General features: G+C 47.4%; 49 protein-coding genes, 1 tRNA gene and 1 pseudogene (2 of these 51 cut by a window edge). 21 read left to right on the forward strand and 30 right to left on the reverse strand.

Going from position 1 to position 57,671, the window contains the following annotated elements:
- From D0Y50_RS03635 to D0Y50_RS03655, 5 genes are all read right to left on the reverse strand, one after another.
- Positions 1-657 carry the 5' portion of a right-handed parallel beta-helix repeat-containing protein gene (locus tag D0Y50_RS03635; protein WP_170145442.1) on the reverse strand. Its footprint begins 1,398 nt before the window's first position, so 657 of the gene's 2,055 nt are visible here — the first part of the coding sequence; its start codon is at positions 655-657; the stop codon falls past the left edge of the window.
- A gap of 283 nt (positions 658-940) precedes the next feature.
- Positions 941-1,450, reverse strand: coding sequence for a protein-tyrosine phosphatase family protein (locus D0Y50_RS03640; RefSeq protein ID WP_117315550.1), 510 nt, complete (start codon positions 1,448-1,450; stop codon positions 941-943).
- Between the two features lie 15 nt (positions 1,451-1,465).
- Complete coding sequence (gene trhA / locus D0Y50_RS03645) at positions 1,466-2,134, reverse strand: PAQR family membrane homeostasis protein TrhA (protein ID WP_232366446.1); 669 nt, start codon at positions 2,132-2,134, stop codon at positions 1,466-1,468.
- A gap of 123 nt (positions 2,135-2,257) precedes the next feature.
- Entirely contained in the window at positions 2,258-3,514 is a 1,257-nt protein-coding gene (locus tag D0Y50_RS03650; RefSeq protein WP_117315553.1) for a PQQ-dependent sugar dehydrogenase, read from the reverse strand.
- A 212-nt stretch (positions 3,515-3,726) separates the two neighbouring features.
- Entirely contained in the window at positions 3,727-4,185 is a 459-nt protein-coding gene (locus D0Y50_RS03655) for a MarR family winged helix-turn-helix transcriptional regulator (RefSeq protein WP_117315555.1), read from the reverse strand.
- A 139-nt stretch (positions 4,186-4,324) separates the two neighbouring features.
- On the opposite strand from D0Y50_RS03655, the gene D0Y50_RS03660 reads away from it, so the two are divergent.
- On the forward strand, positions 4,325-4,753 hold the full coding sequence (locus D0Y50_RS03660; protein WP_108568162.1) for an organic hydroperoxide resistance protein: 429 nt from the start codon (positions 4,325-4,327) through the stop codon (positions 4,751-4,753).
- 127 nt (positions 4,754-4,880) lie between these two features.
- Here the strand turns inward: D0Y50_RS03660 and D0Y50_RS03665 are convergent, their stop codons facing one another.
- Positions 4,881-5,480, reverse strand: a complete 600-nt coding sequence (locus D0Y50_RS03665; protein ID WP_117315557.1) for a YigZ family protein — start codon at positions 5,478-5,480, stop codon at positions 4,881-4,883.
- A 75-nt stretch (positions 5,481-5,555) separates the two neighbouring features.
- Here D0Y50_RS03665 and D0Y50_RS03670 point away from each other — a divergent pair.
- Positions 5,556-5,849, forward strand: a pseudogene (locus tag D0Y50_RS03670) (transglutaminase-like cysteine peptidase); the annotation flags it as partial.
- Positions 5,850-5,971: 122 nt separating this feature from the next.
- Here D0Y50_RS03670 and katG read toward each other — a convergent pair.
- The 3 genes from katG to D0Y50_RS03685 form a co-directional block, all read right to left on the reverse strand.
- Positions 5,972-8,194 carry a catalase/peroxidase HPI gene (katG, locus tag D0Y50_RS03675; protein WP_117315561.1) on the reverse strand — a complete coding sequence of 741 codons (2,223 nt, stop codon included), beginning with the start codon at positions 8,192-8,194 and terminating at the stop codon, positions 5,972-5,974.
- Between the two features lie 171 nt (positions 8,195-8,365).
- Complete coding sequence (locus D0Y50_RS03680; RefSeq protein WP_117315564.1) at positions 8,366-9,007, reverse strand: tetratricopeptide repeat protein; 642 nt, start codon at positions 9,005-9,007, stop codon at positions 8,366-8,368.
- A gap of 90 nt (positions 9,008-9,097) precedes the next feature.
- A complete protein-coding gene (locus D0Y50_RS03685; RefSeq protein ID WP_108568166.1) occupies positions 9,098-10,165 on the reverse strand; it encodes an ROK family transcriptional regulator in 1,068 nt (355 codons plus the stop codon).
- 462 nt (positions 10,166-10,627) lie between these two features.
- On the opposite strand from D0Y50_RS03685, the gene D0Y50_RS03690 reads away from it, so the two are divergent.
- The 5 genes from D0Y50_RS03690 (at position 10,628) to D0Y50_RS03710 (ending at position 18,682) form a co-directional block, all read left to right on the forward strand.
- Positions 10,628-13,684, forward strand: coding sequence for a TonB-dependent receptor (locus D0Y50_RS03690; protein WP_117315566.1), 3,057 nt, complete (start codon positions 10,628-10,630; stop codon positions 13,682-13,684).
- A gap of 185 nt (positions 13,685-13,869) precedes the next feature.
- Positions 13,870-14,595: a SapC family protein gene (locus D0Y50_RS03695; protein WP_117315568.1), complete on the forward strand. Its 726-nt coding sequence runs from the start codon at positions 13,870-13,872 to the stop codon at positions 14,593-14,595.
- Positions 14,596-14,613: 18 nt separating this feature from the next.
- Positions 14,614-15,642, forward strand: coding sequence for a cupin-like domain-containing protein (locus D0Y50_RS03700; protein WP_117315570.1), 1,029 nt, complete (start codon positions 14,614-14,616; stop codon positions 15,640-15,642).
- 7 nt (positions 15,643-15,649) lie between these two features.
- On the forward strand, positions 15,650-17,158 hold the full coding sequence (locus D0Y50_RS03705; RefSeq protein WP_117315572.1) for a tryptophan halogenase family protein: 1,509 nt from the start codon (positions 15,650-15,652) through the stop codon (positions 17,156-17,158).
- A 402-nt stretch (positions 17,159-17,560) separates the two neighbouring features.
- Positions 17,561-18,682: a PepSY-associated TM helix domain-containing protein gene (locus tag D0Y50_RS03710; RefSeq protein WP_232366447.1), complete on the forward strand. Its 1,122-nt coding sequence runs from the start codon at positions 17,561-17,563 to the stop codon at positions 18,680-18,682.
- Positions 18,683-19,849: 1,167 nt separating this feature from the next.
- Here the strand turns inward: D0Y50_RS03710 and dmeF are convergent.
- Positions 19,850-20,803: a CDF family Co(II)/Ni(II) efflux transporter DmeF gene (gene dmeF, locus D0Y50_RS03720; RefSeq protein WP_117315576.1), complete on the reverse strand. Its 954-nt coding sequence runs from the start codon at positions 20,801-20,803 to the stop codon at positions 19,850-19,852.
- Positions 20,804-20,876: 73 nt separating this feature from the next.
- Here dmeF and D0Y50_RS03725 point away from each other — a divergent pair, with 73 nt between their 5' ends.
- The 4 genes from D0Y50_RS03725 to D0Y50_RS03740 all read left to right on the forward strand — a co-directional run bounded on the left by D0Y50_RS03725 (position 20,877) and on the right by D0Y50_RS03740 (position 24,387).
- Positions 20,877-21,152, forward strand: coding sequence for a metal/formaldehyde-sensitive transcriptional repressor (locus tag D0Y50_RS03725; RefSeq protein ID WP_108568174.1), 276 nt, complete (start codon positions 20,877-20,879; stop codon positions 21,150-21,152).
- Between the two features lie 32 nt (positions 21,153-21,184).
- Positions 21,185-21,613, forward strand: a complete 429-nt coding sequence (locus tag D0Y50_RS03730; protein ID WP_117315578.1) for a hypothetical protein — start codon at positions 21,185-21,187, stop codon at positions 21,611-21,613.
- Between the two features lie 91 nt (positions 21,614-21,704).
- Positions 21,705-23,621: a copper resistance system multicopper oxidase gene (locus D0Y50_RS03735; protein WP_117315580.1), complete on the forward strand. Its 1,917-nt coding sequence runs from the start codon at positions 21,705-21,707 to the stop codon at positions 23,619-23,621.
- A 10-nt stretch (positions 23,622-23,631) separates the two neighbouring features.
- Positions 23,632-24,387, forward strand: coding sequence for a copper resistance protein B (locus tag D0Y50_RS03740; protein WP_232366448.1), 756 nt, complete (start codon positions 23,632-23,634; stop codon positions 24,385-24,387).
- A 59-nt stretch (positions 24,388-24,446) separates the two neighbouring features.
- On the opposite strand, the gene D0Y50_RS03745 is transcribed toward D0Y50_RS03740, so the two are convergent.
- Positions 24,447-25,175, reverse strand: a complete 729-nt coding sequence (locus tag D0Y50_RS03745) for a MauE/DoxX family redox-associated membrane protein (RefSeq protein WP_117315582.1) — start codon at positions 25,173-25,175, stop codon at positions 24,447-24,449.
- A 941-nt stretch (positions 25,176-26,116) separates the two neighbouring features.
- The gene (locus tag D0Y50_RS03750) at positions 26,117-27,709 is read right to left on the reverse strand and encodes an ABC-F family ATPase (RefSeq protein ID WP_108568178.1); all 1,593 of its coding nucleotides are present in this window, start codon (positions 27,707-27,709) and stop codon (positions 26,117-26,119) included.
- A 935-nt stretch (positions 27,710-28,644) separates the two neighbouring features.
- On the opposite strand from D0Y50_RS03750, the gene D0Y50_RS03755 reads away from it, so the two are divergent.
- The gene (locus D0Y50_RS03755; protein ID WP_117315584.1) at positions 28,645-29,160 is read left to right on the forward strand and encodes a hypothetical protein; all 516 of its coding nucleotides are present in this window, start codon (positions 28,645-28,647) and stop codon (positions 29,158-29,160) included.
- A 187-nt stretch (positions 29,161-29,347) separates the two neighbouring features.
- On the opposite strand, the gene D0Y50_RS03760 is transcribed toward D0Y50_RS03755, so the two are convergent.
- Together D0Y50_RS03760 and D0Y50_RS03765 are read right to left on the reverse strand one after the other, a co-directional pair.
- Entirely contained in the window at positions 29,348-29,812 is a 465-nt protein-coding gene (locus D0Y50_RS03760) for a CreA family protein (protein ID WP_108568180.1), read from the reverse strand.
- Positions 29,813-30,181: 369 nt separating this feature from the next.
- On the reverse strand, positions 30,182-30,712 hold the full coding sequence (locus D0Y50_RS03765; RefSeq protein ID WP_117315587.1) for a DUF305 domain-containing protein: 531 nt from the start codon (positions 30,710-30,712) through the stop codon (positions 30,182-30,184).
- 113 nt (positions 30,713-30,825) lie between these two features.
- On the opposite strand from D0Y50_RS03765, the gene D0Y50_RS03770 reads away from it, so the two are divergent.
- A complete protein-coding gene (locus D0Y50_RS03770) occupies positions 30,826-31,233 on the forward strand; it encodes an ion channel (RefSeq protein ID WP_108568182.1) in 408 nt (135 codons plus the stop codon).
- 405 nt (positions 31,234-31,638) lie between these two features.
- Here the strand turns inward: D0Y50_RS03770 and D0Y50_RS03775 are convergent, their stop codons facing one another.
- Genes D0Y50_RS03775 through D0Y50_RS03795 form a run of 5 tightly spaced genes read right to left on the reverse strand, consistent with a single transcriptional unit; the run spans position 31,639 to position 38,566 of the window.
- Positions 31,639-32,508, reverse strand: coding sequence for a cation diffusion facilitator family transporter (locus tag D0Y50_RS03775; protein WP_117315589.1), 870 nt, complete (start codon positions 32,506-32,508; stop codon positions 31,639-31,641).
- Positions 32,509-32,552: 44 nt separating this feature from the next.
- The gene (locus tag D0Y50_RS03780) at positions 32,553-35,663 is read right to left on the reverse strand and encodes an efflux RND transporter permease subunit (protein WP_117315591.1); all 3,111 of its coding nucleotides are present in this window, start codon (positions 35,661-35,663) and stop codon (positions 32,553-32,555) included.
- Between the two features lie 13 nt (positions 35,664-35,676).
- Complete coding sequence (locus tag D0Y50_RS03785; protein WP_117315593.1) at positions 35,677-36,858, reverse strand: efflux RND transporter periplasmic adaptor subunit; 1,182 nt, start codon at positions 36,856-36,858, stop codon at positions 35,677-35,679.
- A complete protein-coding gene (locus tag D0Y50_RS03790; RefSeq protein ID WP_117315595.1) occupies positions 36,855-38,147 on the reverse strand; it encodes a TolC family protein in 1,293 nt (430 codons plus the stop codon). Before D0Y50_RS03790 ends, D0Y50_RS03785 begins: the two co-directional genes overlap by 4 nt.
- Positions 38,148-38,194: 47 nt before the next feature.
- Positions 38,195-38,566 carry a hypothetical protein gene (locus D0Y50_RS03795; RefSeq protein WP_108568187.1) on the reverse strand — a complete coding sequence of 124 codons (372 nt, stop codon included), beginning with the start codon at positions 38,564-38,566 and terminating at the stop codon, positions 38,195-38,197.
- A 714-nt stretch (positions 38,567-39,280) separates the two neighbouring features.
- Between D0Y50_RS03795 and D0Y50_RS03800 the strand changes: the two genes are divergently transcribed.
- Complete coding sequence (locus tag D0Y50_RS03800; RefSeq protein WP_076011447.1) at positions 39,281-40,597, forward strand: tyrosine-type recombinase/integrase; 1,317 nt, start codon at positions 39,281-39,283, stop codon at positions 40,595-40,597.
- Between the two features lie 89 nt (positions 40,598-40,686).
- On the opposite strand, the gene D0Y50_RS03805 is transcribed toward D0Y50_RS03800, so the two are convergent.
- The 8 genes from D0Y50_RS03805 to D0Y50_RS03840 all read right to left on the reverse strand — a co-directional run bounded on the left by D0Y50_RS03805 (position 40,687) and on the right by D0Y50_RS03840 (position 49,792).
- A complete protein-coding gene (locus tag D0Y50_RS03805; RefSeq protein ID WP_076011446.1) occupies positions 40,687-41,556 on the reverse strand; it encodes a cation diffusion facilitator family transporter in 870 nt (289 codons plus the stop codon).
- 44 nt (positions 41,557-41,600) lie between these two features.
- The gene (locus tag D0Y50_RS03810; protein WP_076026003.1) at positions 41,601-44,711 is read right to left on the reverse strand and encodes an efflux RND transporter permease subunit; all 3,111 of its coding nucleotides are present in this window, start codon (positions 44,709-44,711) and stop codon (positions 41,601-41,603) included.
- Positions 44,712-44,723: 12 nt separating this feature from the next.
- Positions 44,724-45,905, reverse strand: a complete 1,182-nt coding sequence (locus D0Y50_RS03815; RefSeq protein ID WP_076012111.1) for an efflux RND transporter periplasmic adaptor subunit — start codon at positions 45,903-45,905, stop codon at positions 44,724-44,726.
- Positions 45,898-47,193, reverse strand: a complete 1,296-nt coding sequence (locus D0Y50_RS03820; protein ID WP_117315597.1) for a TolC family protein — start codon at positions 47,191-47,193, stop codon at positions 45,898-45,900. Before D0Y50_RS03820 ends, D0Y50_RS03815 begins: the two co-directional genes overlap by 8 nt.
- A 47-nt stretch (positions 47,194-47,240) precedes the next feature.
- A complete protein-coding gene (locus D0Y50_RS03825) occupies positions 47,241-47,612 on the reverse strand; it encodes a hypothetical protein (protein ID WP_117315600.1) in 372 nt (123 codons plus the stop codon).
- Positions 47,613-47,989: 377 nt separating this feature from the next.
- Entirely contained in the window at positions 47,990-48,811 is an 822-nt protein-coding gene (locus D0Y50_RS03830) for a hypothetical protein (protein WP_117315602.1), read from the reverse strand.
- A 25-nt stretch (positions 48,812-48,836) separates the two neighbouring features.
- Positions 48,837-49,055 carry a helix-turn-helix transcriptional regulator gene (locus D0Y50_RS03835; RefSeq protein WP_076012107.1) on the reverse strand — a complete coding sequence of 73 codons (219 nt, stop codon included), beginning with the start codon at positions 49,053-49,055 and terminating at the stop codon, positions 48,837-48,839.
- 521 nt (positions 49,056-49,576) lie between these two features.
- Entirely contained in the window at positions 49,577-49,792 is a 216-nt protein-coding gene (locus D0Y50_RS03840; RefSeq protein ID WP_076012115.1) for a hypothetical protein, read from the reverse strand.
- Between the two features lie 115 nt (positions 49,793-49,907).
- On the opposite strand from D0Y50_RS03840, the gene D0Y50_RS03845 reads away from it, so the two are divergent.
- The 3 genes from D0Y50_RS03845 (at position 49,908) to D0Y50_RS03855 (ending at position 51,817) form a co-directional block, all read left to right on the forward strand.
- Entirely contained in the window at positions 49,908-50,180 is a 273-nt protein-coding gene (locus D0Y50_RS03845) for a helix-turn-helix domain-containing protein (protein ID WP_076012106.1), read from the forward strand.
- Positions 50,181-50,727: 547 nt separating this feature from the next.
- A complete protein-coding gene (locus D0Y50_RS03850) occupies positions 50,728-50,946 on the forward strand; it encodes a hypothetical protein (RefSeq protein ID WP_232366449.1) in 219 nt (72 codons plus the stop codon).
- Complete coding sequence (locus D0Y50_RS03855; RefSeq protein ID WP_117315606.1) at positions 50,939-51,817, forward strand: site-specific integrase; 879 nt, start codon at positions 50,939-50,941, stop codon at positions 51,815-51,817. Before D0Y50_RS03850 ends, D0Y50_RS03855 begins: the two co-directional genes overlap by 8 nt.
- A 38-nt stretch (positions 51,818-51,855) precedes the next feature.
- Here the strand turns inward: D0Y50_RS03855 and D0Y50_RS03860 are convergent, their stop codons facing one another.
- From D0Y50_RS03860 to D0Y50_RS03870, 3 genes are all read right to left on the reverse strand, one after another.
- Positions 51,856-53,223 (reverse strand): AAA family ATPase, encoded by a 1,368-nt coding sequence (locus D0Y50_RS03860; protein ID WP_117315608.1) that lies wholly within the window; start codon positions 53,221-53,223, stop codon positions 51,856-51,858.
- 1 nt (position 53,224) lies between these two features.
- Positions 53,225-54,205 carry a reverse transcriptase family protein gene (locus D0Y50_RS03865; RefSeq protein WP_117315610.1) on the reverse strand — a complete coding sequence of 327 codons (981 nt, stop codon included), beginning with the start codon at positions 54,203-54,205 and terminating at the stop codon, positions 53,225-53,227.
- Positions 54,206-54,658: 453 nt separating this feature from the next.
- A tRNA-Ile gene (locus tag D0Y50_RS03870) sits at positions 54,659-54,735 on the reverse strand.
- Positions 54,736-55,030: 295 nt separating this feature from the next.
- Here D0Y50_RS03870 and D0Y50_RS03875 point away from each other — a divergent pair.
- The 4 genes from D0Y50_RS03875 to D0Y50_RS03890 all read left to right on the forward strand — a co-directional run.
- Positions 55,031-55,849, forward strand: a complete 819-nt coding sequence (locus D0Y50_RS03875) for an MbnP family protein (RefSeq protein ID WP_170145443.1) — start codon at positions 55,031-55,033, stop codon at positions 55,847-55,849.
- A 102-nt stretch (positions 55,850-55,951) separates the two neighbouring features.
- Positions 55,952-56,281, forward strand: a complete 330-nt coding sequence (locus D0Y50_RS03880) for a hypothetical protein (RefSeq protein WP_108568189.1) — start codon at positions 55,952-55,954, stop codon at positions 56,279-56,281.
- Positions 56,282-56,746: 465 nt separating this feature from the next.
- The gene (locus tag D0Y50_RS03885; RefSeq protein ID WP_117315612.1) at positions 56,747-57,079 is read left to right on the forward strand and encodes a DUF3718 domain-containing protein; all 333 of its coding nucleotides are present in this window, start codon (positions 56,747-56,749) and stop codon (positions 57,077-57,079) included.
- Positions 57,079-57,671, forward strand: the 5' portion of a protein-coding gene (locus D0Y50_RS03890; protein WP_117315614.1) for a LytTR family DNA-binding domain-containing protein. Its footprint extends 319 nt past the window's final position; only the first 593 of its 912 coding nucleotides appear in the window; the start codon lies at positions 57,079-57,081; the stop codon falls past the right edge of the window. The genes D0Y50_RS03885 and D0Y50_RS03890 overlap by 1 nt, the downstream gene beginning before the upstream one ends.

The following is a 57,671-nucleotide window of genomic DNA, read 5'->3' on the forward strand; positions in this document are numbered from 1 at the left end:
GACGGGTTCAAATACCAGTTCGCGGGCTTGCTGCCACTCATCATCACTGCCAGCGGCTTTATAAGACGCCACGATACGTGCATCTTTGGGCTGATGCTGCACGGTAATACTGGCCGACTCCAGTAGTGGCTGAATAAATACATCCTGTTCTGTCATGCTGGTGGGATACAGCGCGCTGGTCAACACGCCTGTCGAAGATGCCCATTTGCGCAATTTGGTCTGGTCAAATACGTCGGCCTGTTGTAAATCGCGATAGAGTTCGTACCGGTCAAGCGGAAACAGTAACATGGCCGCCCGAACTAATGCACTGCTGGTATAAGTGGTGTTTTGGGCCAGCACCGGAATACTGCTTTCTAACGACTCACCGTTAGCAAGCGCCAGTAATACTGCGGCGGCCTCGTCAGTTTCACCCTTCGATAGCTTACTTAGCATACGTTTGTACGTGCTACTCTTTTTTAACGTGTTAACCACTTCAAGAACCTGCGCCTGGGAGGTGAGGTTCTGTTCATCCATTTGTGTTAACGCCGCCATACCTGGCTGTTCGCCCATTAGCGAACTCTGGGTTAGAGTGTATTGATTGGTGCTAGCACTGCTGGTGGCAGGTACTGAAACAAAAAACAGTGCACCAAGCACAGTCAGTATTGGCGTTTTACGCATGTAACATGGCTCCTTTAGGGGGAACGAAAAGAAAACAGCGTAGCAGCCGCGATATATCATGCACCGCAAGATGACCTTCACAACAATAGCAAAAGCGCAGGGGCGAACTGATATATACACAACGTCTACAATAAGATTACCAGTTGTCGCCCATCATTCTTTATCATTAAGAATACGTACGTACTTTTACGAAGAGGTTTAAAGCAAAAAATGTGCAAGACTGGCAGAAGCAGGGCGTGCCAGTCGCTAAATCTCAGCTATAACAGCCCACAAAATGGGCGCACTAAAACTGGTATCGAACGGACGTGCCCAGATCGGCTGCCCATGCTAAGTCTTTGCGAGATAAGCTATTTGGGCCGTTTTCAGTAAGGCTATGCAATACACTATACGCACTGGCCGAAGGCATACGTAGATGATGGCATAAGGCATAGAAAAACAATTGGCAGCGCTGCATAGAGGTATCGCAATGCAGGTAAATACTGCCCCCTTGTGACAAGGTCTGACCCGTTTCGTACAGGTACTGTTGCAACATTGCCACATCAGACTGGCTACTGTTACGAATATTATCGAACGGCATCCATCGCCAATTAAGATGGTTTTGCTCTACGCTATGGCCTAGTTCGGCGGGGTCTTCTGCACTGGTTTGAAGCGTAAATACGTGGGTTACCGGCACCGCCTGTAACTGTTCAATAGCAGATATTGAAGGCCTGGAACCCAGACAAATACGCCCTACGCTGGTTTTAAACCAGCGTAAGTCAGTTACCAGCGGGCTGACTGAATCAGGTTGAGACATGCTTCTCCGTTTGGGTTACACCACATAATAATAAATAGAAAGATAATGACAAAGGCAGCCGCCCAGCACAAACAGATGCCAGATAGCATGGGTGTATTTTACCTTTTTTGATACATAAAACAGCACCCCAATGCTAAAACAAAGCCCTCCTGCCACGATAAGCCACAGGCCTGCGCCAGGCAATGCCAGATAAAGCGGGTAGATGACACCCAACGCAATCCAGCCCATTAACAGGTAAGTGGCAACTGAGATACGGGGGAATCGATGTTGCGCGACCATTTTAAATGCAATACCGGCCAACGCCAGAGTCCAGACCAAGGCGGTCATTGTGATACCCAGCCAGCCTCCTATTGATACCAGCAGTAAGGGGGTATAGGTGCCCGCAATCAGTAAATAAATAGCACTGTGGTCAAACAGTTTAAGCCAGCCTTTTGCCTGATGGTGATGCACCGCATGATAGAGCGTAGAGCTAAGAAACATGAGTATTAAGGTGGAGCCGTAGACCGCAGCTACCGATAACGCTAATGGATTATCGGCGCGTATTAATATCAGGACCAGCCCTACAATTGCTGCAATCAAACCAATGCCATGACTGATCGCATTCAGGTATTCCTCAAACGCGGAATAGACCTGCGCGGTACCAGGCGCATTGGCATCATCGGCCACTGACTGTTGGCGGCTCACAGTCTGCTCCGTCGCCAGGACATACCAGCCCCAGCCTTATGTTGCGTTAATAGCCGTAACGAACCTGTTGGTACCGGCCTCTGGTTGCTCGAACTCATATACCCGCCCAGTATGATTGAACTATTACGGTTGATACTGTACTGACCAAATAGTGTTGGCGTCATCATCGGCGATAAGCAGCATCCCATTTGGCATTTCGCGCACAGCAGAGGGGCGGCCGTAAGCTTCGTCAGTCTCGCTGCTTTTTAAAAAACCACCCATAAACTCTTCAATTTCCCCGGTAGGCTGGCCATCTTCAAAGGGCATAAAGATTATTCTGTAACCATTATATTTCGCGCGGTTCCAGGAGCCATGCTGGGCTGCGAATAAACCATTATGATAACGTTGAGGAAAGGTTTTGCCTTCATAAAACTCTAAATCCAGGGTGGCGGTATGGCTACCCACTGCGATATCTGGAATAAGGGGCGTTTTAGCGGCTTCTTCGGGCATACGTTCTTGCCACCGAGGATCAATATGCTCACCATAATATTTGTAAGGCCAACCGTAAAATCCACCCGGCTTAATGCTTGTAACATAGTCGGGCACTAAATTATCCCCCAGTTCGTCGCGCTCATTTACCGCCGCCCATAATTGCCCGGTGACGGGGTTATAGTCCAACCCATTTGGATTACGAATACCAGATGCCAATACCGTTTCATTACTACCGTCAGGCTCAAGGGTAAAGATTTTTGCACGCCGTGCTTCTTTATCCATACCATGCTCGCCCACATTACTCGAGGAGCCAATGGTCAACAATAGCTGCTCGCCACTTGCCGTTACTTCAATATTGCGGGTCCAATGATGGTTGTAGCCATCTGCCGGAATATCGTGAATAACCGTGCCGGGTTTATCAATTGTATTCGCCCCGGCGGTATAGGGATAACGGGTAATATTGTTAGTATTCGCCACATAGAAATCATCGCCCAATAGGGTCATACCAAACGGCTGTTGCAGCCCTTGTTCTAAAAATACATGCCGTTCATCTGCTTCACCGTCATTGTTGGTATCTCGCAACAGCGTAATTCTATCGGCGCTACCTTTTTCAGCGTCGTTGGCTTCGGCTATCAGAACATCACTATTTGGTAAGACATAAATCCAGCGAGGGTGTTCCAGGTCGGTGGCAAACCGTTTAACCACAAAGCCCTCGGGTACGGTAGGAGCCTGACCTTCAGGCCAGCCAATTACTTTGGTCCGGCGTTCGGCTGAGGCGGTAGCAAATGGCTTGGGTAACGGCACTTTATCGCCCGGCGCATAGCCATTATCGGGCTCTACAGCCACCTGGGCATTGGCCGAACTAGCTAACATACAGGCCACGAGTACAGTGAATGGTTTGTTTTTCATCGATATTTTTCCTATAGGCTGAGGTCCATACCGGCAATAGCAAATACAGCACGTAACCGGGGCATGCCCAGGCCGTCACCACCGCCAACATAATGGATAAGGTGATATCAAACTACTGCATACCTACGGTAACAAAACATACCAAGATTACCTTTGGACCAAATTAACCCGGTTCCAAGGGTACAATCTGCTGCGCTCACCCGGCAAGCTGTTCAGGATTCATTCTCCCGCTGACACAGAGAACGCTGTAATCCGCTGCTAAGTTTATCGATTAGCTCAATAAGCGTACGCGCCTGGGAATCAGATAACGCGGCAATATCGCAACGCATTTGCTGGGGGATATTACTTGCCGTGGCCCGCATCTTACGGCCATAAGCGGTAAGGGAGACTATTTTAACCCGCTTATCGTCTTGCGCCTGGGAGACGGTTAAAAAGCCTTTCGAAGTGAGCTTTTTCAGAATTAAACTCATCGCCCCACTATCTATTTGGGTATGTTCCACCAAATCAGAAATAGTTATCCCTTCATTTTCCCATAAGCTCATCAGGACTACATACTGAGGGTAGGTTATATCCAGTTTTGCCAGCAACGGGCGATAAGCCCGGCTAAACGCGTTCGAGACCGTATAAAAACGGTGGCATAACTGATTTTTTAACATTAAATCGTCGTTCATAACAGCTCCGGTTAACTTGCACGACACGACTGACGCAAATAACTTTGCGTGCAAAGTAGTTGTTGGAATGCGCAGTTTGCCGTAAATTGGTTTGCATGCAATGTAATTATAGTTCTTTAAACGAAGGTGGAATAAAAGCATGCAAGCATTACAGCAGATTCTATACAAAGCGAGTGCAACAGCAACAGGCGGAAGAGATGGCAGTGCGCAGTCAGACGATGGCCGCCTGCAAGCCAGGCTTTCTGTACCAGCCGGGCTGGGTGGCGACGATGGCGCGGGTACCAATCCGGAACAACTATTTGCAGCCGGTTATGCAGCCTGCTTTATCGGGGCATTAAAACACGTTGCGGCAGCTCAAAAAATAACACTGGGTAATGATATAAAGGTTTCGGCTGAAGTGGCGATAGGGCCGGTAGAGCAGGGCTTTGCGTTGGCGGTTACCCTACTGGTGGCCTTACCGGACCTGGCCACCAGTCAGGCGCAAAGATTAATCGAAAACGCCCATGAAGTCTGCCCGTATTCCAACGCTACCCGAGGCAATATCGCAGTAGAACTACGCTTAGTATAACACCTGCGCGAGGGCACCCAGGCGGACGGGCGCAGGTTTACACCGGGTATGCTGATTGGCGGTCTGGCACTGCGCTACCAGCTACCCGGGCAAAGCGGACAGGGTTACCCACCAGAGGGCGGGCGGTTTATTTCGCGGTATGTACGGTAAAACCCATGCTACCGGCAAGGGCGTGTAATGGCGCTACAGCTGCTGCTGGTAGTGCCAGCGCCAAGGTGACTTCATGGCTGTAGGACGTAGCTATCAGTTGACCATGATGGCGCTCGATAAAATGACGCAAATATTGCTCATGCTTAAAGTCGCTGCGCACCTGCAATTGCTCCATCACCACCTGATCGACCACAGGCAGGCTTTCAAGAGTCAGTTGAGCGGAAGCCGAATATGCCCTGACTAACCCGCCGGCGCCCAATTTGATACCACCGAAATACCGCACTACTACCAACATTACATCGCCAACCTGATTATGCTGAAGCACATTTAAAATGGGCTTACCGGCCGTACCAGAGGGTTCTCCGTCATCAGCCATAGCGATACCGGTAGGCATGGCGGGTGAGCCAAATAAATAAGCCCAGCAATGGTGCCGGGCATCAGGATAGGCCTGCTTCACGTCCGCTAAAAAGCGCATGGCCTCGTCGCGGTTAGCCGCATGCTGCGCGATACCAATAAATGAACTTTTTTTAATCTCGTGACGGGTCAGGTGTTTTTGCTGGGGGATAAAATACGCCATAAGGGCTAATTATACGCACGTTGGGAGGAATCAGCCATGCTTGTATTGCCACACAATAGCCATTAAAGCGCGAAGATTTACGTAAAAGCAAAAATTGGCGGGCGGCGAAGTACGCTTACGCAGGCCCATATGGTATTGGGTTATTATGCTAACCCTACCAGTGAACCTCTTATCTTAGATAGTTTAATCTCAGATGTGCTTCCTGCGGGCCAGCGTACCGACCTTACGCCGGTATTTAGCTTTAATAGCGAAGGGATATGGTCGCCGGGTGGGGCGGAGTCAGTTGGCTCTCCTACTGCCCGGTTATCCCGTTGGCGCAATCTGTTACAAAAACTCACTGCAGAAGGCATTGCATTAGGACAAGCGTAAGCAACATTGGCTTTGCGGCGGCCGCATTGCACAAACCGGAGAAGGCTTGCCAGGCCATTAACCGCTAAACAGGCATAAAAAAAGCGACCTTTCGGTCGCTTTGTAAATTACACCTTAAGGGTTTATTTCAGATCAAAGCGATCGGCGGTCATCACTTTAGTCCATACATCGATAAAGTCTTTAACGAACATATCGTTAGCATCTTTAGCTGCATAAACCTCTGCCACAGCACGTAGCTCAGAGTTGGAACCGAAAATCAGATCTACCGGTGTGGCAGTCCATTTCTGTTTACCAGACTGACGGTCTACACCGTTATAAATACCTTCTTCGCCCTCTGCTTTTTCCCACTTGGTAGACATATCCAGCAAGTTAGTGAAAAAGGCATTGTTAAGCTGGCCCGGCGTTTGGGTTAACACACCATGCTCGCTGCCCTGATAATTAGCATCAAGCGCTCGCATACCACCTAACAACACAGTCATTTCCGGAACGCCTAAACCTAGCAGATCAGCCCGCTCTACCAGCATTTGCGTAGGCCCTTTCCAGGCGTCATCAGAGTAATAGTTTCTGAAGGCGTCGGCTTTTGGCTCAAGCCACTTGAATGACCCAACATCTGTCATTTCCTGGCTAGCATCATTGCGGCCCGGCTTAAAGGGTACGGTAACCTTATGGCCAGCATCTGCTGCCGCTTTTTCAATGGCTGCGGCCCCTGCCAACACGATAGTATCGGCCAGAGAAATCTGTGTTTCACCCGCATTCTTGTTAAAGCTTTGCTGAATGTTTTCCAGCTTACTCAGTACCTTATCCAGTTCTTTGGGATTGTTAACCGGCCATTCATTCTGTGGTGCCAGGCGTACGCGCGCACCATTAGCGCCACCTCGCATATCGGTGTCCCGATAGCTTGCCGCAGAGGCCCAGGCGGTTCTCACCAATTCAGGTACGGTTAAACCAGAATCCAGAATTTGCTTTTTAAGTTTGCTAATATCGCTATCGCTGACTAACTGGTAATCCACTTCAGGAATAGCATCTTGCCACTGCAGTATTTCTTCAGGGACTTCATCACCCAAGTAACGGGCACGCGGGCCCAGGTCGCGGTGGTTAAGTTTAAACCAGGCCTTTGCGAAAGCCAGCTCAAAGTCTTCCGGGTTATCTTTAAAACGCATCGCAATTTTACGAAACGCCGGATCTTCCTTCATAGCGATGTCGGTGGTGAACATGATGGGTGCATGTCGTTTGCCTTCAATATGGGCATCAGGCACCATATTTTTAGCTGACTCTGCATCAGGAACCCACTGTGTAGCGCCCGCTGGGCTTTTAGTTTTCACCCAGTTAAAGTTAAACAAGTTTTCCAGATAGTTGGTAGTCCACTGGGTAGGTGTAACCGTCCAGGCACCTTCCAGACCACTGGTCATGGTGTCTTCAGCGTTACCTTTACCGCACTTGTTTTTCCAACCCATGCCCTGGTCTTCAATATCAGCGGCAGCAGGCTCTTTACCCAGGCAGTCTGCTTTTTTCGCGCCATGCGCTTTACCAAAAGTATGACCTCCGGCAATCAGCGCAACAATTTCCTCATCGTTCATGGCCATACGACCAAAAGAATGACGGATATCTTTTGCTGCAGCAATAGGGTCAGGGTTACCGTGCGGGCCTTCCGGGTTAACATAAATCAAGCCCATTTCTACTGCCGCTAATGGGCCTTTTAATTTACCCTTTTTGTCGCGCCGATCGTCTGTCAGCATCTTGCTTTCCGGACCCCAGTAAACCAGATCAGGTTCCCAGTCGTCTTCGCGTCCGCCGGCATAGCCAAAGGTTTTAAAGCCCATATCTTCCAACGCCACGTTACCCGTCAGCGCCATCAAGTCAGCCCACGAAATATCCCGGCCATATTTTTGTTTGATGGGCCACAGTAGCCGCCGAGCTTTATCCAGGTTAGCGTTATCAGGCCAGCTGTTAAGCGGGTCAAAGCGCTGTTGACCACCGCCTGCACCGCCACGGCCATCGACTACACGGTAGGTACCGGCTGCGTGCCAGGCCATCCGAATGAAAAACGGACCATAGTGACCATAGTCGGCCGGCCACCAATCCTGAGAGGTGGTCAATACTTTGCGGATATCTGATTTAACCGCTTGCAAATCAAGCGTTTCAAAGGCTTCTGCATAATCAAATTGTTCGCCATAGGGGTTAGAACCAACCCCCTGGGCACGTAACGGAGAGAGGTCCAGTTGTTCTGGCCACCAAAACGAGTTGCTGCGCACCTCGTCTGTAACCGTAGGCGCGGCCACTGAAGGGGCTAGGGGTGAAAGTGCCAGGCTTACCGCAGCCGCAACACTTAATGCACGTTTCAACATTTTATTCTTCCTCTGACAATATTTTGTCGTTTCAACAAGCTTTATTAGCTTAGTAAGAATCGGTTAAAAATGACAAAGAAGAAAATAAGTAAATTAGATTATCCTAATCGAATTTGTTAACAGAACATGACAAAAAATAACCAGCCCTTTAGTTCCGCCCCCTAAAAGAACTTATTTGAGCTCGTCTGCAATCTTCTGTTTGAGGGCGGCAATCGCCTGATGACGGCCCTTGTCGGCAAGTGGCCGAGCGGGGCGGGCAGGTGCATGGCTGGCTTGCTCTAAATAAGATAAAGCGTCTTCGTACTCTCCTTCATCGTATAAGTATTCAGCATAAAAATAATTGGGGTCAATTCCTGCCGGGTTCAACTCAAGGGCCTGTAAAAACAATTTTTCAGCCTTACTATCGCTGCCAAAACTGATGGGCCAGCCAGGCACTTTGTGATAAAGCGTTGCCAGGCTAGATAACGCTGTGCCTTCTAGCACGCCTTCATCAATGGCAATGGCCTGTTCAAAATGGTTTTTCGCCCGTTCCGCGTAGTTCAGGGCGTCCATCCCGCCAATCGCGCGGGCTGCACTGGCTTGCACAATGGCTAGCCAGGTTAGTCCGGCGGCGTCCTCAGGATGTTGCTCCACATAGTGTACTGCGTCACTTTCCAGGGCTTTAAAAGCGCTAATCTGCTGCGCATTATTTTCACTTTGGTAGTTTATTTTTGCCCATTGTTGCTGAATCGACAAAACATCTGGGTTTGCCTGGCTCAGGCTGGATCCGGCTAAAAACAGACTACCTACCACAACTTTGGCTAATAACTGCATGGGCTATCCTTATAAAATTAATTTTGTAAACGACTATACACACAGTCAAACTTAAAAAGTTAGCCGATTGGGTAAAGTGATACAACAGATTTAGAGCAAGCCGGTTTGCGCGAGCATTTTTTGATATGCGCCACAGGCGGCGCCGCGTACCGGCGCATCTTCAGGCATATGACTTTGCAATACTGGCAGGGGGCGCAGTAAGTAACCACTGATAGCCTCTTTTACCCGGTCAAATACAGCCGGAAACTCGCTCAGTGGCCCGGTTAATACCAAAGCATCAGGATTCACCACGATACTGGCAGTAGCGATAACTTTGCCAATATGCGCAATCGCGCGGTCGCGCTGTGCATTGGCTTCATGCAGCCCGGGGTTGTTAGCCGCGGCTGCCGTCACATAATCCTGCAAATTAATATGCTCTTCTACCGGCACATATCCTAGTTCTCCGGCCAGGCCAGCCCCTCCACGAATCAGGTGGCCCTCAAGGTAAATACCCGCGCCGATTCCTTTCCCTAAATACACACAGATGAAGTTGCGCTGGCCTTGCATGGCGCCGTAAGTTACCTCGGCCAAGGCCGCCCAGTTTACGTCGTTATCGATAACTACCGGGCAGCCCAAACGCCCGCCAAAGTAGTCTTTTAATGATACCTCGCAAATGGCCCCGAAGGGGAGCAGTGGCAAACGCACAGCTTGGCAGGACTCCGGGTCTACCGGCGCTGCCACCGAAATACCCATGGCTTTCACCGGCAGGTTGATACGTTCAATGAGTGGCGTTAACAGTGCCAACAATTGATCGGGTAAAGCGTGCGGCTGGTTCAGATCCGGGCACGGAAAAACCCGTTGTTCAAGCCAGGTATCGGCAAGGCTTTTTATCGCCACATGCACAGACTCGCCATCCACGGCGATAGCCAGGATCACGCCATAATGAGGGGCAATTTCATAGATCACCCCCGCACGACCCTGACCCGTAGTACGCCGATCTGTGGGGCAAACCAACCCCGCAGCCACCAGGCGTTCGGTGGCCCCCGACACCGTCGGGCGGGTAATTCCGGTATGCGCGGCAATAGCAGCGCGGCTCATTGCGCCATTGCGACGCAAGGCATCAAACACCTGATAAGTGCTGGCCTGGGCTACATGCGAAAAGTGGTGCGACTTAGCCATTTTTTGCGGCCTTATCCACTCCAAGGGGGAGCGGGTTGACGTGCTTGTCTATACGGCTATGGTTCCAGATAAAGCAGGATCTGCTATTACCATTGGAGGGTGTATTCAGCATGTCCATTTGCCCGCCCTGTGTAATGAATGCGACATAAGTAGCGGCTGATTCTAAAACGATAAATTTACTTATTCCACTACTTTGTTAACATTCTTTACAAAGTGCTTGCAATTAATTTTGCTGCGCGTTATAACTCAATCGTTACATTTGGTTAACAGTGCCTTGGCAGGCAAAGTCAAACATGTCGGGACAACATATTTGACAGACACGAGTGATGTGGCGTCATCGTATTCGCTGACTTTTAGAAGGTGAGTAACCCTGGTATTAACCGGTTTAAAAGATCTCGGCTATGGCGGTGGCAGACGCGTTTTTAGGAAGCACGTGTAAAACTCAACTGGAAACCAAAAACTATGTTTACTAAATCAAAAATATCTGCAGCAGTAACAGGCGCAATTTATGCGGTTGTAGCGGCACAGGCCATGGCACAAGAGCCTGAAGTAGAACAAATTGAAGTCAGAGGTGTACGCGGTAGTTTATCGCAAAGCATGAATGTTAAACGCCAGTCATCTGGCGTGGTTGATGCTATCTCTGCTGAAGATATGGGTAAATTCCCTGATACCAACCTGGCCGAATCACTGCAACGTATTACCGGCGTATCTATCAACCGGGTAAACGGTGAAGGCTCAGAAGTTACCGTACGTGGCTTTGGCGGTAACTTTAACCTTATCACCTTGAATGGCCGCCAAATGCCGGCAGCTAATGTGTCATCAATTACCGGTAACCCGCTTGACCAAGGCTCTACCGGCACAACCCGTTCATTTGATTTCTCTAACCTGGCCTCTGAAGGCGTAAGCGGTATTGAAGTTTATAAAACCGGTAAAGCGTCAATCCCTTCCGGCGGCATTGGTGCAACTATCAATATCAATACGTTAAAGCCATTATCCCAGGGTGAAAACCGCGCTTCTATTGGCGCAAAAGCGATGCGTGATGAAAGCGGTGACGGTATTACACCAGAAGTCAGTGGGGTAACGAACTGGAGCAATGAAGAGCATACCTTTGGGGTCTCGTTGTTTGGTTCTTATCAGGAGCGTGATTCTGGTAGCCGTACTATGAGTGTAGAACGTTACGATTTGGAAACCTGGGGTCCAGATGCGCTGGAAACTGTGGGCATGCAAAACGCCAACATAGTTAATGCACCTGAAGATGGCACTTTGGTAGCCATTCCTTCTAACTTGGGCTTAGGGACCAATGCCGATAACCGTGAACGTATTAACGGCATGCTGACGCTGCAATACGCGCCTTCTGACACACTTACCCTAACCGCTGATGCAGCGTATGCCCGAAATGAAATGGAATCAAACTCACTGATTGACGGTATCTGGTTTGCCCGTCAGTTCACTGATGTGGAGTTTGATGGGAACCCCGTGGTTGCGACCCCGGTGTATCTGACTGAAGATATTGAAGGTGGTAAAGACTTCTTCTTCCAGAACCTGATTATGGGCACCAAAGATGAACTGAAATCTTTTGGTTTTAACGCTGATTGGTGGGTAAATGACTCGCTTAACTTAAAGTTTGACGTTGCCACCTCAAAAGCGACCAGTGGTGGTAATGCACCTTACGGTAAAAACTCTTTACGTTTTAACGTTGCTGGTGCTACCGCAGGTTGGCAAACCGCTGACTTTACACGCTCCATTCCGCAAGCCAGTATAGTAATCGATGATAGCCTTAAAGGTAATAATAATGGCATTTTTGATCTAGCGGATGTGGGTACCCAGGTTGCGCAGGCGACTGAGTCTTCCCAGGAGTCTAATGTAGAGCAATTTCAATTCTCAGGTAAATGGGATAAAGGCGCAGACCTGGTTATTGATTTCGGGATAGGCTATCTGGCAACTGAAATGGAACAAAACCGATTGGCTACCCAAGCGACGCTGGGCGGTTGGGGTATTGATAACCCGGGTGACGTACCAGAAGGCTTGTTAGAGGTTACCTGTACCGCGTGTAATTTTGAAGACCATGCAATGACAGGTGTTGAAGGCGCAGATGCTAATGCACAGCCTGCCGGTTCGAACACTATTGCCTTAGGTAGCGTATCGTTTAAAGGCAACGCCGTTGAACTGTTAGAAGCAATTGCACCTACCTATGGTTTTACACCAGGCGCACTACCGGCCACCGGGTCGGATAACAATACGGTTGAAGAAGATATCTTTGCCGCCTATGCCCAGGTGACAATGGACGGCGAAGTAGGTGGCATGCCACTGAATGTCGTCGTGGGTGCGCGGTATGAAAAAACGGATGTTACTTCTACCGCCAGCCAGCGAGTGCCGACCGATATTGTGTGGTTGTCTGACAATGACTACAATTTGGTGTTAGGTAACGATGTAGTGCAATTAAGCGCAGACCATAGCTATGAAAACTTCCTGCCTAATATTGATTTGTCGTTAAGCATTACTGACGATATTAAAGCACGGGCGTCTTATAGTGTGACCTTGGCTCGTCCGGCTTATGACCAGTTGTATTCGGCCACCAGTGTAAACGTGCCTAACCGCCCCACCTATCTTGGCGGCGCGGCATCGGGCAACGCCGGTAACGCGCGTCTGGATCCATTGGAATCCAATAACTTCGATTTATCGTTAGAGTGGTACTACGGCGAATCAAGCATGGTTTCAATAGGCTATTACCGTAAAGATGTAGACAACTTTGTGGGTACCCAGCAGGTGGCAGAGCCTTTGTTTGGCTTGCTTGATGCCAACTCCGGCCAGGCAGGTACACTATCTGGCGATGCTGTTGAAGCATTGAACGCGCAGGGCGTGACTATCACCGAGCGTAACTTCTTTACGATGGCAGCGATTCTAAACAATCCAGATGATTTCCCCGGCGGTGCATCAGAGTTTGATGAATCACAGGCTTTTGCTGATGATGTATTTAGTACTTACGACATTATGGCCCAGGCCGGCGATCCTGAGTTCCAGTTTGAGCTAACCCGACCAATCAATAACCAAAGTGCACGTATTTCAGGTTATGAAATGGCGTGGCAGCATTTCTTTGGCGAAAGCGGGTTTGGTTACCAGGCTAACTTCACTATTGTAGATGGTGATATTGGTTATGATGTGGCCTCAGATCCAACGGTTGATCAGTTCGCCCTGGAAGGCTTAAGCGACAGTGCTAACCTGGTACTGATTTACGAAAAAGAAGGATTGTCTGCGCGGATAGCGTATAACTGGCGCGATGCTTTCCTGGACGAAGTTAACCGCTCGGTTTCATCTGTACGTAATCCGCTGTTTGTAGATGAATATGAGCAAATAGACATCAACGTAAGCTACGATTTCACCGAAGACTTCACCATGAGTCTGGATGTTATCAACCTGACTGAAGAAGGACAGCGTCAGTACGGTCGTACGTACAACAATGTGTTCTTTGTGCAGGAGCTGGACCGTCGCTATGTACTTAGCGCCCGTTACAACTTCTAAGTAACACTGCTTGTGTTGCCCTTACAGTCTACACCAGGCTGTAGGGGCAATGTTTTCTTGCAATACATTGATCTTCTTGTAGTAATACAGTTTTATTATAACTGAACACAGCTTTTTTATAATTGCTTGTGGCCCGCCCTCGGGCTAGGATGCCACAAAAGGTCAAGATTAAATCTGGCATACCCATGAAAACCACCACTGTATTAAACAACGTTGACCACAAAGATTTAAAAATAAATCTTCATCTCACCGCAATGGCCGACTGCAAGGTAAATCGTACGTTGGCTTATACACCGGAAATTCAGGACCTGCACAAAGAGTTCCCCCTATTGTTTTATCGCGACCCAGCGACACAGACGATACAGCTGCATGCTATTTTGGGGCTCGATAAAAACGAAAATCTTTTTATAGATGATACGGGCTGGCAAAGCCGATTTGTACCCGCTCAACTGGCTTGCGGTCCATTTAGTATTGCTTATCATCAACAAGATGACAGTGCCCAGGCAAAACCCTTTTTATGCTTTGACGAGCAGGATGAAAGAGTGAGTAACACCACCGGCGAGTCGGTATTTTTACCTATGGGTGGAGAGAGTGCATATTTGCAGCATGTAAAAAAGGCGCTTCAGGTTATCGAAACCGGCGCCCAGTACGACAACACATTATTTACGTTGGCGCAGGAGATGGATTTGCTTGAACCGGTATCGGTGCAGATAAAACTGTCAGACGACCACCAGGTGAATTTTAATGATTACCTGAGTATCAATGAGCAAGCATTGGCCAACCTCAGTGGTGATGCATTGGCCCGGCTTAATCAATACGGTACTCTAAGCCTGTTGTTTTTTATCCTTTCTTCCATGAGCAATTTTCAACAGCTGATTGACCGCAAATCTGCTCAGGCAGCCACGCTATAACCGGAGCCTGATATCCCTGTGAAATCTTCTGATACATTGCTGGTGCTGGACAATATCACACCAGATACCATTCCATTCGATACTCTGTTTGCCGCGGGTAAACCTGTGTTTATGCCAGGGCTGGTCAAACAGTGGCCGTTAGTTCAGGCGGCTGACGGCGCAAACGATGAGGTCATGCAGCAATTAGCGTTGCATGATAGCCAGCAACCCTTTTTGTGTTATCGCGGTGCCCCAGAAATCAATGCCAGGTTTGGTTATAACGAGCAGGCTACCGGGTTCAATTTCAACAGCTACCGGACCAATTTCGCCCAGGTACTTGAAGCGATACGCAGTGAACGTTCGAGCGCAGAACATGATTACCTGTATGTAAACTCACTCAAACTTAACGACGGTTTTCCGGGCCTGGCCGCCACGCATTCACTTAACTTTGATCATCCTGAATTTATCGGTAATCAGCCCGTAGCTAAAATCTGGCTGGGGACCGAGTCGGTCGCGGCGGCCCATTTTGACCAACCTAAAAATCTCGCGTGCTGCGTGGCTGGGCGTCGCCGCTTTACCCTGTTTGCGCCCGAGCAAGTCAAAAATTTGTACCCAGGACCTTTGCATCCCACGCCGGGCGGCCAAATGGTAACAATGGCCAACCTGGATGAGCCTGATTTTGTCCGGCACCCGCGAATAGCTGAGGCACTAAAGGCGGCTGTAGTGGTGGAAATGGAGCCGGGCGATGCGCTGTACTACCCGGCAATGTGGTGGCACGAAGTGGCCGCGCTTGATCGGTTTAATGTAATGATTAACTTTTGGTGGATGACCGGGCAGGCGCATCAAGGGAACCCGATGGATGCCATGTTACACGCCATGATGAGCCTGCGCGATAAGCCTGAAGCAGAAAAGCAAGCCTGGCGCGACCTGTTCGACTACTATGTATTTGGTAATCCAGCTAACGTGACCGAACATCTGCCGGCCGCCAGCCATGGCCCGCTGGGCGAAATGAACGACATCAATGCACGCCGAATGCGCGCTATGTTATTAAAAAATTTAAACCGGTAACTGTTTTATGACTCCTCATCCTAATGAACAAAAATGTGCTGTGGTTATTGCTGGTGGCGGCACGGCAGGCTGGCTGACGGCGTTTAGCCTGGTCTCCCGGCTAGGGCCGTTGCTCGACATCACATTAATTGAGTCGGATGCGATAGGCACGGTAGGCGTTGGCGAGGCCACAATACCCACCATGCGCACATTTCATCGGTTATTAGGGATAGATGAAAAAGAGTTTATGGCGCAAACCCAGGCAACCTTTAAGTTGGGTATTCAGTTTGATAACTGGGCCAATCAGGGCGATCGCTATATTCACTCGTTTGGCGAAATTGGCCAGCGGTCGTGGATGGCGGAGTTTCATGAATTCTGGCTGGAGGCCAAGGCCCAGGGATTTGGCGGGGAGTTATCTGATTACTGTCTGGAGTTGCAGGCAGCCCAGGCGCAGAAGTTTTGTCTAGAGGTCGATAAACGGCCGGTTAATTATGCTTATCATCTCAATGCTACTGCTTATGCCGCATACTTGCGTAAAAAAGCCGAAGGGGCTGGGGTTAAACGCATTGAAGGAAAAATAGCCCATACCGCATTAGATGCGGTATCTGGTAACATTGAGGCGGTACAGTTAGAAGGTGGCCGACTGGTTGAAGGCGACTTCTTTATTGACTGTACGGGTTTTCACGGCCTACTAATAGGTAAAGCGTTAGGTGTTGGCTATGAAGACTGGAGCCACTGGCTGGCAGCAGACCGGGCTGTGGCCGTGCAAACAGAGCTCACGAGTGCGCCCGTCCCTTATACCAAATCCATCGCTCATCCGGCAGGCTGGCAGTGGCAAATTCCGTTACAGCACCGAATGGGTAATGGGCTGGTTTACAGCAGTCGCTTTATGGATGCCCAACAGGCGCAAGATGTGCTGTTGGACAATCTTCCGGGAGCACCGGTAGCAGACGTACGGCATTTGGCATTTAAAACCGGCCGCCGGCACAAAGCGTGGCATAAAAACTGTGTCGCCATAGGTTTGTCCAGCGGTTTTCTTGAGCCGCTGGAATCTACCAGTATCCACCTGATCACTACCGCGATATTGCGTTTAATGAAACTCTTCCCATTTGGCAACGAATATACTCAGCAAGCGGCGCGTTTTAATGCAGAAACCTCGTTTGAAGTTGAAGCGGTACGAGATTTTATCATTTTGCATTATCACGCCACCCAACGTACCGACAGTGATTTCTGGAACTTCTATCGCATGCTGGATATACCGGACTCGTTACGCCATCGTATGCAGTTGTTTAGCGAAAATGCCTATGTATGGCCAGATGAAGTCGGCTTATTCAGAACCGATTCGTGGGTGCAGGTAATGCTGGGGCAGGGGTTATATCCCAAACAACATCACGGCGCCGGGCGGCTACTTGACCAGCATGGTTTAGAACAGCAGTTAGCTAATATCCGTCAGGCTATCCAGAAAATGGTAACTAAAATGCCTCAGCATCATGATTTTATTACCCAATACTGTGCTACCGACGGCTGGGAACGATAAACTTATCCGCGGTGGTTTGCTATCGCCCTCCACCCTCGTATGACGCTGCTCAATGGCTGTGCAAGATAATCTCTGTGCGGCCCAGGCACTGCCGATAACCAAGCCGAGGCCTATATTATTTATAGCGGTTTAAACGGCTTGGTACTATTCTAGCGACGCAATATTCCCGGCCCAGAGGTAATGTCAGGGGCGGGGGATTGGCTAATACGCCATTTCATTTAATAGCCTGCGACAAAATGTCGCATTGTGCGCCAGTAAAAGATGATACAAGCTTGCCGCCACTATGTATAAGCTACCCGGGTTACAGGATAGCTATGGTTGAGTATTCTGGTAGTACATAATGGGTTGGTATCATTGAAGTTAAACAAGTGGCTTAGACGTGTTCATCTATGGGCTGGACTTTTGCTCGGTATACCAGTAGTGGTGCTGAGCCTGAGCGGGGCGGCGCTGGTATTTTATAATGAGCTGGACGGCGCGCTTAATCTTCCTGCGACCCCGGCTTGCGACTCCTGTTCTCCTCCTCAGCTTATTGCGCCTCGCTACGATAGGGCGCTACATACCCTGCGCCAAACGTATCCTGACCTGAACGGGCCGTGGCGTGTTGAAGCTTCTGAACGCGGCCGTGTTATTGCAGCACGCTATTACCATCCCCCAGCCACCCAGGGCGAATATTTCGCGCCGTTAATGGTATGGCTTAGTGCTGATGGTAGCGCCGTGGTGCGGCAGGAATACTGGGGGCACTATCTTATGACCTGGCTTTATAACCTGCATTTTTCACTTTTATCTGGCGCTACCGGACTGGTAGTGGTTGGGATGATAGGGGTGGGCGCCACTTTGCTTCTGCTTAGTGGCCTGCTTGCGTGGTGGCCGCGGCCCGGGCAGTGGCGGCGTGCGCTGGCGTTTAAGCGGCGTCCAGCTTTGGTAGGGCAACTGTACGACTGGCATAAAGTTACCGGCCTGGTAATGGTTATTCCCCTTGTATTGCTATGCGTTACAGGAGCTATGCTGGCATTGCCAAAACAAACCAGTTGGGTGTTGTCGCAGGGCTTTGGGCCCGTAAACACACCACAACCCCTGCTCGGCCAGAATGCTGGCGGCGCCAAAGCTGATACGGTGCCTCCTGCGGTAGCACTGGAGCAGGCGCGCAGCCATTATCCCACTGCCACGCTGGCGTGGATTGAGACCCCTGCTGTCACCGGCACACCAGACTATTATCGGTTCCGGCTTTCTCAACAAGGCGACCCCTCGCGGCGCTTTCCTCACACGTTTGTTTATATCAGCGCAGCGGATGGCACTCTTCTATACAGTTATGATTTTCATAAACAAAACCATGCTACCACCATCGTTAACTGGCTTCACGCGCTGCACGACGGTACGTATTTTGGGCTGGCAGGCAGAATATTCTATGTGCTTGCGGGCATGGCTATGACGATACTGTTTATATTGGGAGCTATACGCTATTACTGGCGAACCTGCTACAAAAGAAGAGGGGAGGGTAGCGCCCGTCACAATACAATGCCCTGAGACTGAGCGGGAACAGGAGTAAAGCAAAGACGAAGGTGAATGCTCGTAAGAAGGGATTGTACAAATAGCGCCATCAAGCCATGTTAGCAACCGGCCTCCCCCCAGGCCCAGGGCCCAAATAAGCCTGCCTCTGCCTATTCCAGGGCTTTTTAAAATAGACTAAGGGGGAGTTATGCCGGACATTGAACCGGGTGGGGGATAGCCGTTCCGGCCCAAGTATTTACGTGTATCTGCTTAGGCTGACATTCTGGAGGTGCGGTGCGCCCTTGTTAGTAGACGGATTAGCAGTATGGCCAACTACCGTTATGCTTGCCCGGACTATGGTTATGATTGCGGCTATGATTGCGACTATGATTGTGGCTATGACTATGACGGAGATATGGGGGCTAGATGAATCCACACTGCTTCCCACGGGAGCTAATCAGACGATGGCCGGAAGGACACTGACAGCTCACCGCCTCATTGTTATTACAAGGTTATGGGACGAGGGGTTTTTGCTTTGACTGAAGGTAAGCTGGCAAACCGAGTGCCCGGTGAAGCTTACATGAGCAAATGTGAGCTGAATTGCAATGCTTTTGCATAGGAACCACCGCACCCCTCTGACTTTTGTTGGTGCGTGGGGGAGGGCTGCTTATTAATTGGCTTGCTGAAAAGTTTATAGGCATAAAGGTAAGGTATAGAGGATCGCCATAGAGGGTACCCAGAGGGGCGCGCTCGCATGCTAAAGGCAGCAGGAGACAGCTGAACAAGCAGTGCACTGCTTCTATACGCGCTTATCATGGTTGCCTGCTACTGAGCTTTCTCGTAAAAAAGCGGCCATGGTTAAAATAAATCGAGCACTATCGGCATGAAAGTCATAACGTTGCGGCGCGGACGCTCATGGGCACGGCAAAACGGCGTGTCAGCAAAAAATTGCCATGCTGTGGTATGCAGAAACTTTTAAGGCATGCCTGTAGCGTTACTTTCTTTCCATCGCAATCTACAGGCGTAATCACCAAAAAACCGGTGTTAAGCGCTAAAACGTATCCTTACAGAATCCGGCCTGTTACTGTTTTGCGGTAACTAAACCCAGTAGCTAATTCTTGTGGGTTGGCTTTGTAGCTAGCCCCATTGCTAGCAAAATGCCGCTACCGCAGATGACTGATTATAGAGCACAGCGTACGTAATCTAGAGTCGGTTGACCTCAATGGTAATATGGTCAGCCTCTACGGCGTCTTTGAGCAGCGCCTTGTATTCGTCTGCGGTACTTTGGGTGCTGGTTGCGATAGCCATTTGAACGCTTAAATGATTCCCCGACAGTTTCCAGCAATGCAAATCAGTAACCACAGACCGATTATCCTGCTCTATTGACGCTCGAATTTTGTCACTAAGCGTTTTAGACGGCGCTTTATCAAGCAATATTCCACTGCTGTCGCGAATTAACCCATAAGCCCATTTACCAATAACCACTGAGCCTACAATCCCCATCAGCGCATCTGCCCACAACCAGTTGAAGTACATGCCGGCCACCAAAGCAATAATTGCCAGCAAACTGGTAAGGGTGTCTGCCAGCACATGAAAATAGGCCGCCTTAAGGTTATGATCATGCTGATGATGGTCATGGTCATGGTCATGGTCGCAGGCATGATGATGGTCGAGGTCTTCATGCGCTCCGTGGCTATGATGATGAGAATCATGCAAAACCACCGCGGAGATCACATTGACACCCAAACCAATTACAGCCACCCAGATAGCTTCTGAAAAATGAATCGCCTGGGGGGCGAAAAGCCGCTCCACCGACTCCACTACCATCATTAAAGCAACGGTACCAAGGGCCACTGCGCTGGCAAATGCGCCAAGGGTATTCACCTTACCTGTGCCAAAACTATAGGCAGGATTGTGCTGATGGCGTTTAGCAAACCAATACACAAACATTGAAATAGCAAAGGCCGCCGAATGAGTAAACATATGCCATCCGTCTGCCAGTAATGCCATGGAGCCAAACCAGGTGCCGCCGACAATTTCCACCACCATTGTGACGGTGGTCAGGGCAAAAACAATATTCACTTTCTTTTCTGATTTCTGCGTATCGAGCACAAAATTGTGTTCGTGGCCCCACTTGTTTTTAACGGTCGTATGCATGGTAATTGTTTGCCTGACGGAATTTTTTATATACTATACCCCAGTATAGTAATTTGACGCAACGGGGATAAAGATGGCTCATTTGATAGCGCACAAGGCGGCGTTACAAACGCGGGTAAGAAAAATTCAGGGGCAGGCTGGGGCGCTGGATAAACTGCTGGAACAGAATACCGATTGCCTTAAAGTACTTCAGCAAGTAGCCGCAATTAAAGGTGCGGTGAATGGGCTGATGAAGCAGGTTTTAGAAGATCATATTCGCGAGCATATTGGTAGCAGAACCCTGACCCATGAAGAGCGGGACACAGAAGTTGACGCATTGATCACTATCTTAAACAGTTACCTTAAGTAACCCGCTAGGCTTACAGGGTGATAGCAAAATAAATGCAGTATGCTATATTTAGCGCCCAAACAAGACATATAGCGACCGGTATTTTAGTGTTCAATAGTAGGCGTTGGGTAATTTTCTGGATGGTGCTTAGTGTGGTGGTATCGGCTTTTAGTACCGCTACCCATGCTGCTATGCATAGCCAAAATTTACCCTCAACAGAAACGCTGCAAACACATAATACGATGTTGCTGTCAGCCAATGATATGGGCGGTCACTCGCAGGCCGATACGCAATCGTGTTGTAAAGTGCATTGCCAGTGTCCGGCGCAAACTTGCCATTCGGTTTTCCTAACGGCGATAAGCTCTGTTTTGTTTGATTCCCCCGTGGTTCGCGAACGGTCCTTTTCGTTACGGGCAGGACAGCGCGCAGCGTTTGAAGATCAGCCCTTTCGCCCCCCCATTTTCCCTTCATTATTTGCTTGATACTGGTTTGTTAACCAATTTTTTAGATGATCAGGTGACTAACATTTAACCGTTGGTACATGGTCTCGATATAGCAATTTTGGGATAAATTATGACAATGTCTGAACCGCACAGTCGTCGACGATTTTTGCGCGGCGCGCTTTGCAGCGCCTCTGCGCTAGCGCTGGCCCGCGTGGCTCCTACATGGGCCGCACCGCTTGGTAAAGCTTATAAAGATGCCACCGTTGAGGGGAATAATATTACCTTATCCGTAGCGGGCGCGCGTTTACCGTTAGGGGGCCGGCTAGGAAACATGATTACTATCAATGGCCAGATGCCAGGGCCGCTTATCCGGCTCAAAGAAGGCCAGGTAGCAAAGCTAAATGTTATCAATCGGCTTAAAACCGATACTTCCATTCATTGGCATGGAATGATTTTACCTTATCAAATGGATGGGGTACCGGGCTTGTCGTTTGGCGGCATAGCGCCTGGTAGCAACTTCAACTATGAGTTTGAGGTAAACCAAAATGGTAGCTATTGGTACCACAGTCATTCTGGTCTGCAAGAACAGCAGGGCCACTTGGGGCCACTGATTATTGAGCCCGCCGATGGCGATATTGGTGCTGACCGGGAACACACTATCCTGCTATCAGATTGGACGTTTGAAGATCCTCACACAGTATATCGGCACCTTAAGGTAGCCGAAGGTTATTACAATTACCAGCAGCGCACGATATTTGACACGTTAAAAGAAGTTGAGCAGCAAGGGCTGGCCGCTACCTGGCAAGCGCGGGCTATGTGGGGGCAGATGCGCATGAGCCCGCGGGATCTGGCCGATGTTACCGGCAGCACCTATACCTATTTATGCAACGGTAGAACGCCTGACGATAATTGGCAGGGCCTATTTAAACCTGGCGAAAAAGTGCGTCTGCGGATAATAAATGGTTCAGCTATGAGCTATTTTGACTTACGTATCCCTGGCCTTGAAATGCTGGTGGTAGCGGCCGATGGGCAGCCCGTTAAACCGGTACGGGTAGATGAATTCAGGATTGCTACTGCCGAAAGCTATGATGTGATTGTACAGCCCCAGGCGCACCGGGCTTATACTCTGTTTGCTGAAAGTTTTGACCGTAGTGGCTATGCCCGGGGCACCCTTACCCCCGAGTTGGGTATGGCTGCTGAGATACCGGCGCAACGTGAAATAAGCGAGCGGGGAATGGATGCTATGGGCATGAGCCACGACATGCCGATGAAGCATGATATGCCTATGGGGCACGACATGTCTAAGGGACACGACATGTCAGGCGGGCATCACGAGGAGGGCGGACACGGTATGTCAGGCGGCCATCACGAGCAGAGCGGGCACGCTATGTCCGGCGACGCCACGCACTCTACCCACGCCGAGCATGGTGGCACTACTACCCATGGCGCTAGTGCGAAGCTGCACAGTGCAATGGGAGCAGGTCATGCGCAGCATGCAACTCAACCGTCTTTGCCTATCAATGACATAGCCATCAAACACACTGCTGACGGCCATGGCAAAGGGGCGGGAATGATAGCGGATAACCCAGTATCGCGGTTGAGCGAACCGGGTATCGGGCTGGAAAATGCACCGCACCGGGTGCTGGTTTATGCAGACTTACAAGGCGCGCATCCCTGGCCTGATGAACGGGAGCCTGAACGTCAGATTGAACTGCATCTTACCGGCAATATGGAGCGGTATATGTGGTCTTTTGATGGTAAAAAGTTTACCGAAGTGGATGGTCCAATACACTTTAACTATCAAGAGCGGCTTCGGCTTGTGCTGGTTAATGACACCATGATGGATCATCCCATTCATTTACACGGCATGTGGATGGAGTTGGAAAATGGCCAGTATCCGCGGCCGCGTAAACATACCATCAGCGTTAAGCCAAACGAGAAAGTGTCGCTGTTAATCAGTGCCGATGCCCCAGGGCAGTGGGCGTTTCACTGCCACCTTTTGTACCATATGGAAGCAGGCATGTTTCGCGTGGTTGAAGTGGCTTAGGAGAATAACAATGAATAAGTGGATACGGTCTCTCGCCACGGCAACTATCAGCCTGGCGTGGATGACACCTTTTACGGCGGCAGCAGCAGAAGAAAGCTGGCCACTGCCTCACGGTAGCTATACTACCGGTAAGTTAATGGCTGACCGCCTGGAAGCGGTTCGCACTGAAAACCAACAGCATAAGGCAGTGTGGGATCTACAAGGCTGGTACGGTGGAGACTATCACCGGGTGATGGTTAAAACCGAGGGCGAAAATACCCAGAACGATGGCGCGGCTAGCGAAATAGACCGGGCCGAGGTGCTGTATGATTACCTTATTAGCACATTTTGGTCACTGCAAGCAGGCGCCGGTTTAAAGGGGACGCTATCATCCGACGGGCAGCGGGAACATTACGTTGCAATAGGCGCCCAGGGCCTGGCCCCCTATTGGTTTGAAGTCGATAACACAATATTGATAAACGAGTCTGGCGGGCTGCAGTGGATAAGCGAAACCGAATATGACTGGGTATTAAGCCAGCGCAGCTTTTTACAACCGCGGATGGAATTAAGCATCAACCTTAACGATGATGAACGGTTTGCCAGACAGGCTGGTTTCAATCGCTTACGTATAGGTATCCGGTATCGGTATGAATTACACCGTAAAATAGCGCCATATGTAGGAGTTTACTGGGATAGCTGGTTAGGCGCCAACCGCCAGCAAGCTAGACTGGAAAGGGAGCCCACCCAGGAGACCGCCGTTGTTGCCGGGTTACGCATCTGGTTTTAAAAAGGGTTACCAGCTTTCAAAAGAATTACTCTGAAAGCTGGTTTAGCTGCCACGGCTGGTTAAGCCAATATCATCATCAATATCGCACCTACTATCATGAACAGATTTTCTGACAATGATACAAAGCCTAACGGCACGTTACTGTCGCCCCCCACACAGGCGCATTTTAGTTCTCGCTTATCAATGTAGACGGCTTTAAACACGGACATGGCGCCCACCACCCCAATAAAGAGCGAAAAGGGGGCCACTAACCATGCTGAGAAGCCGGCTACCATGCCAATACCTGCGTAGGCTTCCACAAAGGGATACACATAGGCATAACGCAGATGACGCATAGCCAGCAGGTCATAGGTGATAAACATGTTGGTGAAACTATGTAAATCCTGTAATTTTTGAACGGCCAGCAAAATCATTGCAAAGCCGATAAACAGCATCAGGGTGTGCAAAGAGAAAACCTCACCTCCAAGCGCCATGGCTAATGCTGCCACAGCCGATACGCTAAAGATCGCAATAACCGGGGTATATGTGGTGCCTGTTTGGCCAGCTTCCCCTTTGCCAAAGAAGTCACGTAAGTCATCGTAACCGCCAACCCGCTTATCATCGATAAATGTCTGGGGAGTGGTTTCTACGTTATGCTGCTGCTTGAATTCGTCCGTTTGTTGCCGGGTGGTAAGATGATTATCCTCTACCTCGTAACCTTCGCGTTCCAATAAATCCTTAGAACGTAAACCAAAGGGACAAATGTGTTCATCGGTAACCATTCGATATAACACGGCTTGCTTACTCATTGTACTCTCCTAATGTCGATTAACATTTGGGGTAGCTTTATACTTAAAATGACAGTATTTCCCCCCACGATTGGGCATACGCTAAAGGGTAGCAAGAGCTGTTCCGAACGCGGCGAAGTCTCCCCAGCGCATCACTCACGCATGCGCGCGGCCTGGCCGGCGCATGTTAATAAGGCGGGTTTAACCGTTCGGCTTCGCTGTTTTTGCAAATTATTATTTTTATGGTTGTTATCACGGCCTTTGCGCAACTAAAACCAGCGCCTGTAATTATCATCTTATATGGCGTAGTACCCGGTTGCAGCCCGTTAGCGAAGAGCACGAGGGAACGGGGCGCGAAATATCTGGGGTTACCAGAGGGGAGCAAATTGACGGGCGTATTAGGATGATGGTGTGGAAAACAGCATTATTATTAGACTAAGGAAAAAACAGTTCCTGGCGCAGCCCCGGTTTTCTCAAGCGGAGCCTGCCTCCTACCTGGCTGGCGCATATTAAGGCTTGCTCAGGCTGGGCGTATTATTCAAAAAACGGTATTATTTACACTACGTTGTACAAAATACAAACATACGTATTATACGTCGCAAAAGCCAGGGTGATGCGATACCAGCAGCGCCGGCGGGATAGCCATACCCCATAGCCAGAAACCCCATAGCCAGCGACTAGATAAGCGAAAGCCAGTCATTGTGCTTTGTTGGGAACAACCAATTAGAGCTGGTTGACCGGCCACATTACAAAACCAGACTGGGAGATTCGGTAATCCGTGTCTTATTCAGGTTAGTGTAGTGAATGGTAGTACAGTGAGCCTTAATAGCATGGACAGATGAGCAGAAGAAGCCCGGGGAGGCAGCTAATGCCAATAAGGGGGCACTTATTTATACTAGCTACAGGCCAAAACCAAATTTACGTATTGGTAGGGCAAAGGTTGCCCCACCAAGCTTCACATCTTAATGGCCGGCACTATGGTCAAGAAACTCTTCGTAAGTACCTTCAAAATGCGTTATTTTCTGGTCTTTGATTTCGATAATTTGAGTGGCCAATGACGACACAAACTCACGGTCGTGGCTAACAAAGATAACCGTACCATCAAAATTCAATAAGGCATTATTTAGCGCTTCGATAGATTCCATATCAAGGTGGTTAGTAGGTTCATCCATTACCAGAACGTTGATATCCTGAAGCATCAGTTTACCAAACAACAGCCGGTTCTTTTCTCCACCCGAGCAAACCTTTACTTTTTTGTTAAAGTCATCGGAGCCAAACAGTAAGCGGCCCAACATTGCCTTTACCTGCAAATCATCATGCTTTGGCCCACGCCACTGAGACATCCATTCGAACAAGGTTAAATCGGTACTGAAGTCCTTGGTACTGTCTTGCGGAATATAGCCTATCGCCGCATTTTCAGCCCACTTAACGGTACCTTCATTGGCATCAATATCGTTGGTAAGACATTTAAGTAAGGTGGTTTTGCCCGCACCGTTTTCACCGATAATGGCTAAGCGCGATCCGGCTTCTAATAACAGATTGGCATTGCTAAACAGCGGTTCGCCGCTATAACCATGGCCTAAGTCGTCTAAAGTAATGGCCAGCCGATGCAATTTTTTATGCTGCTTAAACACAACATAAGGCTTGCGGCGGCTTGATGATTTGATGTCCGCCAGCTCAATTTTTTCCAAACGCTTGGCCCGAGACGTTGCTTGTTTGGCTTTTGAAGCGTTAGCCGAGAAGCGGGCCACAAAGCCCTGTAGTTCTTCTATCTCAGCAGATTTTTTGGCGTTTTCGCTATGTAGCTGCTCTTGTACCAGCGCAGCTGCTTCGGCAAAGGCATCATAGTTACCAGGATAAACACGCAGTTCGCCATAATCTATATCTGCCATATGCGTACAGACAGAATTTAGAAAGTGGCGATCATGGGAAATAATAATCATGGTCGACTTACGCTTATTCAGCTCTTCGGCCAGCCAATGAATGGTGTAAATATCCAGGTTGTTGGTAGGCTCATCAAGCAGCAAAATATCGGGCTCGGCGAACAACGCCTGCGCCAGCAATACCCGCACTTTACGCCCAGGCGCAACTTCTTTCATCAAGCCAAAGTGGTAAGACTCTTCAATACCGGCGGCAATCAGGATATCGCCCGCCCGGGCTTCAGCGGTATAGCCATCAAGTTCAGCAAACTGGGTTTCCAGATCCGCTACCCGCATGCCATCTTCTTCGCTCATATCGGGGTTGCTGTAAATCGCATCCCGTTCCTGCTTGATTTCCCACAGCTCACGGTCGCCCATGATCACGGCATCTACTACGCTCATTTCTTCAAAGGCAAACTGGTCCTGGTTTAAAATCCCCAGCTTGGTGCCTGGTGCCAGGGAGACATTGCCTGCCGAGGGCGTAAGCTTGCCGCTTAAAATCTTCATAAAAGTCGATTTTCCGCAGCCGTTGGCACCAATTAAACCGTAACGGTTGCCGTTACCGAATTTGGCAGAAATATTTTCAAATAATGGCTCAGAGCCAAATTGCATAGTGATGTTGGCAGTGGTAATCAAAACAGGTTTCCAGAGGGTAAAGACAGAAGAAAAACATGCTCCCAATAAGGAGCCGAGGGCGCGCAATATAAAGAATCAGTGGCCCGATGTCGAGGAAATTTTGAACGGGTACACATACAACCCGGCTTGAAATGGCCGGGTACGCCTACTGGGATTTTCCTATTAGGTAATACAAAGCGCAGCATAAATAACGCTGTGTACCTACTAACTTATTGATTTGTGGTTACGGGAATGCTTTTGGCGCCGCGCTGGTGCCCGTCGGGAGATCCACCTGCAGGGCAACTTGCAAAGGTACATTGCGTTTCGCTGCGGGCTAAGCTGCAATTTTGCTAGGAATTGAAACAGCAGCAGTGAACATTCCTTAAATCTATCGGGTAACCGGAAGCGGTCAGAAACCGTACTTATGCACACTATATCTAATTTCAGCTGCATTCTATATTCATACCTGCGGCCACCTCTACCCTTTTAGGGGGGGCGAAGTCACTGGTAACCTTACTTTACCCCAGATAGGGTTTAAAAAAGGATATAGCATAAATAATACATTCGCATAGCTTACGCGTGTTGAATTAAATAACGTTGTTGGTGGAAGCCACATACGTCAACGCAATCCACCTGAGGTATTTTTAACTGAAAGACGGTCTGAATCAATGGGCAGCGCAAACCTACTGTATTCGGGTGCTGCATACGTAATGATAGGAGCCGTAGCTGTGGGAGCCGCCCCTTTCGTGGCAACCGGTGCAGCAGCTTTGGCTATTTCTAGCGCGGTCTTATCAGCCGGTGGCTCGACGCTGGTGGCAGCCAGCCTTTCACGAGATTAATGCATAACCCAAATAGGCTGTAATCAGTAAGGCAGGCCTGATATAGCTCATGTCTTGTCATCCTTTGGGGGCTTATTAAACGGCCCCAATATCAACATTAATGGCAAGGAGGCCGGCATGGCAGTGTATAGAGACACACAAGGAAACTACTGTATCAATATTTTCGTTGATCTGTTGGCTGGGCAAAAAACAGCGCGGGTTTACGCTTTGCCAGCAAGATATGGCAGCTATTACACCTTATTTTTAGCGCTGCTAATTGTGCTATCCGGTGTTGCAGTGGGGGCAAGCCTATTCGAAGGGTATAATCACTTTGGATGGCTAGCGCGTCCTTCGGCCGACTTTCCCGCTATTTATGCAATAACGGCTATTACGCCGGTGCTGTTGCTTGCCTTGCTTCATCTATTGTTTACCACCCGTGAAGTCCCAGTGGCGCAGCTGGTTATTGAGAAGCGTTTATCCATAGCGCTTTATACTGTGTTCTGTTTAGGGTTTATGCAATTTTGCGGCTTTTTCTATCTGTTTGCATTTATGGACGACGTATTCAGTGTATTTTATTTTTGCCACTTCTTAGTTCTACTATGCCTCTTCTGTGTGTCGGGGTTAAAACTGCTGTTACTTCTACTGAAAGGCTGAAGTTGTAACAACCGCCGATACACTTATCGCTAATCAAACCCACATAAAGCGCCACCACGGGGAAGCGGTAATTTCAACCCTTACCAAAGACGCAGGCTATCTGGGAGGTTGGCTAACACTGGGTAATGCAATCGGCGGGGCTCCGCAGATTGCACCCAAACGGTGATGATTACCAAGTGGGCCCAGATTAGTCTTTAGGCAAAGACACATAGGCCTTGGTATTCCACAGCGGCACGGTAGATAGGCTGTGTTTAAAGCTACCAGAGGACTCCTTTGTGGAGTAGGAAAGATAAATAAGTGACGCCGATTCAGCATCGTAGATGCGTCTGACTTTCATGTTCTTGAAAAAAATACTCTTGGATTTTTTAAACACAATATCGCCCGACGATGAAGTATCTATATTAGCAATCATTTGCGGGGTAATTTCACCGGTTTGCCGACAGGCAATAGAGCTATCTGAAGGGTCGGAAAAATCCAGGTTCGCCTCAATACTTGAGATATGACAAGTCACCCCTTTAACAATGGGATCCTTCAGTGAATCAATTTTGATGTCTTTGGTGGTAAACAACCCCAACGATACATCGCCAACCTCATTATCACTGCAGCCAGCAATACTTATGGTTAGCAGGGCAATTGCAGATAAACGTAACATATAACAGTTCCTTCAGATTTTAAGCTTATGATATGGCGTAGTTAACTATAAATAATGGGCCGACAGCTCACTTTACATTTTACTCTGCCAGGCGCACATAAAATATTGCCACATTTTTTTTAAGGTGAGGAAATGGCTAATAAAGTTTACTATACCGACTAGTTACGAATAAGCATTCCACATAGGCCACATTACCGGTTAACTTAGGTTAACTACCCCGCGCGTCGATAGCCTGCAAAAAGCAAAATTAAAGTAAAAATAAAGCGACCAAAAGCAGAAGGGGTTATGGCTAAAGTACCCTTGCGCTTTATGAACCCTACTGCCATGGCATGCATGCTGTCGGTTACCTCCACACAAAGCTAAACTGCCTTATTGTGTCGCGTTTTCTGCGTTTAATCTTCCTACAAAATCAGGTACGGGGCGCTTATCAGCTTCAGCCGACGTCGTAGCCTTGCCGTTTTCTTCAATATCTTGAATGAGCCACTCCATCTCTTTTATTTCCTTGCGCTGTGCTTTAATAATTTCATTGGCAAGTTCGCGTACACGGGCATCTTCAATATTAGAGCGTTCACTGGTTAGAATAGCGATAGAGTGGTGTGGAATCATCGCTTTCATATAAGCAGAATCTGCAACCGTCGTCTGCGAGCGAACAAGGAAAAGACAAAGAGCGAAAAGCCCTAAAGCGCCGATGAAAATCGCTATGTTTAGCTTTTTATTTGTATACATACCCAGCATAAACGCCAGCATAATAATAGCCATGACCGCGCCCATGTACAGTGCCATATAGGTGCGCGTTTCACTAAACCATATATGTGATATTGCGTAAGTGTTTAGGTACATCATGCCGAACATGGCTAACGTTGAAGTGATAATCATTGCCGCAAATTTAGTGTATTTCATATGTAATCCTTACTTAAATTGTGGGGTGACTGGGAAAAATTCACCTATATGAAGGTCTAAAATCAATACGATAGTAAGGCGAGTACAAATTTTATACCGGGGGAGGAGTAATAGTGTTTTTAGCGCTGATACTAGCTATTGCAACATTATTGATAGGGGTGTTTTTCCATTTGGGAAATATCACTTTATTTGCTGATAAATTAATCGCCACAAAGGCAAGCCGATATTTAACCACACCAATAGTGGTGGGGGTGGCCGTGCTCAGCCAAATTTTGATAGCAGGTGTCTTTACCTGTACTTACCTATTGGGTCAGAAGCTTGAACTTGGCGATTTTGTGCAATCTACGACGTTAAGTGACATCTTTTATTTTTCCCTGACCACCATTACGACTCTGGGGCTTGGAAGTATCGAACCTACAGAACATCTGCGTATGGTCGCTGGGATTGAATCCGCCACGGGTTTTCTGCTGATAAGTTGTTCGGCGCAAAAGGTCTATACCACTATGCAACGAAACGTCTAGCGCAGAACGCGCCGGGGAGCTACAAAACAACGTGCTAATGTCGTTTAAGTACGCGCTAACACATAGTGAATAATAGGCCCAGCCTCCGGTTTTGCTTGGCAACCGGTAACGTCGGTACCTACATATCGAAACAATTACTGAGTCCATACCAATTGTAAGCTGTTACAACAGACTCTACGGCTTTTGACCAAAAAGGAGCTACCTAAGCTGGATAATCGGATATCTCTATGCGATTACAGTGTCATAGGGTCAATTAAACATTTGGCCAATCTGAATTAGGGAAGTATAAACAAATTTAAACCTTGTTGGGTTGGCCCTAAACGTTAAGCGGGGAGGCTGTTATACAATGCTATAAAGCGTTTTTACATTGATAGCACCGCCCCTTATTTGAATAACTAACCTAAGTTAATCAGCGTCCCTACATTCTTCGCTAGTAAGCTCAATTTCTATGGTTGTATGCGATAATTCAAACTCTTGCAGCGCATCAGATACACTTTCCTTTAACTTAAGATACTCAGTCTTCGACTCAAACTGACTAACGACGTGGACGGTGGCGACATGATGCTCACCATCAAGTGACCAAATATGCAGATGATGTAAATCGCTCACAGCATCAAGTTCAAGCAATTTATCAGTTACGTTTTGTAAAAGAATGTTGTCTGGTGACGCCTGAAAAAACAGTTTCAGGGTGCTGATGAGATTTCGAATAACGTTGAACAGAATGAAAAGGGTAAATCCGATAGAAAGAATCGAATCCAGAACAGGCCAGTCTTTGAACTGCATAACAATAGCGACAATGAGTACCGCTACCCAGCCTAGTACATCTTCCAGCAGATGCCAGTTGAGTACTTTTTCATTGAGTGATTTACCACCTTGTAATTTAAAAGCGGCAAGACCATTTACCAGTACGCCAAGAATAGCCAGCGCTATCATCCCCTTCGTTTCTGGCATCTCTGGATTACTCAGGCGTGGTACTGCTTCATAAAGTATCCAGCCAGATCCAGCTATTAAAACCACGCCATTTATCAGCGCCCCAAGTAAACTCAAGCGTCGATAGCCATAGGTAAACTCATTCGTTGCACTTTTAGCGCCCAGTTTATTCAGCACCCATGCACTACCAATTGACAATGTGTCACCTAAGTCATGCACTGCATCCGCCATAATCGCAGTACTATTTGTTAACCATCCTCCAATAAACTCAATGATGGTGAATCCGAAATTTAGAAAAAAAGCCCAGCCAATTTTTTCTGGGCTATGGGAATGTGAGTGAGCCATGAACTCTCCTGGTGTGCCCTGGATTTACCCAGGGCATCGTTGCTTTACTGTTTATCTGCTTTCCCGTGTACCAATTGATATAAAGTTGGTAGAACGAACAGCGTAAGTAGGGTCGATGAGATAATCCCGCCGATAACTACGGTAGCAAGCGGCCTTTGAACCTCTGCGCCGGTGCCCGTATTAAGAGCCATAGGCACAAAACCAAGGCTGGCTACCAAAGCGGTCATCAGAACGGGGCGAAGTCTGACTATTGCACCTTCAATGACAGCACTGTTGAGATCGCTTTTTTCACGCCATAACTGCTTGATGAACGCGAGCATGACCAAGCCGTTTAATACTGCAACGCCAGACAAGGCGATAAACCCTACACCGGCAGAAATGGATAGGGGCATGCCTCTAAACCATAGAGCCAGGACTCCTCCAGTCAGGGCCAGCGGTACCCCGGTAAAAATAATCAAGGCATCCTTCACTGAACCAAACGCAAGAATAAGAATGCCGACGATGAGTGCTAGCGTCACCGGGACCACCCAGGACAGCTTTTTACTGGCCGATTCCAGCTGTTCGAACGTTCCACCGTACTCCAGCCAGTAGCCATCCTGTAGTTCCAGCTCTGCACGCAACGTAGCCTGCAAATCTGCAACAAAACTACCCAGATCGCGCCCACGAACGTTGGTGGTAACGACCACGCGGCGTTTGCCGTTTTCCCGACTGATTTGTGCGGGCGCGGGTTTAACTTCTAATGTAGCCACTTCCTGTAAGGGCACATACCCATTAGGTGTCGCGACTGGCAGTACCTTCAGCTTTTGAATGTCGCGCCGTAGTTGTTCCGGAAGACGGATTACCAGTTTAAAGCGCCGGTCTCCTTCATAGATCAAGCCTGCCTGTTGACCACCAATGCTGGTAGAAACCAGAGACTGGATGTCGTCGATGTTCAGGCCATAGCGTGCCATCACTTTACGTTTGGGAATAACAGATAGCATAGGCAGTCCTGCTACCTGTTCAACGCGGGTATCTGCTGCACCAGGTAAGCCTTGTGTCAGTGATGCAACCACATTAGCAGATGCCAGCAACGTATCTAGATCATCACCAAACACTTTGATTGCAACGTCGGCTCTGACGCCGGAAATTAATTCGTTAAAGCGCATCTGGATTGGTTGGGTAAACTCGTAGTTATTACCCGGTAGCGCAGTGACCGCCTGTTCAATTTCTGCGACAAGTTGTGCTTTGGGTTTATCTGGAACGGGCCACTCAGAACGAGGCTTGAGCATTACAAATGTATCGGCAACATTGGGGGGCATAGGGTCGGTTGCTACCTCTGGCGTTCCCACTTTGGCGTACACCTTGTCAACTTCTTCAAAGTTGATAATGGTTTTTTCAAGGAGTTCCTGCATTTCAACAGACTGCTCCAGCCCCGTGCCTGTAATACGTAACGCATGAAGCGCAATATCACCTTCATCCAGTTGTGGAACAAATTCAGATCCCAGTGTAGAGGCGAGCCAAGTACACAAAATAACGAGGCCAAGCGCACCAGCCAAAATAAGTAATTTAAACTTAAGCACTAACTCAAGTGCAGGTCGATAAATGGCTTTTGCCCCCCGGATAATGATGCTCTCCTTTTCGCTTATCTTGCCGCCCATAAATATAGCTATGGCAGCAGGAACAACAGTCAACGACAACACCATTGCACATAGCAGCGCGATAACCACGGTGGTTGCCATGGGGTGAAACATTTTTCCTTCTACACCTGAGAGCGTGAATATGGGTAGATACACAGCAGTAATGATCCCCACCCCGAACAAACTCGGTCTGATAACTTCAATAGTCGCTTCTTTTACTTCCTGCAAACGCGCTTGAAGGGCCAGTATGCCGCCTTGTTGCTTTTGTGCTTCGCAGAGCCTGCGAATACAGTTTTCTACAATGATTACCGCGCCGTCTACAATAAGACCAAAGTCAAGCGCCCCCAGACTCATCAAGTTAGCTGAGACTCCTCGCTGAACCATACCGGTGATAGTCATCATCATCGCAATAGGAATAACAGCCGCGGTAATAAGCGCTGCGCGGATGTTGCCTAACAGCAAAAATAAAATCACGATAACCAGTAATGCGCCTTCTAACAGGTTTTTCTGCACAGTATTAATGGCTTTATCGACTAATGAAGTGCGGTTATACACCGCTTCCGCCTCGATCCAATCCGGTAGTGAAGCTTGTATCTGCTGAAATTTTTCATTGCTGAGAGCTGCAACTTCACGCGAGTTCTCCCCGACCAACATCATCACGGTGCCCATAACTGTTTCTTTGCCATTACGGGTTGCCGCGCCTGTGCGTAATTCTTTGCCCAGACCAACCTCCGCCACATCCTTGACTAAAACCGGTACTGAACCCTTATGTCCTACAACAACATTTTCGATATCCTCAATTGTTTTTAACTGTCCTGGCGAGCGGACTAAGAGCTGCTCACCGTTGTTCTCAATATAGCCTGCCCCCGCGTTGTCATTGTTGCTTACCAACGCTTCGCGGATATCTGTTATAGCCAATTTCATTTCAAGCAATTTCGCCGGATCTGGCATCACGTGGTACTGCTTATCAAAGCCACCAATGGTATTTACTTCAACTACGCCAGGGACTTGCGCCAGTTGTGGTTTAACAATCCAGTCCTGCGCTTCGCGCAGCGCCATAGGAGTGACTGGGGAGCCATCAGGCATTTTCGCCCCGTGTTTTGCCTTTAGCGTATAAACAAATATTTCACCCAAGCCGGTCGCGATCGGCCCCATCTCTGGTTCAAGACCAGGGGGCAGAACGCTTTTAAGCGTTGCTAACCGCTCATCAATGAGGTTTCGGGCAAAGTAAATATCGGTTCCTTCTTCAAACACTACCGTGATTTGCGAAAGCCCGTAGCGAGAGATAGACCGTGTATAGGACAACTTAGGTAGCCCATATAGCGCCGTTTCAACCGGAAAGGTGATCCGTTGCTCAGCTTCAAGTGGCGAATAACCAGGCGCTTCCGTGTTTATCTGAACCTGAACATTCGTTATATCCGGCACTGCATCTATCGGTAGCCGCTGATAACTCCATGTGCCTATGCCTATGATGACAAGCACCAGGGTTAACAGGAGGTAGCGCCGCTCTACGGAGAGGCGAACAATGTTATCTATCATTTATCTCTCCCTATCAGTGCGCGTGCGAGGCGCCGGACTTTTGTATATCTGCTTTAATTAAAAAGCTGTTGTCGACAACATACGTTTGTCCGGCGGATAGCCCTGCGACGACTTCGGAATAGTTGTCGTCCTGCAGGCCTAAAGTCACAGGTGTTGCCTGATAAGCATTGCCTTCATTCAGGAACACGACAGGCTTATTGTTAAGGGTTTGAATAGCGCGATTTTCGATTTTTACAGGTACCGTCTTTTGTTGAGAGTCGACAATGCCTGTGACTAAGTCGCCGGGACTGAGTTTACCGTCCTTGTTCATCACTTTTACCAACGCAAGCTGATAGGGCTGCCCATCGGTAGAGGGAATGATACTGGTAATGGTACTGTCGAGTTGACGACCATTGGCGATAATGTGAACAGATTTACCTTCAGCAACCTGATTGCGCTGGGAAGGAAAGATCATTAACTGCGCCCACAGGACTGAGGTATCAACAATCGCAAAAAGCGGTAATGTGCTTGTCAGCTCTCCGATATTCATATTGCGGGATATGACTAGGCCAGCGATAGGTGCTTTCACGTCGTAAGCCTGAAGGCTGTCATTCGACTGTACGCGCGCCATTTGTTCACCTGCTTTCACGGTCTGACCAATACCAGCAAAGAGCTGCTCTACAATACCCGCGAACCGGGCGTGAACCTCTGCTCGCTGCTGTGGCGGTACGGTCAGTTGACCATACACCTGCGTATGCTGTTTTATTTCACCGCCCGTCGCTACGGTAGTGGTGATGCCAGCCTGACTTGCGTACGCGTTCACAATCTCAGTTCGGGCTTCGTGTTTTTGCCATTCCCATGAAAAGCTATCGTCTTTTGAAGACAGTGCAATAGTCGCAACAAATGAGTGCGGCTCAGCAATGAATTGTTTGGATCTTAGCCCACTTTCATAGGGTTCAAATTCGATAATTTCCTGATTTCCTCCCATTCGATTGAGTATCACGCTTAGGCTGTCGGGGAGAAGCGTATGCGGCGGGTCTTCTCTCTTTGCCAGTAAATAAGCCCCCTGTTTTGTGTCCTGTATACGTAAAGTCAGTGTTAGATTGCTATTGGTAAATGTCTTCGATTCTGCCCCATGAGGCTGTTTACCAGCTGTTGCGGCATATACATCGGTGAGGTACAGAAGTAGTGAGATGATAACGAATAGTTTATTCATGGATATTCCGGCATATCTTGAGTAGGAGAAACCTGGCCGGATAACCCGGTCCACTGTTCTATCAAAGATTGATTCAGCAACGCGTTCTCGCTGTATTCGATGACTTTTTCACGCGTGCGTATCAACGCATCCGTGGACGTAATCCAGTCCTGGTAGCTGTAAATCCCTTGTTGATAACCTTCCAGGACGAGTGTGGTGGCAGCTTTAAGGTCAGGTAAAACGATGTCGTTAATATGCTTTACAGCATCAACGGAAAAATTCAGGTATTGCTGTGCGCTAAAGAGTAATGCTTTTATTTCCAGCATCTGAGAGTCTCTGGCAAATACCGCCGCTTTTTTCTTCGCCAGTGCAGCTTGCAAAGCTCCCTTGTTTCTTTGTGCAGCAAAAAGCGGCGTAGATATACCAGCAACTACAGACGTATCCTGTACGGCCTGAGAGCGGCGCACGCCAACTCGCCACGAAATATCGGCACTGGCGTTACTTTCTACCAGCCTTTGTTCAGCTTCTTTAACATTGATAGCGTCAGTGAGCCGTTCCACATTTGCTGATTCAAGAAACTGTTGATAAACAGCTGAATACTGCCGTTTTTGGGGAAGGTTATTTAGTGACCCTGACACTTCGTCAATCTCTTCACCCGCTCCGCGCCAAAACAGGGCAAGAGACTGTTTGGCAATAGCCAGAGCCGTCGCAGCGAACGCAGTGTCGACTTTGGCTTGATTGAGTGCGGCTCTGGCGCGCAGAAGCTCAGCTTTATTGGTTGCGCCTTTCTCTACACGCTGTGCAACGATAGATAAGGCTTCATCAGCGAAAGAAACAGACGTTTGCGCCAATGTGAGCCGTTCTTTTGCCGCGATAGTTTTTACATATTGCCTGGTCAGTTCACTTAACAGCGCGAGCGACGCGACATAGCGTTCTGACTGCACCAAAGATAAATTGGCATCAACCAACGCTACCCTCGCCGTGCGCTTGCCTTCCATTTCAAAGACAGAGGAAAGGGAAACCGTTAACTCAGCTTCATTAATGCCTGCTGCATCACCTGATCCGAGCAGGTTCTCTGCTTCAACACCAACCTTATAAGCCGGTGTGAGAGTAGCTTGCTGCTTATCTGCCTTAGTGGCTTTGAGCAGCGACTGGTATCGTTGTAAGTCCGGGTGTTGTTGCAACGTCAAGCGTGTAGCTTGTTCGAGCGTAATCGCTTTACTCTGGGTAGCGGGTGATATAAATAGCCACACGCAACCCACGATGACAAAACACATACGCTCACGCGCATGCGAAAAAAAAGAGTTCATATTGTAAATCCTGGTCAGTAACTAAACGGGTAAAAAATGACTAGGATTTAGGCTCTGGGAGGACGATGGATACCAGGTTGTAGATGAGACGGGGGGGATGGGCGGTATGCGGCCAGTGCCATTTCGCCAAATGTTCCTAAATGGCTATCGGTATCTTTGAATAACACGATATGCGTAAAATGGCCGTGACAGGAACAACAATGGTCACAGTTGTCAGGTCCGGTATCGACAACAGAATTATTATCCGGCTGACAAACACTGGCGGCCTGAACACAGACTTCATGGTGTGATTCTGAAGAGTTTTCGAAGAAATTATCAAAAGCTAAAGCATCAGAGGCAAACAAAAACAGTTGGGCAAACAACATAAAGGCCGTAATTAGCGCCCTGTTATTATATCCGTTGTTTTGATGCGAACTCATTGCGTACCTTATTTTCCTGACAGCGCTAACTTAGTATCTTTGCTGTCAGAGGTCAAGAGCGACCTTAGATACAAAAACGAGCTCTCAAATTCATTCTGATACCCTTATCCGCCCAAATTTTTGCCGAAGACCTCAAAACTCAAACTATATTTATTTATCACTTCGTGACGGGGTTTTTATCGGTGTGGGGGAGGGTTAACTTTACTTATCAAGTAAGCGTTCAATTAAAAATAAAGGATAGTAAACCGCGCTATGCCGCTTAAAAAAAAGCATTACAGAGAGCTAATTTATATTACTTTTATTATCCGTGTTCCTACAATAGGCGCTTTTAGATAGCCCGTGAGATAGGGCGAACCAACACCGCGACATTTAGTAATACTACCTAATATCTCTAGACTTTTAGTTTAATATTCTACGGCAAAGAGGTAGTACCAACCAGAACAGGTTAGTATTGACTATCGTTGAAGCGCAGGAAAAATGATTATCGTTGAAGAGTAGGAAAAATGGTGGCCCCACCCTGACTTGAACAGGGGACCTGCCGATTATGAGGCTCAAACCGAGCCTTTACCGATAGTTACTTTATTTACTTGCTAATTACTTATTGTTTCATATAAATCAGTAGGTTATTGCGGTTTTGTTATCTCTGTTGCTTAATTTTTTAAGCAATTCAGCGCATTAGATTTTGCGCTCAAAGTAGCACAGAGGTAGCACAGTATGTCAGCAACAAAATTCAGATTTACAGAACAGGCCATTGAAAAACTGTCAGGCTCAGACAAACGGGCTCGATATTACGACGTTCAAATGCCAGGTCTCATCATTGATGTTCTTCCATCAAATAAGAAGACGTTTCGGGTTTATAAGAAGCTTCCAGGCACACAAAAGCCATTGTCGGTTACTATCGGCTCTTTTCCATCCATTGCAGTAGAGCAGGCCCGTAAGCAAGCTAGAAAGGCGATGGCGGATATTGCTGATGGAATGAACCCCAACGATAGCAAACGTCACTTCAGGGCCGCCTCAGTCACATTGGAGACCGTTTACGAGAGCTATAAACTTTCCAGAAAGCTTAAAGAAACTACGTTACGTGGCTACGAGCAGGTGATGGACTGTTATTTTGACGATTGGGCAAAGAAGCGTATGGCTGACCTTACAGAAACCCGCATCTATCGTCGGCATTGTGAACTGACTAAGCGAAGCCCTGCACAGGCCGACTTAGCTATGAGAACGCTCAGAGCGCTGTTTAACTTTGCTAGGGCTGAGTATAAATCCTCAGACGGCAGAACTTTGTTTCCTCACAACCCTGTTACTGTCCTGTCGGAAAAACGCTGCTGGAACAACGTAGCCCGCAAGCAGACAAGACTCCGACCTTCTCAGCTTAAGCCATTTCTTGCAGTTGTTCATGAGATGCGTGAGGACGCCATTGTTCATCGACAAGATTTCACTGCAACAGTATGTGACTTTGTTGAATTTATGGCATTTACCGGATTACGCAAAACTGAGTTGCTGGAGCTGGAATGGAAAAACGTATTTTTAGATGATCATCTCTTTTGCCTGGACGACACAAAAAATGGCCATGGTCTGGAATTACCAATCACCACGCCGCTGGAGGAAATCCTTAAGAGAAGGGCTAAGTACCGCGTTTCGGGTTTTGTTTTTGGTGCCGACAATCATCATGGGAGAGTGATGGAGCCAAAGAAAATAATTAAACAAATGAACGAACGCACGGATGTTTCTTTCACACTGCATGATCTTCGCCGCACCTTCTGTTCGGTTGCTGAAACTATTGGGGTAGGTACATACACATTGAAAAGGCTACTGAATCATAAGACCAGTCGCAGTGATGTTACTGCTGGCTACACCGTGCTTACAGCAGAAGAGCTAAGGGAACCAGCAGATAGAATCTGTCAGAGGCTATTGGAATACGCAGGCGTAAAGTCAACCGATAAAGATAGCGCCATTGATGACTTGACGAGGAAATTGGCGAGTTTGTCTAAATCGCAAAGGCTTGAACTTATGTCAGCATTATTGGCCTAGAGTATATCTCACAGTTAAAATGGGTGGTGACCATTCCTGAGGTAAAAAGTCGTTTCATAGTGGCTACATCGCCCATTTTTTAAATACTATTAATCAGCATCCCGACATTCTTCGCTGGTTAGCTCAATTTCAATAGTGGTATGCGATAACTCAAACTCTTGTAGCGCGTTGGATACACTTTCTTTAAGTTCGAGGTATTCAGCTTTCGACTCAAACTGACTAACGACGTGAACTGTCGCGACATGGTGCTCACCATCTAATGACCAGATATGCAGGTGATGCAGATCGCTCACAGCATCAAGTTCAAGCAGTTTATCAGTCACCTTTTGTAAAAGACTGTTGTCTGGTGACGCCTGAAAAAATAGCTTCACGGTGCTGATGAGGTTTCGGATAACGTTGAACAGAATGAATAGCGTAAATCCGATGGAAAGAACTGGATCCAGAACGGGCCAGTCTTTGAACTGCATAACAATAGCGACAATGAGTACCGCTACCCAACCTAAAACGTCTTCGAGTAGATGCCAGTTCAGAACTTTTTCATTCAACGATTTACCACCATGTAATTTATAAGCGGCGAAGCCATTGACCAGTACGCCAAGAATAGCCAGTGCAATCATGCCTTCTGTTTCTGGCATCTCTGGATTACTCAGCCGTGGCACTGCTTCATAAAGGATCCAGGCAGAACCAACGATTAAAACAATGCCGTTTATCAGCGCCCCGAGTAAGCTCAGCCGCCGATAGCCATAGGTAAACTCTTTCGTTGCGCTTTTAGTGCCGAGTTTATTCAGAAGCCACGCACTGCCAATTGACAATGTGTCACCTAAGTCATGCACGGCATCCGCCATAATAGCGGTACTGTTTGTTAACCATCCTCCAATAAACTCAATGATAGTGAAGCCAAAATTGAGGAAAAAAGCCCAGCCAATTTTTTCTGAGCTTTGGGAATGTGAGTGCCCCATACATACTCCTGTCGTGCCCTGGTTTTATCCAGGGCATTGTTGTTTTACTGTTTATCCGCTTTCCTGTGCACCAGTTGGTATAAGGTTGGGAGCACGAACAGTGTAAGTAAAGTCGATGAGATAATGCCGCCGATAACCACCGTCGCGAGCGGCCGTTGAACCTCAGCACCGGTGCCTGTGTTCAGTGCCATGGGCACAAAGCCAAGACTTGCTACCAGGGCAGTCATCAAAACGGGACGAAGCCTGACTATTGCCCCCTCAATGACAGCGGTGTAGAGCTCGCCTTTTTCAAACCACAACTGCCTGATAAAGGCGAGCATCACTAAACCATTCAATACGGCGACGCCTGACAATGCGATAAACCCTACACCGGCAGAAATAGACAGCGGCATACCCCGAATCCACAGTGCAAGTACGCCCCCAGTTAGTGCCAGCGGCACACCGGTGAAGATGATTAAAGCATCCTTTACTGAACCAAATGCAAGAATAAGGATGCCGACGATGAGCGCCAGCGTTACCGGGACCACCCAGGACAATCTTTTGCTGGCCGATTCCAACTGCTCGAACGTTCCGCCATATTCCAGCCAGTAGCCATCTTGTAGTTTCAAGTCTTCATTCAACGTAACCTGCAACTCTGCGACAAAACTACCCAGATCGCGCCCGCGAACGTTGGTTGTAACGACCACGCGGCGTTTGCCGTTTTCCCGACTGATTTGTGCTGGCGCGGGTTTGACTTCTAATGTGGCCACCTCCTGTAGCGGCACATACCCATCGGGTGTGGGGACTGGCAGTACCTTAAGCTTTTGAACGTCGCGTCGTAGTTGCTCTGGTAGGCGAATTACCAGTTTAAAGCGCCGGTCTCCCTCATAGATCAAGCCTGCTTGCTGACCACCGATACTGGTCGAAACCAGAGATTGGATATCGTCTATATTGAGGCCATAGCGTGCCATTACATCACGTTTAGGAATGACTGATAGCATAGGCAGACCGTCTACCTGCTCAACACGGGTATCTGCAGCGCCAGATAACCCTTTCGTCAGTGATGCAACCGAATTTGCTGATGCCAGCAATGTATCCAGGTCATCACCAAATACTTTAATCGCAATGTCGGCTCTGACACCGGAAATTAACTCGTTAAAGCGCATCTGGATAGGCTGCGTAAACTCGTAGTTATTGCCCGGTAGCGCAGTGACTGCTTTCTCAAGCTCCTTAATGAGCTGCGATTTAGGCTTATCCGGAGTGGGCCACTCAGAGCGGGGCTTGAGCATCACAAATGTGTCGGCAACATTGGGTGGCATGGGGTCGGTGGCCACCTCTGGCGTACCCACTTTCGCGTATATCTTGTCAACTTCTTCAAAGTCGATAATGGTTTTTTCAAGGAGTTCCTGCATTTCAACAGACTGCTCTAATCCCGTACCTGTAATACGCAGTGCATGCAGCGCGATATCCCCCTCGTCTAGCTGTGGGATGAACTCAGAACCTAATGTAGAGGCAAGCCATGAGCAAACCACAACGAGACCCAGCGCGCCTGCCAGAATAAGCGATTTGAACTTAAGCACCCACTCAAGCGCAGGTCGATAAATGGCTTTCGCCCCGCGGATTATAATGCTCTCTTTTTCGCTGATTTTTCCGCGCATAAATACGGCGATCGCAGCAGGCACAACTGTGAGCGACAATACCATCGCACAAAGTAGTGCGATTACCACGGTTGTTGCCATGGGGTGAAACATTTTTCCCTCTACGCCAGAAAGGGTAAATATAGGTAAGTACACGGCTGTGATGATACCCACGCCAAACAAGCTGGGGCGAATAACTTCTATAGTGGCGTCTTTAACCTCCTGTAAGCGTGCTTTAAGCGCCAGTAAGCCACCTTGTTGTTTTTGGGCTTCTGAGAGCCTGCGAATACAGTTCTCCACGATGATGACAGCGCCGTCCACAATCAAACCAAAGTCCAGCGCGCCGAGACTCATCAGGTTGGCAGAGACGCCCCGCTGAACCATGCCGGTAATAGTCATCATCATCGCGATTGGGATAACAGCCGCCGTAATGAGGGCGGCACGGATGTTTCCTAACAGTAAAAACAGGATGACGATAACTAGCAGTGCGCCTTCCAGAAGGTTTTTTTGTACAGTCTGGATGGCTTTGTCTACTAGCGTAGTGCGGTTATATACCACCTCTGCCTTAACCCATTCAGGCAATGATGTTTGTATTTGCTGAAATTTATCATTGGTGAGCGCTGCAACTTCACGCGAGTTTTCTCCGACCAACATCATCACGGTGCCCATCACGGTTTCTTTGCCGTTTCGGGTTGCTGCCCCTGTGCGCAGTTCTTTGCCCAGTCCCACTTCGGCGACATCTTTGACTAAAACAGGCACGGAACCTTTACGGCCGACAACAACGTTACTGATATCCTCAATTGATTTTAACTGGCCCGGTGAGCGGACTAACAATTGTTCGCCATTGTTCTCTATATACCCGGCTCCAGCATTGTCATTGTTGCTTACCAACGCTTTGCGGATATCTGCCATAGTCACACCCATTTCCAGCATCTTCGCTGGATGTGGCATCACGTGATACTGCTTGTCGTATCCCCCTATGGTATTCACTTCCACCACGCCTTTAACCTGAGCCAGTTGTGGTTTGATTATCCAGTCCTGAACTTCACGAAGTGCCATAGGCGTAGCGGACGAGCCGTCCGGCATTTTGGCGCCGTTTTTCGCTTCCAGCGTGTAAACGAAGATTTCACCCAGACCTGTTGCAATCGGTCCCATCTCAGGTTCAAGCCCCGGCGGGAGTACGCTTTTCAGCGTTGCTAACCGCTCATCGATAAGGTTCCGGGCAAAGTAAATGTCAGTTCCTTCTTCAAATACCACGGTGATCTGAGAAAGTCCGTAACGTGAAATAGAGCGCGTATAGGACAAATTGGGCAGACCATATAACGCCGTTTCAACCGGAAAGGTGATCCGCTGCTCAGCTTCAAGTGGCGAATAACCAGGTGCTTCCGTGTTTATCTGAACCTGAACATTAGTAATATCCGGCACCGCATCTATCGGTAGCCGCTGATAACTCCAAATGCCGATGCCTATGATGACGAGCACCAGGGTTAACAGCAGGTAACGCCGCTCGACTGAGAGGCGAACAATATTATCTATCATTTTCTCCCCCCATTAGTGCGCGTGAGATGCGCCGGATTTTTGTATATCCGCTTTGATTAAGTAGCTGTTGTCGACAACATACCTTTGTCCGACAGATAGTCCGGCGACGACTTCGGAAAAGTTGTCGTCCTGCAATCCTAAGGTTACAGGTGTTGCCTGATAAGCATTGCCTTCATTCAGGAACACAACCGGCTTATTGTTCAGGATTTGAATGGCCCGATTTTCTATTTTTACCGGCACCGATTTTTGTTGTGAGTCGACAATGCCTGTGACTAAATCGCCGGGAGAGAGTAGGCCGTCCTTGTTCACCACTTTTACCAGTGCTAGCTGGTAGGGTTGCCCTTCGTGAGAAGGAACAATGCTGGTAATCGTGCTCTCGAGTTGACGACCATTTGCGATAATGTGAACTGATTTACCTTCAGCAACCTGACCACGGTGAGCTGGAAACACCTTTAATTCCGCCCAAAGCACTGAAGTATCAACAATCGTAAAAAGCGGTGTTGTGCGGGTAAGCTCTCCGATATTCAGGTTGCGCGATACGACAACGCCATTGATTGGCGCTTTTACATCGTAAGACTGGAGGCTGTCATTTGACTGCACCTGCGCTATTGCCTCCCCGGCTTTCACAGTCTGGCCAATATCAGTAAAGAGCTGCTCAACAATTCCCGTAAACCGGGCGTGAACCTCGGCACGCTGTTGTGGCGGTATAGTCAACTGACCATAAACCTCGGTGTGCTTTTTTATTTCACCGCCCGTAGCAACGTTTGTGGTTACGCCAGCCTGACTGGAATACGCATCATCTATCTCAGTTCGGGCTTCGTGCTTCTCCCAATCCCACGAAAAGCTATTTTCTCCCAGTGAGAGTGCAATATTCGCGAGAAATGAGTGCGGCTCAGCGATAAAACTTGTGGACCTGAGCCCATTTTCATAGCTTTCAAAATGGATGATGTCCTGACGTCCTCCCATACGATTGAGCGTGACGTTAAGCGCGTCAGGTGGCAGCGGCTGGGAGCGATCAGCCCTTTCGGCCAGTAAATATGCTCCCTCTTTCGTATCCTGAATGCGTAATGTCAACGATACGCTGCTATTGGTAAATGTTTTCGATTCAGCCGTGTGGGATTGTTTACCACTTGCTGCGGCATTGGCATCCGTCAGACACAGTAGTAGTGAGATAATAACTAATAGTCTATTCATGGTTATTCCGGAATTCTTGAGTAGGAGAAGCCTGACCGGATACTCCGGTCCACTGTTCAACGAGTGACTGGTTCACTAACGCGCTTTCGCTCAATTCGATGACCTTTGCACGTGCCCGTATCAACGCATCTCTGGATGCAATCCAATCCTGGTAGCTGTATGCCCCTCGCTGGTAACCTTCGAGCACGAGCGTGGTAGCTGTTTCAAGGTCGGGCAAAACGGTGTCGTTGATATGCTTTACAGCATCAATGGTGAAATTGAGATATTGCTGTGCTTTAAACAGTAATGCTTTTATCTCAAGTATCTGACTGTCTCTGGCAATTACCGCGGCTTCTTTTTTCGCCAGGGCAGCCTGAGTAGCGCCTTGGTTTCTTTGTTCGGCAAAAAGCGGCATGGAAACAGCAGCAACAACAGACGTATCCTGAACTGCCTGAGAGCGCCGTACACCTATGCGCCATGAAATATCAGCACTGGCATTACTTTCTACCAGCTTTTGTTCAGCTTCTTTCACACTGATAGCTTGGGTGAGTCGTTCCACATTTGCTGATTCAAGAAACTGTTGATAAACAGCGGAATACTGCCGTTTTGCGGGAAGGGTACTAAGTGAACCCGAGATTTTATCGATTGCCTCAGCATCTCCCTGCCAAAATAGAGCAAGTGACTGCTTGGCAATAGCGAGAGCCGTTTCAGCGGATGCTTTGTCGACTCTGGCTTGATTGAGTGCGGCTCTGGCGCGCAGAAATTCAGCTTTATTGGTTGCGCCTTTCTCAACGCGCTGTTTAACAATAGATAAGGCTTCATCCGCGAGAGAAACAGACGTTTGTGCCAATGTCAGCCGCTCTTTAGCTGCGAGTGTTTTTACATATTGCCGGGTTAGTTCGCTTAACAGTTTGAGAGAAGCAACATAGCGCTCTGACTGTAACAGGGATAAATTGGCGTCAACTAAGGATACCCTTGCATCGAGCTTTCCTCCCATCTCGAAAACAGAGGAGAGTGAGACCGTCAGCTCAGCATCACTAATGCCTGATGCATCTCCTGAACCGAGCAGGTTTTCTGCTTCAACGCCAACGTGATAAGCCGGAGTGAGATTAGCCAGCGTTCTATCTGCCTCTGTAGCAGTGAGCAGCGACTGATACCGCTGTAAATCCGGGTGTTGCCGCAATGTCAGTCGTGCCGCTTGTTCGAGCGTTATCGTTTTGCTTATTGCAGTGGGTGATATGAATAGCAACACACTACTCACGATCACAGTGCACATACGCCTGCGCGCATGCGAAATAAAAGAGTTCATATTGTAAATCCTGGTCAGTAACTAAATAGATAAAAAATGACTAGGATTCAGGCTCTGGGAGGACGGTCGATACCAGGTTGTAAGTGAGAGGGAGGGAAAGGACGATATGCAGCTAGTGCCATCTCGCCAAATTTACCTAAATGGCTATCAGTATTTTTAAATAATACGATATGGGTAAAATGCCCGTGACAGGAGCAGCAATGGTCACAGTTGTCTGTACCTGCGTTGTCTGCAGCATCTTTATCTGGCTGGCAAACACTGGAGTCCTGAACACACAGTTCATGGTGTGATTCTGAGGCGCTTTCGAAGAAGCTATCAAAAGCAAACGCATCTGAGGCAAACAAAAACAACTGTGCAAACAGCATAAGGGCGGTAATCACCACCTTGCTGCTAGTTCTGTTGTTTTGATGCGATTTCATTGCGTTCCTCGTTCTATTGGCTGCATTAATCTATTAGCTTTAGCGCCGGAGATCAAGAGAAGGCGAAAGTCATATTGAATTTTGTGGACATTACAACAAAGTTTTATGCACAAAATAAGTACGTTCAGTAATAGATAAATAAATAAAAACTAAAAGATAACTAATAGCGACCCTCTACAGCCCAAGCATATTAAGGGCTTCACAGAAGATAGAACTTTTTTGATACACAAACAAAACTTTTTTCGTACGTTGATAAGTCGATTTCAAACCTTTCTCGTACACGAACAGAACTTTTTTCGTACACACGGCGAACTTATTTGGTACACAGCGACAGCAGCTCTTGCAGGCCTTGTCCAATTACTAAATTTGAATGAAGCTCATGAAGCCAGTTGTAATGGTTGAACCGCTGTTTTTCCGCTTCTGAAGGCTATTCCTTTTTCCTTTACCTTAATAGAACATGTTGGTAGGCAGTAGATCACATGCCTGAGAGCCTTGATGACTTTAGCTTTAAATTCGTACAGGTTCTTGCATTTACTTCTTTGGCTATGAAATACAGCTTCAAAAATTGCCCAAGGAATGAAATTACTTTCATTATTGCCCTCTTTATTCATAGAGTAAGCTTTCATATTTAAAAACAGATACAAATCGATTCCTAGTGGCGATCTCCGCTGAAAAAGTAATTGAAGTGCTCTAGAGTCTACAGGCATGGATTTTTTCACATCACTAATTGAGAAAGGTTTGGTTGTTCCTTTCGTATACATTTTTGCTGCCGTAAACCGCTCTTCGTTGGAGATCTTCATATCGAGAGCTGAGCGGAAACTAGAATAGAAGCTTGTCAACTGGCTAGATCCACTTTGCTCTCTTCCCACAACATCGAAAAATGCTTGTCGTTGAGACTTTTTAAGCTCTTCCTCAATTACTTCTTCGATTCCCGTTGTCTTCTCAAGTTTTGTGAATTGAGTTTGCCAGTAACAAATACTCATTCGCCCAAATGTGCCACCTGGAATACCGCTTTCGCATTCCAACTTTAAAGTTCGCCTGGCGTTTTCTTTTTCAGCCCATGTTATCGGTACGGTTTGCTTTTGGTGCAAAGGTAGTAGTACCGGATCAATAAGCACTGTCGGGTAGTACGCTATATATTTTTTGGGGACATCTTCGCAAAAAGATAACTCCCGGATTAGTTCGCTTGCGGATTTCATTAGATATTTACATCCTATACGCAAACTAACCGCTTGTTTTCTGACTATCTATCCAATTGTCAAAATCTTTGGAAGGAAAGAGTAACTTCCCATTCATTTTTATGTATGGGGGGACGGGGTTTTGCTCACCATATACGCGGTTTCTGTATATGCGATTGTATATGGTTCTTTTACTTGAGCGGAGTATGGCCGCTACCTCTTCTAATAAATAGAAGTCAGGCTTTGGTTTTAAGTGTCGGTTCATCACAGTAGTTACCTCTGTTCACTGGTAATGTTCAATGCTTACCGATGAAACTACAACGCAATGAGCAACGGGGTGGTCGAAAAACTAGGGTGACTTTGAGGGGGTTTTTCTGTTTTTAGGAAAAAGCGACATTAAGCTGCCAATTTGAGGCGTAGCTTTGATTAAAAAATGAACTGTGAATTTGGCATGCCAAATTAAAAAATGGAAAAGTCAGGCCTGAACAGCGGCTTTAATGCTGTTTATTCACCTTTAGATGAAATAAACACGCAAAGAAAATGACAACGCCTAGAATCAGTGCGCAGCCAGCAAGTAAAGGTCCCATAGTTAGATTCTCCCAGCTTTAATTGCATCAAAAAGATCGTGCTTAAGTTTGTCATAGCGTCGGGTAGCTCGAATAGCCAAAACCATCAATACCCAAACCTGAAACCATTCATATGCTGTCATGTCAGCCTCTTACTGATTTAGTGCCTGTTTTTTCATTAGTCAAAAAAAGACCGCTCAAAATTAGGCATGCCTAATTTCTATAGATAGGTATCGTAAAGCTCGCCTCGCGCCTGAGCGTCCTCAGCCTCTTCACGAGTCATGTGCTCACCATCAGCGATAACATTTCCCATACCATCATCCAGCTTATCCAATTGTTCATTTCCTTTGCTGTCTGTTCCATCACTGCCAAAAAAGGCGCTTACGATGAATAAAGCGACAACCGCTAAAATCCCTAAAAAACCTTCGAATCCCATTTTTACCTCCACGCTCAATTTGGCATGCCAAATTGATGGCTAAGTATTCCTTAGTATCTAGGTGCTATTAAAGCTAAGAAAATCTTAGTTTTCAATAGCAGATGTCGTACACCAATTGAAAGCAAATGATGGTTCGCCGTTCCCAATACGGTTAAAACAGGCAAGAACAAGGGTAGGTCTATCCCAAAAGCAATTAGGGATACAGGCAGGGATGGACAACTTCGTAGCGTCTGCGCGCATGAACCAGTACGAGCGCGGTGTTCATACACCAGACTTTAAAACGGTGCTGTCCTTAAGTGCAGTGCTGAACGTGCCCACTGCATTTCTGTTTTGTGTAGAAGATGATTTAGCTGAAGCGATATTGGAGTTTCATCAAAACAGACAATAGCGAAGTATCGTGACCCCAATAATAAGCCTTTTCATGTTTTTCTATATTTCCGTCTTATTTGCCTGATTGCCTCGTAAATTTTGCTAAGAACCCACCCGTAAAACAGAGGCATCATGAGCAATATCCCTCTCTTTTATTCGGGCGCTCCGCCGCCCGCTATGTCGAAGTCGAAAAATCGCCTTCAACATAGCGGGCGTCTGGGTTCTGGCGCTTACACGCAGAAATTTATTTGCAGATTGCATCCTGATTTATATGCAGGTAATCTTTAAACCACTAGCCCGTTCGGGCAACGAAAAAAGTCGGCGCTCTCCAGCTGCCGTTTCCACGTAGTGAGGCACCCTCACGTCCTTCTAAATATGTCATGCCGCGCCGCATTTTCGGCGTTCAAGTTCGGCGCTTAGTTGCTGCCGTTTCTATCTATTTTGATTTTTAAATCCCAGGCGAGATCGGTCCGAGCCTTGCGTTATGCGCTAAACAGGGGCGAATAGGCTTAAGTGTCGCTGAGCTGATTACAGCCAGTTAATCTTACAACCTAAGGAATGACATAATGTTTAATGAAGTACATGAAGTGTCTCAGCTCAAAGCCGAGACCCGACTAATCGCCAGAAAGCGGCATAAGCCGTCGAAGCTAGACAAATACAGTGTTTACTTGCGTAAACTCTATGAAGAGGGCGCAAGTAAAGCGGAGCTTCAGCGCTGGCTTGTTCGTAGAGGTGTTGCTGTAAACTGGACTACGGTGAAACGTTGGCTGGACAGAAATGCCTAAGTTCGCCAAAGCGAAAACGCAGGCGGAAAATGTAGTTAAAGGGCTAACAAAAGCAAGAATTATCAAGTCATATGGTACAGCCCGTAACTACGAACAAGCTCTTAAAACTGTTGCCAAGTGGACAAAGGAGAACAAACTAAACGGGCTTCAGTCGCTGACACCAGACGTTGCCAGGTATTACCTTGAATACCGCGCCGAAGCTGTAGGACAGAAAGCTCTTGATATGGAGCGTCAGGCCATTCAGTCAATGATGCAACTGAATGGCAAACTCCCTCCTAAAGCAACCATGTACCGCGTAAAGTCAGAGCTGGACGAAATTAAAAGGTCCAGAGCCTACACGTCAGAACAGGCACAAGCGGTATCCGAACATCAAAGTGAAACGCATCAACTTTCCACCCAAATTGCATATGCTGCCGGATTAAGAGCACATGAGCTTCTAACACTTGCCAGAGCAGAGGAGCGAAGCCCTGATAACCGTCCCGCGTTACACTCAAAATGGGCAGGGCGAGAAGGTCAGCTGTACACTGTTCAAGGAAAAGGTGGATTGATACGCCACGTTTTGATTCCTAACGACCTTGTCGTGGAGCTGGAAAAACGCAGATTTAATTATCCAGTGACTGTCAGAGACCGAAGAATAAACTACCTCCAACGTTATGATATTGGAGCCGGGAAGCGATGGTCAGATTCGTTTAGTAAAGCATCTAAGCGCGCTCTGTTTTTCTCTACAGGTGCCCATGGCCTCCGACATAGCTATGCGCAAGAGCGTATGAGCGAATTAATCGCGTTAGGATTTAGGCGAGCTGTTGCTCTGGAAACGGTTTCGCAAGAAATGGGGCATTTCAGGCCTGAGATTACGGAAGTTTATTTGTAGTTAGTTTTCTTATGCTCAAAATACATGGCATCCACAATCTATATATTTAAGAATTTCATTATACTTTCCCGAAAGGTACTAACCTCTTCTGACTTTAATTCCTCTAGGTAGTTGTAAAGCCATTCAGGACTTCGATGCTGGGTATTAGCGTGAACTCTTGTCAATTTCCAAAATAGGTTGCTCGCTTTCTTTCTATAGTTTCCACCCTCAATTGAGTCGACTCTGGGTAATTGCTCATCTCCCTCCAAATATTTTTCATATATAGCTTTCTCAATGCTTGGGAAAGGTAGTAAGAGGACGTCTTCCCTCCCTTGGACATACCTTTCTTCTTGTTGATCTCCATCGAGAACAGCTAACACATTTTCTTTACTGGAAAAGAAGTTCTGGGATTCATTGCGGTCAATCAAGTCAACTACTTGTGAGGCGCCTGCAATATGAATTATTTGGTATTCATGAAAAACAGTACTTTCGTTGTTTGATATAAGAAAATGTAAATAATGTGCTAATCGCTTGTCTTCTGTAAGAATATATTTTCCATAATCCTTAAACCCATACATAACGCTTTTCACAAACTCATATGGTCGGCATTCAATCTCAGTTTTTCCAGATTCTTGATTTGCTTCCATATAGAAAATTTCCCCTGGAAGAAGAGTCTTCATAAGAGCAAGGGAATGCGTAGTGAAAACTATATTCACTTCATAATCTTTGCAGAACTCTCTTAAGCTTTCTATTAAGTGAACCTGTGCGCGGGCATCAAGAGAAATGTCAATTTCATCAATTACAATAAGCTTCTTTCCCTTTTTAATATGCTTAAATAGACTTATTACAAAATACTCCCCAGAACTAAAGTAATCCTCTCTGATATAAAATCTTTCATCCTCATCCCTTAAAACAAAATAGTATTCTTGATTTTTTATTTTTACTTTTTTTAGGTTTGAGAATCTGGTCGTTTGATAAACTCTGTGTAGGAACTCTATTAGATCGTCTGGAGTTGAATAATCACCGATAGCAATTTTGCTTCTTATCTCCTCATCAAGATCGCTTAATCTTCTGAAGTGATGAAATCTTTCTCCATGAGGTAATGCCAGTTCTACAACAATTGAATCGATAACATCTTCATTGATGTATTGCTTTGTATCGACTATTGAAAGTTTTTTATTGAAACTGAATTCAAAATTAAACTCGCCCCACTGATAGGAGATCTTGCTCTCATCATTAAAAATGTAAGGTGCAGCTGTCTCTACGAAAGTACTATGTGTTGAAAGATTTCGTATAGCTCTAATGAGAGTCGTTTTCCCAACCCCATTTTCACCTGCTAGGCAGGTTAGGCCATGAATGGCAAGATTGGTTTTGAATTCGAGGGACTTAATGTGTTGTACATTTCTTATGGTTACTTCAAAGTCCATCTTATTTCACCGACTTCCTAATAAACATGTCAATGACCGTATTTCCATATTTCTTTTTTAACTTTGAAATATAATTTTTGTCCATCGAATTTAGTGATATCAGTTTTCCTGATAGAGACGAAATTCCTATATCCCTGAGCGACGGCTCACCATCACTATTTGACTTGATATTTTTGCTGACATAATCTTTAAACTTTTCTTCATCATTTATAAAAAAATGAAGCATGGTTTCAACGCTTTTCTTGTCTTTATTTGGAATCGTTACGATACCATTGGGCAAGATGTTGAAGCCTAAAATTTTAATCCGTTGACCTTGCAGTTGTACTTTTCTCTTAGCCAGGTTTAAAAATATCTCTGGATTAACCTTTTTGCTTAGTAATTTTTGAATTTTTTCTTCTATTTCTGGTAGAAAAGCATCGGTTTGAGAGGAGATTATGATGTCATCAGCATATCGGGTGTAAGTTAATTCTTCTTTCTTGCATATATTATCTAGGGCGTTGTCAAATTCGAAAAGGCAGAGATTGCTCAAAATTGGAGAGGTTGCGAATCCCGCAGGTATATGGTCATCAACCACTGTTAAATCCAGTAGCCTATCTCTGTAATCTACGATGTCGAGAACAGGAGTGTTTTCTAGTTGTGCTTCAATTGTATGGAGGATGTTTTCCTTCTTGAGACTTCCAAAAAAGTCCTTAATGTCTGCTTGGTAAAATACGCGATTATTAGCATGCTTTTCTACAGCTGTTCTTGTTGACTCCCCTTTTCTATATGAAAAAACAACGTCTTTATTGAATTCTGCGTATTCAAAAACTGCATGGTTAAGGAATCTATGGATCTGTTTTAATTTCGAGCTAGGAGCATACACAGTTCTTTTCTGAAGTGGGATTTTTTTAAATTCACTTTCTATGTCCAGCGTCAAGAACTCATCAAAGGAAACCTTGTTGTGAAATGTAGAAATGAAGATTTCTTCAAAGCTCCTTTTCATACCTAAATACCTTATTCCTTAAAATCAATTCAGATGTATTTTCTGCCGATGGGTCTTCTTACAATATCACAAGTTGAAGGAAACAAAATATGTACATTGAAATAGCGCTAGACCTATTGATAAGTCATTAAAGCTACGATGGAAAGCGGAAAGAGGGAGAAGTAAACTTACGACAGTTTGCATTACATACTTGCGCTACGAATATTTTGATTCCCAAAACATCGTAGCGCAGTTGTAATATGACTCATAGCTCGTAGGGACCTTCATTTGTGACTGGAGATGCTCCTAGTCGAAGGTATGCATATAATATATACGCTGTTCTATTTTCAATCAAGTCATTAAATCGTGGATTGTACTGTTACTTTGGAATAGATGACGCTAATCTATAAGTAGCACAGAGGTAGCACAAGCCATATCAGGTTAGTAATAACTATCGTCGAAGCGTAGGAAAGATGGTGGCCCCACCCTGACTTGAACAGGGGACCTGCCGATTATGAGTCGGACGCTCTAACCAACTGAGCTATGGGGCCATATAGAATGGGTTGCAAAAACAGCGTCGTATTTGCAAGTGCCGCGAAGTATAAGCAGTTTTTTTTGGCTTGTCACCCCAGGCAGGCTGGTTTTTGCCGGATTGAATTCTGTTTGGCGATAAAATAAGCAATGGCGGCGCGGTAGGCAATAATGTTGCTTGCCGCAGACTTCATTATTCACAGCGCGTTATTCGGCAAATTGCGTTGGGCAGGGGGTGGATTTAAGGATAGACTAAAGCCTTATGAAGTACTTAGCTTGGGTAAGTTTCACCACGCTATAGGGAAGGCGAAGTCTATGAAAATGCGTTTGTTGTTATCTCTTCTACCCAGCCTCATGTTGTTGGGCGGCTGCGATTTGCTTACCGCGAAAAAGCCGCCGGGTGATATTCCAATTCGGTTTGTAGACCTGCAAAAAACAGATGACTGTATGTATGAGGTTGAGCTGGCTAACCAGCGTTGGAACGTTGATTATCTGGCATTCTACTTATCCGAACCGCAGGTTCGTATTGAAGGCCGCTGGCAAGCCGTTTCATTTGTGCCTTCCAAATGGCAATCGCGTAAGTTGGCATTAATGCAGTTTCATGATGCGTGTAACAGCAACGAAACCAATACAGTCATAAAGTTGGATGCCAACAAAAAGTTGCTGGATCGGGCGTCGGCGATCAGTTTTACCATCGGCTTACCGTTTAGTGACAACCATTCGTTATCCGATAATTCGCCCCCGCCACTTAATAACGCTGCAATGTTCCAGTCTTTACGGGCCGGTCATTCCTTTATGCGCATAGAGTTGCAACAAGCCAATGAGCCACAGGCACTGTGGTCATTTATGCTGGCCAGTGGTGAATGCCATGCCGATAATGAGGATCAGGCACCGCGGCGTTGCGATAAGCCAAACCGGGTGACCCTTGAATTACCGTTACGTTTTAATGTTGAAGATTTACGCCTGCACGCTAAGCTCAGCCAAATGCTGTTTCGGGCGGATATGAGTGCAGGGACAGAATGCAATCTGGCTACGCCCGAGGGCAGTGAATGTAGAAAAGTGTTGTCTAACCTGACCGGTCGCGATTGGATTCGCTGGGACGCGCCCCATCAGGTCTACCTAAAACAGAACTAAAGTATAGCTTTTGATAACCGGTATAAAGTGCAAGGATAATTTTTTTTTGCTATATTTTGTTTTTATTATTTAACCTGTTAGCCAGCTTGTGCGGAGATAATAATGACAGACAAGCCCTTTCTGGTCAGTGGCCGTAATACCATTATTCATAAGGTACGAAAGTTCGACCTGCTTATATTAAATGGCGATGAAAATCCGCCGGTGTTAGTCACATTCCGTGGCCTGAAAGCGTTTGACGGAAAAATTCCTGAAAACAAGCGAGATGCTAAAATGGCGGATATGGAGCTTGTGGATTTGACCGCAGGCGACGTATTTGGCGATGAAAAAACCCTGGTGTTTGTACAAACGCTTAACGGTAAAGAATACAAAGTGGATTATAGTAAAGCTAAAACCAGTAGCTTTATTAAAATCCACCAGGACAGCACGTTCTGATAAAAAACCGGGAATCTGACTAGGTTTCCCGGTTTTTCTTACCTTTTACATTCTGTAAAGATATACAGGGCAGGACACCCGCTTGTTACTCTGCGGTTGTAGTGCCTGTTTAGCACTCTTGCTATTAAATTCAGCATCCATCTTCTGTATTTTTTCACCACATACATTTGTACCTAGTTAGCAGGCACACTAGCCCAATACGCTTACCTGAAGAGCGGCATTCCAGAGCGCGATACGGCTTAACGTGAAGCAGATGTCAGCAGCATGTTGTAAGGGTGTTACAAAGTGTGTGAATGCCGCGACCAACGGCCCTGCTAAACGATAGTTTATCGGCATTTATATAGCGTTTATCGCATAATCTCACATAGCCGTGATTGAGCGAAATATAGACAACCTTTGCGGTGAAGATGATTACTGTATTGGTGTGGCCAGCGCTAAAGCTGGTTGCATACAGGAGATAACCCCATGTCCAAGTCATCACTGCTTTGTAAAAGCCTGTTCACCGCGGCCTTAATAGCTACCACTTCGCTGAGCGTTTCCGCTACAGCGCAGGCCGCTTATCCTGCCTACATTGAAAATGACCTGATAAAAATCTGTACTGCGATAAGAGACAATAAGCCTATGCGGTTACAACGGATAGTTAAAAAAACGGGCTTATCTTACCGGCAGCTGCAAAACGGTCTGGTTTGTAATAACGATGATATGATGACCTTTGCCGCAAAACATCAGTCAGAAGCGACCAGTCAGCTACTGGCCAGACGGTTGGGTACCTCGCCCACCCTGACGGCAGCCCGGTAATGAGCGAGCCCTCGTCCTCCCGGTGGGAACAGCAACTGATACAGTATCAGCATGTTTCCGCCGGTTCGCAGGATGATGCAATTTTGCCCGCCCGTTGGTTGACCACCTCGGCAGACACTTCGCTCCCCACCGCACCCTTAGCGATTACCGCGGTATTCGTTATGCTCCCCGGTAAAATGCATTGCGACCTGGTGGACAAAGTAGCCAGTTTTGAACATATCGACCATACCATTAACCTTTCCCATTCCCAGCTAAGTGATTTTCCCGATCACGACGGCGTTTTCTTTATTTGCGACAAAACCAATTTGAAACCCTCGCTAGCGCGATTGGCAGATATTCCTTTCGTGGTAGCCGGCGCCAGTAATGCGCTGGCCATGCAGGCATTTGCCGCAAGGGCGGCAGGCTTTATTCGTTGTCCGGTCAGCCATACGCAGCTTACGCGCTGCCTGCAACATGTCTGTGCGTTAGTAAAGCTCGCCCAACACCGAAAGTTATACCATCAACTTGCCGGGTTACTGGCGCGCCAGATGCAATTGCTACCAGATGATATACCAGCCTGGTTAGCGCATCACTTGCAGCACCAGCAAAGCCG

The sequence above is a fragment of the Salinimonas sediminis genome, assembly GCF_003429285.1.
In the GTDB taxonomy this organism is placed as follows: Bacteria; Pseudomonadota; Gammaproteobacteria; order Enterobacterales; family Alteromonadaceae; genus Alteromonas; species Alteromonas indica.

What these genes read in the sequence shown, in the direction of transcription:
- D0Y50_RS03665 (WP_117315557.1), bottom strand. Translation starts at nt 5,480, where the DNA reads ATGGCGTATTTTATCCCCCAGCAAAAACACCTGACCCGTCACGAGATT.
- D0Y50_RS03690 (WP_117315566.1), top strand. Translation starts at nt 10,628, where the DNA reads ATGTTTACTAAATCAAAAATATCTGCAGCAGTAACAGGCGCAATTTAT.
- D0Y50_RS03820 (WP_117315597.1), bottom strand. Translation starts at nt 47,193, where the DNA reads ATGAACTCTTTTATTTCGCATGCGCGCAGGCGTATGTGCACTGTGATC.
- D0Y50_RS03640 (WP_117315550.1), bottom strand. Translation starts at nt 1,450, where the DNA reads ATGTCTCAACCTGATTCAGTCAGCCCGCTGGTAACTGACTTACGCTGG.
- D0Y50_RS03655 (WP_117315555.1), bottom strand. Translation starts at nt 4,185, where the DNA reads ATGAACGACGATTTAATGTTAAAAAATCAGTTATGCCACCGTTTTTAT.
- D0Y50_RS03885 (WP_117315612.1), top strand. Translation starts at nt 56,747, where the DNA reads ATGTCCAAGTCATCACTGCTTTGTAAAAGCCTGTTCACCGCGGCCTTA.
- D0Y50_RS03865 (WP_117315610.1), bottom strand. Translation starts at nt 54,205, where the DNA reads ATGAAAAGGAGCTTTGAAGAAATCTTCATTTCTACATTTCACAACAAG.
- D0Y50_RS03835 (WP_076012107.1), bottom strand. Translation starts at nt 49,055, where the DNA reads ATGAACCGACACTTAAAACCAAAGCCTGACTTCTATTTATTAGAAGAG.
- katG (WP_117315561.1), bottom strand. Translation starts at nt 8,194, where the DNA reads ATGTTGAAACGTGCATTAAGTGTTGCGGCTGCGGTAAGCCTGGCACTT.
- D0Y50_RS03810 (WP_076026003.1), bottom strand. Translation starts at nt 44,711, where the DNA reads ATGATAGATAATATTGTTCGCCTCTCAGTCGAGCGGCGTTACCTGCTG.
- D0Y50_RS03725 (WP_108568174.1), top strand. Translation starts at nt 20,877, where the DNA reads ATGGCTCATTTGATAGCGCACAAGGCGGCGTTACAAACGCGGGTAAGA.
- D0Y50_RS03680 (WP_117315564.1), bottom strand. Translation starts at nt 9,007, where the DNA reads ATGCAGTTATTAGCCAAAGTTGTGGTAGGTAGTCTGTTTTTAGCCGGA.
- dmeF (WP_117315576.1), bottom strand. Translation starts at nt 20,803, where the DNA reads ATGCATACGACCGTTAAAAACAAGTGGGGCCACGAACACAATTTTGTG.
- D0Y50_RS03740 (WP_232366448.1), top strand. Translation starts at nt 23,632, where the DNA reads ATGAATAAGTGGATACGGTCTCTCGCCACGGCAACTATCAGCCTGGCG.
- D0Y50_RS03825 (WP_117315600.1), bottom strand. Translation starts at nt 47,612, where the DNA reads ATGAAATCGCATCAAAACAACAGAACTAGCAGCAAGGTGGTGATTACC.
- D0Y50_RS03775 (WP_117315589.1), bottom strand. Translation starts at nt 32,508, where the DNA reads ATGGCTCACTCACATTCCCATAGCCCAGAAAAAATTGGCTGGGCTTTT.
- D0Y50_RS03760 (WP_108568180.1), bottom strand. Translation starts at nt 29,812, where the DNA reads ATGTTACGTTTATCTGCAATTGCCCTGCTAACCATAAGTATTGCTGGC.
- D0Y50_RS03795 (WP_108568187.1), bottom strand. Translation starts at nt 38,566, where the DNA reads ATGAGTTCGCATCAAAACAACGGATATAATAACAGGGCGCTAATTACG.
- D0Y50_RS03685 (WP_108568166.1), bottom strand. Translation starts at nt 10,165, where the DNA reads ATGGCTAAGTCGCACCACTTTTCGCATGTAGCCCAGGCCAGCACTTAT.
- D0Y50_RS03735 (WP_117315580.1), top strand. Translation starts at nt 21,705, where the DNA reads ATGACAATGTCTGAACCGCACAGTCGTCGACGATTTTTGCGCGGCGCG.
- D0Y50_RS03780 (WP_117315591.1), bottom strand. Translation starts at nt 35,663, where the DNA reads ATGATAGATAACATTGTTCGCCTCTCCGTAGAGCGGCGCTACCTCCTG.
- D0Y50_RS03805 (WP_076011446.1), bottom strand. Translation starts at nt 41,556, where the DNA reads ATGGGGCACTCACATTCCCAAAGCTCAGAAAAAATTGGCTGGGCTTTT.
- D0Y50_RS03705 (WP_117315572.1), top strand. Translation starts at nt 15,650, where the DNA reads ATGACTCCTCATCCTAATGAACAAAAATGTGCTGTGGTTATTGCTGGT.
- D0Y50_RS03730 (WP_117315578.1), top strand. Translation starts at nt 21,185, where the DNA reads ATGCAGTATGCTATATTTAGCGCCCAAACAAGACATATAGCGACCGGT.
- D0Y50_RS03830 (WP_117315602.1), bottom strand. Translation starts at nt 48,811, where the DNA reads ATGAAATCCGCAAGCGAACTAATCCGGGAGTTATCTTTTTGCGAAGAT.
- D0Y50_RS03785 (WP_117315593.1), bottom strand. Translation starts at nt 36,858, where the DNA reads ATGAATAAACTATTCGTTATCATCTCACTACTTCTGTACCTCACCGAT.
- D0Y50_RS03855 (WP_117315606.1), top strand. Translation starts at nt 50,939, where the DNA reads ATGCCTAAGTTCGCCAAAGCGAAAACGCAGGCGGAAAATGTAGTTAAA.
- D0Y50_RS03660 (WP_108568162.1), top strand. Translation starts at nt 4,325, where the DNA reads ATGCAAGCATTACAGCAGATTCTATACAAAGCGAGTGCAACAGCAACA.
- D0Y50_RS03765 (WP_117315587.1), bottom strand. Translation starts at nt 30,712, where the DNA reads ATGAAATACACTAAATTTGCGGCAATGATTATCACTTCAACGTTAGCC.
- D0Y50_RS03815 (WP_076012111.1), bottom strand. Translation starts at nt 45,905, where the DNA reads ATGAATAGACTATTAGTTATTATCTCACTACTACTGTGTCTGACGGAT.
- D0Y50_RS03755 (WP_117315584.1), top strand. Translation starts at nt 28,645, where the DNA reads ATGGCAGTGTATAGAGACACACAAGGAAACTACTGTATCAATATTTTC.
- D0Y50_RS03800 (WP_076011447.1), top strand. Translation starts at nt 39,281, where the DNA reads ATGTCAGCAACAAAATTCAGATTTACAGAACAGGCCATTGAAAAACTG.
- D0Y50_RS03850 (WP_232366449.1), top strand. Translation starts at nt 50,728, where the DNA reads ATGTTTAATGAAGTACATGAAGTGTCTCAGCTCAAAGCCGAGACCCGA.
- D0Y50_RS03695 (WP_117315568.1), top strand. Translation starts at nt 13,870, where the DNA reads ATGAAAACCACCACTGTATTAAACAACGTTGACCACAAAGATTTAAAA.
- D0Y50_RS03860 (WP_117315608.1), bottom strand. Translation starts at nt 53,223, where the DNA reads ATGGACTTTGAAGTAACCATAAGAAATGTACAACACATTAAGTCCCTC.
- D0Y50_RS03875 (WP_170145443.1), top strand. Translation starts at nt 55,031, where the DNA reads ATGAAAATGCGTTTGTTGTTATCTCTTCTACCCAGCCTCATGTTGTTG.
- D0Y50_RS03650 (WP_117315553.1), bottom strand. Translation starts at nt 3,514, where the DNA reads ATGAAAAACAAACCATTCACTGTACTCGTGGCCTGTATGTTAGCTAGT.
- D0Y50_RS03880 (WP_108568189.1), top strand. Translation starts at nt 55,952, where the DNA reads ATGACAGACAAGCCCTTTCTGGTCAGTGGCCGTAATACCATTATTCAT.
- D0Y50_RS03790 (WP_117315595.1), bottom strand. Translation starts at nt 38,147, where the DNA reads ATGAACTCTTTTTTTTCGCATGCGCGTGAGCGTATGTGTTTTGTCATC.
- D0Y50_RS03840 (WP_076012115.1), bottom strand. Translation starts at nt 49,792, where the DNA reads ATGGGATTCGAAGGTTTTTTAGGGATTTTAGCGGTTGTCGCTTTATTC.
- D0Y50_RS03745 (WP_117315582.1), bottom strand. Translation starts at nt 25,175, where the DNA reads ATGAGTAAGCAAGCCGTGTTATATCGAATGGTTACCGATGAACACATT.